This window comes from Chloracidobacterium sp. (assembly GCA_015075585.1).
GTDB lineage: Bacteria > Acidobacteriota > Blastocatellia > Pyrinomonadales > Pyrinomonadaceae > OLB17.
This window is the reverse complement of the sequence record JABTUB010000001.1, coordinates 1448530-1506200: the sequence shown is the minus strand read 5'-3', so window position 1 is coordinate 1506200 and position 57671 is coordinate 1448530. Positions and strand designations below refer to the sequence as shown.

The following is a 57671-nucleotide window of genomic DNA, read 5'->3' as shown; positions in this document are numbered from 1 at the left end:
GATGAATGATCGTCGGGTTTATCAACACTTTTCGTACGCGTTCGTTGTCGTCATCTTCGGGCGTATCCATTACAAAGAGACGCTTCGAAACACCAACCTGCGGAGCTGCCAAACCCACGCCGCGTGCGCTCGCCATCGTCTCGAACATATCCTCTACAAGCACGCGCAGCCCACTATCGAACGCCTCAGCCGCGACAGGTTTTCCAACCTCCAGCAAAACAGGCTCCGGATAATGAACAATTCGCCGCACCGACATAAACGAAATTGTACAATAAACGCACAGAATTCTCCGAAAACTCCCCTCCTTACAAAGGAGGGTTGCAGTCCCGACGTCTTTGGTCGGGGCTGACGGGGTGGTTCCCTCTTACGGTAAATACGAACTGATCCGCGATCTGCCGTTGGCATGCGTTTCTTAATTCTCTCATTGATCACTTTACACGCAGCAAAGAACCACCCCGTCATTTGCCCAAAGCGGCAAATGTCACCCCTCCTTGGTAAGGAGGGGAATTTTTCTTGTAATATATTTACTGGGATGATCTGATCACAAATGTCTTACAAGCGACATCCGGACGACATTAATAATCTGCCGCATCTTGCCGAGTTTCGTAAAGAATTACGCAGTTCGATGACGCACGCCGAAGCCTCACTTTGGAATATGCTCAAGAACTCTCAATTTGAGGGTAGAAAGTTCCGGCGCCAACATAGCGTCGGCAATTACATACTCGATTTCTATTGTCCTGCAGAGAGACTCGCGATCGAATTAGACGGTTCGAAGCACTTTTCCGGCAAAGGACAGGCCTATGACCGTGAACGGACAAAATATCTGGAATCGCAAGATATCCGCGTTCTCAGATTTGAGAACGAACGAATTTTCCACGATCGTGACTGGGTCGCCGACATGATCCGCGACAATTTTCGCTTCGGGCCGAAGCCACCGACCAGAGTTTACGGCCGAGGAAAACATTACAACAAAACAAACTCCTAAAAACTCCCCTCCTTACAAAGGAGGGGTGGCAGTCCCGACGTCTTTGGTCGGGGCTGACGGGGTGGTTCTCTGACGCAGATGAAGTGAAGGCGCCGATCGTAATATCGTTTAGCTGACAGTTTTGTACCGTTATCAGTTTCGTTATCCGCACCAAAGAACCACCCCGTCATTTGCCCAAAGCGGCAAATGCCACCCCTCCTTGGTAAGGAGGGGAATTTTATGTTCTGTCCCGAACTATGTCGAAGCGGATTACGGCCGCTTGCAGTTAGTGATCGGAACCCTCATCCCGGCGTAGAGAATTCGCCCAATCACAGAGCGCTTTCTTGTCGGCTTCTGTCAGCGCGGCATTCGGGTGGCCGATCACATACGCGGTCATCGGCATTTCGCCCGATCCGACCTGCTCACAGACCTCTTTGAACTTTTTATTGCGGCGCTTTGGCTCATAGGCAGCAAAGCGGCTGAAGTTGAGTTCATCGCGCCCCTTGTCGATGTGATTTTTTAGGAACCATCCGACAGGCTGAATGTAGGAATACCACGGATAAACGGTATTATTTGAATGGCAATCGTTGCACGATCTTGAAAGTATCGAGCTGATCTCCGGCGGCACGGAAACCGCTGCCTCGATCGTTTCGCCTTCATTGATCGGCGGGTTCGACTTGTCGATCTGAAAGAGCTGAATGACCAAAAAGCCCGCAGCCAGAACGAGTACGATGATCTTGACTGCTTTTTTCATACCTTTGATATAACATAGAACGCTTGTTGCCGCAATATGTTAAGGAAAGGCACCCTTAACAAGGCACGATGCGTCTTAGCATCACCGAATATGGAGTTCTAAATACGAATGAAACAGATCTTAGCGATATTTTTCTTTATGGGTCATGACTAGTTAAACATCCTTTATAGTAGGATAACGCTAGTAATGACAGGTAGTTACAAGATACTAAAGCGTTCTCGAATTTCGAGAGCAAAATTTCGTCAGATATTGAAGTATTTTTCACTTGATCTGACGGCATCACAGATCACCGAATTGACGGGTTTGAACCGGAACACGGTGAACAGATATTTGAAAAAGATTCGTGAGTCGGTGGCAGCTTTCTGTGAAAGCGAATCTCCGTTTTCAGGAGTGGTCGAGCTGGACGAATCATACTTTGGTGCAAGAAGAGTTCGCGGAAAGCGAGGACGCGGAGCATACGGGAAAACGATCGTTTTCGGTATCTACAAACGAAACGGCAAAGTCTATACCGAGATTGTTCCTAACTGCTCTCGTAAAACGCTTTACGCTATTTTAGAAGGCAAGGTGAATAAGACTTCGACCGTCCATACAGACGGCTTTCGTGCCTATCATTCGCTGGTCGATCTTGGTTACAAAAAGCATTACCGCATCGACCACAGCAAGGATGTTTTCGCCCTCGGCACCAATCACATCAACGGCATCGAAAGCTTCTGGGGCTATGCGAAAGTCCGTCTCGTGAAGTTCCGCGGTATGCGAAAATCTACCTTCTACTTGCACCTAAAAGAATGTGAGTTTAGATTCAATTACAGACAACAAAATCTTTACTCAATTCTCTTAAATGTTGTCAAAGAACTATGACTTAACTAGTCATGACCCTTCTTTATTCTTACAATTGTCATCGCCGGTTTTGGCCAATCAGTTACGGTCAGCCCACATGAGGTTACATATAAGCGGAAAGCACCGTCCTCGGAATATAAAAAGACGTTCAGTATTACTTATCCGAAGATCAAAGCGGCAACACCGGCTCTCTCACGCAAGATCGAAGCTCTCTTGAGTTATGAAAAAGCCTTTGACCTTACTCTTGCCGAAGAACTCAAGGAATCTCATTGGCTTGATGAGGCCACGTACGAGGTCGAATATAACGGCAAGGGAGCACTCTCAGTCGCATTGTCGATAGCAGGCTCGGCCGCTTACCCTGACGGTTCAACGAAATACATTGTCATAGATACCAAAAAAGGTACGCGTGCGACCGCATCAACGGATCTCACGAATACGAATGGTCTGATAGCTAAACTTAACGTGATGCTCAAAAAGGAGATCGCGGCGGCGATCAAGGAAATAAAAGCGGATCCTGATAATGCCGACGCAGATACGGAACAACTATTTGCAAATAAGAAATTTGGTGCGTCTGATCTTCAGAGTTTCTCGATCAACGCTCACGGTGTAACCTTTCATTACGATTACGGCTTTCCGCATGTCGAACAGGCCCTAGAGCCTGCCGGCGAATTCACACTCTCCTGGACGGAAATGAAGCCGTATCTGCGCGCGGGCGGATTGCTTGCGGCAGTCGCACGCTAGTATAATCAACGCCATGACCGACAGGAAGATCAGAGTATTGGTAGCGAAACCCGGCCTTGACGGACATGACCGCGGCGCAAAGGTTATCGCCAGAGCGCTTCGTGACGCCGGAATGGAAGTGATCTATACGGGGTTGCGGCAAACGCCCGAGATGATCGCGTCAGCAGCGTTGCAAGAGGACGTCGATGCCGTCGGTATCTCGATCTTAAGCGGTGCCCACAACACGCTTTGTCCGCGCATTGTCGATCTGCTTCACGAGAACGGCATGGATGACACGCTCGTACTTGTCGGCGGCATTGTTCCGCAGGAAGACGTGGCATCACTAAAAGAACGAGGTATTGCCGAGGTGTTCCTTCCCGGAACATCTACTGAGGACATCGTGAGCTTTATAAATTCACACGTCCGCCACGGCTGAATATTGATAGGAGATAAAAGAGGTGACATTTATGATCAGAAAACTAATAATTGCAGCAGCAGCGGCGACACTTGTCGCAGCGGGAACGGCCGTAGCCTCCTCGGCACGCACGGATGCGACACAGGACGTCGTCAGCGTTACAAAGAAAGTCGCACACAAGACGAAACGCGGCACCAAACAGGTCTATCACCGCACCAAGGTCGGCGGCAAATGGGTTTACCGCAAAGGCAAGAAGGGCGGCAAATATACTTATCACAAAGTGAAACGCGGCGGAAAATGGACATACGTCAAGACGCGGAACTTTGTCGTAGGCAAGCCAAAACGCATCAGCTAGTACACACAAGGCTGTCAGAAATGGCAGCCTTTCTTCTTTTCACAACTATCTGTATCTATCGCGGGAACACTTCCAATTTGCACTAATTCCGCACTCCGTCAATAATTAGAATCATGAAACAGACAGTAAGAGTTGCGGGCGGACAGGGCTTTTGGGGCGATCTTTTGACGGCGCCGATAGATCAGGTACGCAAAGGGCCGATCGATTATCTGATGCTCGATTATCTGGCAGAAGTTACGATGTCGATCGTGCAGAAGCAAAAGCTTCGCGACCCGAATGCCGGCTACGCACGCGATTTCGTCAGTCTGATGCAGGAGATCTTGCCCGATTGCGTCGAAAAAGGCATCAAAGTTCTATCAAATGCCGGCGGTGTCAACGTCGCAGGCTGTGCCGCCGCGATCAAGGATGTCGCACAGAACCTCGGCCTTTCCGGCAAAGTCAAGATCGGCGTCGTCACGGGCGACGACATTCTCGACAAACTCGACACGTTTCTAGCCGATGGTGTTGAGATCAATTCGATGGACGACGGCACGCCTTTGTCGGCGATCCGCGACCGCGTTCAGTCCGCCAACGTCTATCTCGGAGCCGCTCCGCTCGTAGAGGCGTTGGACAAAGGGGCGAACATCATCGTCGGCGGGCGCCTTACGGACACGGGCTTGACGCTCGCGCCGCTGATGCACGAATTCGGCTGGAAGTTTGACGATTGGGACCGCATCGCCGCCGGAACCATCGCCGGCCACATTATCGAATGCGGTGCTCAGGTCTCCGGCGGCAATTGCCAATATAAATGGCAGGAAATTCCCGATATGGCGAATATCGGTTTCCCGATCGTGGAAGTGTCGCCCGACGGTACTTTCATTGTAACGAAGCACGAAGGCACCGGCGGCCGCGTCAACGTGCCTAGCGTTACAGAGCAGCTTCTCTACGAGATGGGCGACCCAAAGGCTTACATCACGCCCGATGTCGTCGCCGATTTTTCATCGATACATCTTGCGGACGCAGGCGAAAACAAGGTCCGAGTCTTCGGCATCAAAGGCAATCCGAACACCGATTTCTACAAAGTCAGTATCGCCTACCAAGACGGCTACAAATCCGTTGGAACGCTCGTTTATGCGTGGCCCGACGCCCTCGAAAAAGCCAAAGCCGCCGACAAGATACTCCGCGAACGTCTCGACAACCTCGGCCTGAAATTCGACCTTATCCTCACCGAATTCGTCGGCGTCAACGCCACACACGGTCACTTGTCAGAACCGCCTGCGTCAGCGGGCGGCCAGTCTGACGATCAACGAACTGGCCCGCCGCTCACGCAGCGGGTTTCGACCTATCCCGAAGTCCAACTCCGCGTCGCCGTCCGCGGCCCAAACCGTGCCGACGTCGAACGCTTTACAAAAGAGATCGCACCGCTTATCCTCACCGGTCCGCCCGCCGTCACAGGCTTCGCCGGCGGCCGTCCCAAGGTCGAAGAGATCATGGCCTACTTCCCCGCCCTGATCCCGAAAGAGTTGATTAAAACAAAAGTTGATATAGTGGAAGCCTAGATGTCTGACTACAAATACACAGCTTATTTCGAGAACGAGGTATTGCGAAAGCGTCCCTATTGCGACGAGAATGGTGTATATTTGTAATCGAGAACGCGATCCATATCGAGGTTCAAGATGATGATCGCGTGCGATTTTGGGCAGAGATCGAGGAGTTTGGAGGCCGCGTCCTTCGCGTTGTGACCTTAGCTGACAGAGTAACGATTCACAACGCTTTTCCGGACAGCAATTTTAAGTTATGAAGATCAATTATTATCCAGACACCGATTCGCTCTACATCGATCTTTCGCACAAAACCAGCGTCGAGAGCCGCGAAGTCTCAGACGGCGTCGTTCTCGATTATGACGAATCCGGCAACCTCGTCGGCGTCGATATCGACCACGCCAGCACCAAGCTCGACATGCGCGAGATCGTCCTCGGAAGACTTCCTGTTAAGTCGGCTCATGTCCTCGCCTAAACGCCGCCCCAAGGTCGAAGAGATCATGGCGTACTTCCCCGCCCTGATCCCAAAATCGTTGATCGAGACGAAGGTCGAAATCGTCGAGGCGTAAGATATGCTTGTTCGCGACATTCTACCAGAGATGATCGCTGAGTTAGAGAGCGGTTTGAAAGAATACGAACGCCCCGAATTGGCTGCTACGGTCGCTAACCTTGTAATGGTCGATAGATGCCGTTGTGGTGACTATTTCTGTGGCACCTTTTACACTGCTCCGAAACCGAGCGGAGCTTGGGGCATCGGGCACGAAACCATCCCTCTTGATTGTGATAATGGCTATTTGAATATCGATGTTCTCAACGGCGATATTGTGAGTATTGAGGTTCTTTATCGAAATGAAATTCGCGACAAGCTAATAGCCGCACTTCCGTAGACAAAGCGACAGAAGCACACACGAAGCACTCCAGCATCCAGCCGAAGCCCTCGAACGTGCTCACGAAGCGTTGCATTTTCCTCACGAAGACGTTATAATCGGTCACGAAGCCTAACAAGTCGGTCACGAAGGTGTCGGAGTGCCTCACGAAGGACCCGAAACGCCTTAAATGCTGACTTTATGACACTCAACGAATTCAGGAGGATTTGAAATATGCCTAACAGTCGAAAACGAGTCTCCAATCAACGAAAAATTAGCCTTTCGATCGTAGCCATAACGGAAAGCTTCAGATGCTGTAAGTGCAACTCGGAAAATTATAATGACAAATGGCAATGCAGTTGGTGCAAGCACGAACGGTGTAAACAGTGTAAAGATCTAGAAGGTTGAGGTGGACTTGCGCATCGTCTTTCAAAATTCGGGAGATAGTTTGCCGGGGTTGCCCATTGGGGTTCTATCAGTGAATCCGGATGGAAGCAATCTCGTTAAGGTAGCAGACGGAGCTTTCGAGCCCTGTTGCTCACCGGACGGAAATTGGATTGCCTATTCGGCCTGGAATCGAAATGGTTGTTACAACGTTCACATAATGCGGCGGGACGGGACCAATGTTATTCGAATCACGGATTATTCGGATGTTGGGGCAAACAGTCCGTCATGGTCGTTTGATTCCACAAAGATTGCGTACACAACCTGCGGCCACAATGTCGAGAATCAGATATGGTGGATCGATCTTATTACCGGGCAACAACATTATCTGGCCGACGGAGGATCAACTCCAGTTTGGACCGCAAACGGTGAAATAATATTTGAAGCTTTTCCAAATGGTGCCGCTACTCAGATGATCGTCGGAGCTTACGGAGAAGACTTAGAAGAATCTGGGCTTTTTGAAATCGGCGATTGGTCGGTCAGATCGTCACCAAGTGGTAGTGAATTCGCATTTTTGCGTAACCGAGACATTTTCTTAATAGATTCGAGTGGAGAGAATCTTCGTTGCATCAGAGAGGACGCGCTCGCAACCGGTCTTTCGTGGTCACCCGATGGACAACAAATAGCCTTTTACGCAGCCAGAAGCCAGAGCGAACGCCCTTGTGGGAAAGAAATCTATGTCATCGATAAGGATGGAAAGAATGAACACAAGATCGTTGCTAATCCGTGGATGGGAGACAGAGTGGGTGAGCTAGTCAATGTTTCTTGGTTTTGTTGAGCAAGCAAGGAGTAACTGAGGAGGAGAAATTATGTCGAAACTTGAGAATGAAGTCCGATTGCTTGAGGAATATAGTAACGAAATTCATGGTCTTAACATGAACTTAATGGAAGCTGATCCTCACACATCTAAACGGATTCAGCAACAAATAGATCAGAAGATGCAAATCTACTGGAAACAGATTGAATTAGTAAGATCTAGTTTTCCCGATGCCGATGACGACGATTTGCACGAGTCAATCTTCTATACCCAGCAAGCAATGACTAAACTCTTTTCTGCTGGACTAATGCGACGAATGTCAGCGCGTTCGGAAACTACCGGAATGCGTCTTGCGACGGGCATGATCGCCAGACAACAGGAAAAGAATAATGCACAGCAATCTTTGGCACTGCTTGATAAGGCTCTCAGTATTTCCGACTATTCGGGGGCAAGATTCGTTAAGGCTCACGTTTACCTATTGTTAAAACAAAACGATCAGGCACTGCGAGAATTGAACTACATCATTTCGAACTTTCCCGACGACGACGTCTATGTTCAAGCAAGACAGATGAAGGACGAGATTGAAAATCCGCCGAAGAAAGGAATGTGCTTCGTGGCTACAGCGGCATATGGCTCGCCGATGGCGCCGGAAGTGATAATCTTCCGAGAATACCGAGATACGAAATTGCTTCCGTCCAAAATTGGCTCGACATCTGTGTCCATTTATTACCGAATCTCACCTTTCTTCGCAAATGTCATCGCAAAACACGAATGGATGCGACGGCTTACAAGAAGATTTGTACTTGAGCCGCTCGTGCGCCGAATCAAAAAATAGGAGTGCGTTATGTCAACAGAAAGATGTCGAGATTGCGACAAACTAGCATCGGTTTTCTCAAATCAGGGAAATGGAAGATGTTCAAAGTGTCACGGATCAGGCAATGATAATTCATGGAGTTCCGGCCTAGTCGATGCCGTATCGGGAAAATATGCGAAATGCTACCAATGCAACGGTACTGGGCAATGTCAAGTCTGTGGCGGAACTGGCGTCGCTCTCGGAAGAACCACGCCGAAATCGGAATGGTATTCAGGTTGGTTTTCCTGACTTGCGATCTCATTTCTCAATCCTTTCCAATTCTCTTTTTCCAATCGTCGGTCATGCGTGCGGCGGCGTTGACCTGCACGCCTTTTTCGATCGAGTCGGAGAAATCCAGGGCGTCGATGTCGTAGATCACGCGCGTTGTCACGGTGACTGCAGTCAGTTCACGCACTTGCCTGAGCGGATCGCTGCATCCAATTTGATACGCACTTCTCCGGCGGCTGCACGGGCGTTACGCAGAGTTTCAGCCGGAACCGTAAATGTTGACGAAATACCGGTGGAGACGGACTTGTCTATAAAAACCGCGTAAGTCTCGACCGTTATCGACTCGGCCTTATCCAATGCACGAAAAATAGGCGTTAACTTGGCCGGATCGGATACATTCGCACTCAGGATGTATGTTGTGCCGGTCGGCCAGCCATTCTGCCGGCCGCCGCTCTCCGCGTCTAGTTCGGCAAGCAGTTCAGTTCCCGCCTTCATCCTTAACCTATACGAGAGAACCATTTCGTCTTCGGCGACTCCCGGAGCAAAAAGCGTTATAGCCGAACGCACCCCACTTGTGCGCTGGACGGTATCGAAGCGGACCCAACCCTTTTTCTCGCCTTCTCCGTCACTAAACCCGTCAGAATCAGGTCCAACGGTGGCACGTCCACTGCCGGAGACATATTGCGCAACTTCGATCGGTTTTCCGTCTTTGATAACAGCGGCCCCGCGAAAATACCAATTGGGCCCGGAGGCATCCGCTCTACACGTAACCTGCGCCGACAAGGGCGTTACCACGATCAACCCAACAATAAACAATAGAATATATTTCATAAGATCATTATCTTCCGTTCGCCTGCTTACCACTAGGAAAGACAGGAGAATCAACAACGACGTTATTCGAGATCATTTTTCAAGAAACCTCGCGATGCCTTTCTTACAATCTTCCGTCATTCTCGCTTTTGCATTAACCCGCACACCTTTGTCGATCGCTTCGGAAAACTCTAAACCATCAATGTCATAAAGCAATTCTTTTGTCATTTCCACGGCCGAACCGCTGACGTTTGCGTAGGCCGACGTGTATTCGAGGACGGCGGTGTCGAAGGTTTCTTCGGGGATAAGCTGATTGACGAGACCGAGAGCGAGGGCTTCGGCGGCGGAGTATTCGAATCCGCGTGTAAGCAGCTCAAAGCTCTTCTTTTCGCCGAGGTTTCTGCGAAGTATCGCGGTTACCATTGCCGGCACGAAACCTATCTTGACCTCGGGATAGCCGAATCTCGCGGTGTCCGTGGCAAGCACGAGGTCGCACGCCGTCGCCAGACCGCATCCGCCCGCTAAAGCCCGCCCATGAACCGCCGCAATAACCGGAACACGCACTTCGCGGATCAACGCGAAAAGATCGCCGAGCCGGCGTGCATCCTCGACATTATCTTCGAACGATGCTGTCGCGATCTTCTGAATGGAAGAAAGATCCGCACCGGAGCAAAAATCCTTCCCGGCACCGCGAATGACGACGCACCGCAGGCTCTCATTAGCATCGGCCGCCCGCAAGGCATCTTTCAACGCTGCGATAAGTTCGTCGTTCAATGCATTACGCTTGTCTGGGCGATTCAGCGTGATGAATCCGATATTGCTTTTAGATTCAGATAGGACAGTGGACATAATTTCTAATTGATAATTACTGATCACTAATTAGATTTTCGCGAGGTTGAAACTATCGAAGAGACTATCTTTACGAGTTCCAGACGATCAGATTCGATAGATCGATGTTCGGCTTCCGTAAGTATTTCGCCGTGATAAAGAACGAGTAACCAATATTCAGTTTCTAAAGCTCGTCGACGCGCGACGCCGAATTCTGAAATAAAAACTTCGCGACTCTCAGCACCGACGGCGGCCTTTACGTGTTTGCCAATATTTGTCCCGGAGATAAGCAATTCTTTCGACAAGACGAACTCCCGCTTTGTTTCGTTGAGGTAATGACACAACTTAACTATGCGCAATGCGAAGTCTAGTGATTTGTCGAGTACGATATTGTTATCCATGATTTGACTACCTCAACTTAATCATCAATTACTAATTCATAATTATTAATTAGATCGAACCATCTTCTAACTCTATGTACATCCGCAGCAATGCCGTCGAAAATGTTTTTCCCTGCGCGTCGGTCATCAGGCTTTTTGTGCCGCCGCCGCCGAGGCTTCCGTGAAGCAGAAAATTCAACGAGTTCAGGTTCGGCAGTTCAAAGCGTTCCACATCGCCTTTGACCATTTCGCCGAAATGCTCCTTTACCCTTTCTGCAGTTACTTCACGAACAAGGACGGGATAATATTCGGGCTTTAACGCGATCAGGCCGACATTCGCGGTGTCGCCCTTATCGCCGCTTCGTGCGTGTGCGATCTTGACCAGTTGTATCTTCATTGTTCGATTATAAGGCGCGTTTTGGATTTTGCGGAACTGCGAACGCACGTTCGATCAAGTTGTCAGCGATCTCATTTATCAAGCCGATAGCAAAAGCATGCTCGGCATCTACGGGTGCCGCCGTAAAGAAGATCTCAAGAGCGTTCGCTTGGCCGATCAGCCGCGGCAGGCGCTGCGTTCCGCCCCAACCCGTAATTATGCCGAGGTTCGCTCCCGGATGCGCGAAGCGAGCATTTCGGGATGCGATACGTATATCGCACGAAAGTGCGAGGTCCAGCGCACCGCCAAAACAATGGCCGTTCACCGCTGCTATTGTCAGTAGAGGCAAAGCAGCGATCTTTGCCATCAAGGATTGTCCAAGTAACGCAAATTCTGCAGCTTTCTCAGGCTCTATTCCCGCGATCTCGCGCAGGTCGGCGCCGGAGGCGAAAGTTTCACCGCTTCCGGTAAATATCACTCGCTCAATTTCAGCGGCCGCGAGTTCATCAAGCACGGTATGCAGTCGGCCGATAATGTCCTTTGACAGGGGATTTCGTATTTCAGCGCGAGTAAAAACGATGACAGCGGCCCTGCCGGAAATATCTACGTCGATCGGTGTTCGCATCGCGTTAGATTAAAACACGATCTAGTGCCGCTTTGCTAAAGAACCGCCAGCTTCGCGGCGTACGGCAACAAGGCCTTTGCACCTAAACCGGTTCCGCGCAGTAAAAGAATGGTCGCCTTTGGAACGGCTTTGAACAGCACAGGCTTTACAACATTCTTTGCAACGACTTTCGTCGCCACCCATGTAACCTTTGCGGCAGATCGAACTATTATCACCGGCACACTCCGGTGGCCTTTCTTTTCCTCGCGGTGCTCCTGCGCATTTGCCGCAACGGCGAAGAAGACCAAACACACGGCGACCAGCAATGTCTTTTTAAAATGAAATGTCATGATCTATGGGGATCGGGAGAAATGAAGAAGTGAACGGCGTTCCGGAGCCGCTCTTGTCATTTTACACTTTTTGCGTTGCAAAATGAAAGTAATTTATCGGGCACTCTACATTCGCATGATCGACATTACCGCCGATTCAAAGGCGCAGTTACAGCAGGGCGGCCGCAAAACCGAGGAAACATGAAATAACTCCAGTTTTGCTCTACATTGACGCAGCTGCCACCCTGCTTGCGTTACAGAAAGCGCCAATTATGCCGGAAATTCAAAAACCTGAACGCATTTCAAGTGTTCGGCGGTATGCTGATCTCCGAAGTGGTAAAAACGCCTCTGCGGGCCTCCGTCAGAATTCCCTTCTCGATATAGATCGGGCGGACGAAGCGGCGCAGACGCGGCAGCGACCAAAAGAACCATGCAGCTGCCGCAACACAGCCGATCCCGCCGAGAAGCAAAGTATGCGGCGCTCCGATACGCTGTGCCAGCGAACCCGCGATCAGGCTGCCGAACGGAGCCGTTCCCATGAACGCCATCGTGTAAAAGCTCATTACGCGGCCGCGTTTATCTTCATCGACAATGGTCTGCAGCAGTGTGTTGCTCGACGCCATCTGAACCATAAAGCCGAGTCCCGTAACGACCATCAGAAGAAGCGAAAGCCAGACGATATTCGACAGCGAAAAGACGATCAAACCGACGCCGAAAACTGCCGACATCAGAGGAATGACGCGGCCGAGGCCGAGGACCGACCGCCTGGCTGCAAGATACGTTGCACCGCCCAACGCGCCGACGCCCGATGCCGCCATCAGCATACCGAGAAGTCCCGGCCCGCCGTGCAGGATGTCGCTCGCGAATATCGGCATCAGCACGGTGTACGGAAAACCGACAAGGCTGACTATCGACAACAGTATCAGAATGTTGCGGATCGGCGGCGAATGCCACGCATAGCTGACACCCTCGCGAAGTTCACCGAGGACGTTGCCGGCTCCCGGCTTTCTGCCCGTAACGATAGGAAGGCCTTTCATCGCAAGCAGCGAACCGATGACCGCCAAATAGCTTGCCGCGTCTATCGCAAAACACCAGCCTTCACCGACGGCGGCGATTATCACACCGCCGATAGAAGGCCCCAGCAGGCGGCTTCCGTTCACGAGTGTTGAATTTAGTGCGATGGCATTGGCGAGGTCGTTTCTGTCGTTGACCATTTCAACGACGAAAGCCTGCCGCGCCGGCATATCAAAGGCATTTATAACGCCTTGGAATACAGCAAGAGCTACGACGTGCCACACCTGCATCGCGCCTGTAAGGTCAAGTGCGGCAAGAGCTGCCGACTGCAGCATTGCGAGTGCTTGTGTCCAGATAAGCACTCGGTGGCGGCTCCAGCGATCGACAAGTACACCTGCGATCGGTGCGAGGATGAAAGACGGTATTTGCCCGGCAAAACCAACGACTCCGAGCAGCAGCGCCGAGCCTGTCAACCGATATATCAGCCAACTGATGGCGATCCGCGTCATCCAGGTGCCGATCATCGACACCAACTGGCCCGAGAAGAACAGCGAATAGTTCCGATGCCGCATAGCACGGAAAACATACGCTATGCCGCCGGTCGGTTGGGCGGCTTTACCGGCACTCATGTCCACTGAAGTATTTTACTGCTGAAATAACCTACGACGGAGGCAGAACGAATGCACCGATGTGAGGCGTTGCGGCGTTCCTACATGTTTCAAGGGCAAGAATGAGCGAATCGCGCAGCTCTTCGGGCATAACCACTGCATCGACAAGGCCGCGTGCCGCGGCGTGTTTCGCATCGAGTTCACGCTCGTAAGTTTCACGAACCGCCTGCATCTCCGCCTGAAGTGCTTCGTCAGGCTCCTTGCCTTCCTTCCTGAGTTTGTCGAGCTGCGTCCCAAAGATCGCCGCAACGGCACTGTCGCCTTCCATAACGCCCATACGTCCGGTAGGAAGCGTGAAAATAAAATCCGGATCGAAACCTTGCCCCGCCATCGCGTAATAGCCCGCACCGGAGCCGTGATTTACCGTGAGTACGATCTTTGGCACCTTTGCACAGGCCATCGCCTCGACAAAACGTGCACCGGCACGGATTATGCCGCTATGTTCGGCCTCAGCTCCGACCATAAAGCCCGACACATCCTGAACAAAAAGCAGCGGCACATCGTGCCGATCGCAGTTCTCGATAAAATAAGCCGTTTTTTCCGCAGATTCCGTATAAACGATACCGCCGAACCGCGGCGGCTCGCCCAGCCGTCCTTTTGACATTCCGCGTGAGTTCGCTATCACTCCGACCGTCATGCCGCCGAGTTTTGCCGTACCGCAGATCATTTCACGCGCGAAATCGGCCTGAAACTCCTCGATCCCTCCATCGTCGAGAAAAGTATCAAGCACGGCGAACATATCGTACGGCGCTCGGTGATCCTCCGGCAAAAGACCGTAGAGTTCCGCACTCTTCCGACCGGCCGCTCTGACGCCGTCATTTGAGATAACACATTTTACCGGCAACTCGTTTATGAGGAGACGTATCTTTTCAAGACATTCATCTTCGTTCTTGGTGCGATAATGCGCTACGCCCGAGATCGCGTTGTGGGTCATCGCGCCGCCGAGCGTCTCATTGTCGATGGTCTGGCCGGTCGCACCTTTTACAAGATTTGCACCGCCGAGGCCCATGAACGACGTGCCCTCGACCATCAAAATAACATCTGACAGGGCGGGAAGATATGCACCGCCGGCAACGCACATTCCCATCACAGCTGAAATCTGCGGCACCTTAAGATAATGCCGCATTATCGAGTTGTAATAGAAGATGCGTGCCGCACCGTATTGGCCGGGGAAGACGCCGCCCTGATACGGCAGATTCACGCCCGCACTATCGACGAGATAAACGATAGGGACGCGGTTGCGCATCGCGATCTCCTGCGCGCGCAGTATCTTCTTGATCGTTTCCGGATACCACGCACCGGCTTTGATCGTCGCATCGTTGGCAACGACCACACACTCACGGCCGCAGATCTTCCCGACGACCGTAACAACAGCGGCCGCGGGTGCCTGTCCGTCATATTGATCGTACGCTACCAGAAGCCCGATCTCCTGCGAAAAGGTGTCAGCATCCAGCAGCTTTGCGATGCGTTCGCGGGCAGTCAGCTTTCCCTGCTTGTGGATCCTTTCGATCTTTGCCGCGCCGCCGCCAAGACGCAGCCGTTCGGCAAGTTCGAGGTATTCGTCAGTTAAGGTTCTGAGTCTGGACATTTAGGATACGGTCTATTTAAGAATGATATTCGAAACACTCGAATCGCTGACGGCCGGTGAACTAATGCTCACAACTCGGATGCGCGCACGCTTTGTCGCCCTGCCGCCAATTCTCACACGCTCACTTCCGTCATTCGGCGTTGACGGCACGAGTACATCCCATGTCGAGGCCTCATCACGCGAAATATCAATGCGGACATCGCCGGAAATGTTATTTGATGTCCACTTAAGTTCTTGCTCGATAAGGCGTGGTATCTGTACATTGCCGTCGAAATTCGTCAGTGTAATGCCGGCTCCGCTGTAACGATAATTTGCTATCCAATCTGCTGTGTTGTTGATCGAGCGGGCGTTGTCGCGTTGGTTGTCGATACCGGTCGGAAGATCCATATAGTTGATCATCGGATTAGAAAAATATGCAACGCGTGTGCAGCCCGATGTGCAGGGATTTGAATACGACATCACCGTGCGGAATTTACCGTTCACATAATGCCCGTAACCATATGGATATGCGGCAGTTCCTCCATTCTCAGGATTGTGGTGGCTCCCCATATTGTGGCCGAGTTCATGCGCAAAACTAAGATTGCCGACCGCACAGGTGCGTGCGGTAACTGTAAAGCCGTTGCCCGGGTTTCCGCCAAGCGGCCCCATAAGATAGCCGATGCCGCACGCGGCCGTCGAGTTGGTGAGCATATCAACGAGATCGGCATTTAGTTCATCGCGCCGCGCATTCGCCGCCGCATCGCCACGAAGATTCGAGAGTTCGCTGCTGAAATCGCCCGTCTCCGTAAGATTGGTAAATTCTGCCCCGACAAGCCGCACGCGCTGACGTATCTTGCTGTTGATATACGCAGTATTCGTTGCATCGATCGCCTGTTGAGCGATCGTCTTTGCCTGAGCATCGCCGCCGGCCGATGTGCGAACGGCCGCAGTGTAAAGAACAAGAACGTCTATCCGATCACCCGAATCACCCGCGACGCCAGGACGGCTCACGCTTGCGAACCGTTCGCCTGCAACCTCGCCTGCACACGGCGGAAAAAGTCTCTGATCCAACTCGACGAGGTAATGCCTGCTTCCCTTTGGTACGATCTCATACACCGCTTCCGGAGTGTAGATCAGCGCCGAAAAACTCTTTTCGATCTGGGTTATGACAACATCGCCGCGAAAGTCGCCGCTCGCGATCTTACCGCGCCATGTGATATTGCCCGCTCCGCGCCGCTCAAATCCTTCAGAGTCAGAACGAACCGCCGTGTACGACTTACCGTTAAAAACGGGCAGTACAAACGTAGCCGATACCGGAAGAAGTGCATCATCAACAGCGATCTCGCTTTCCCGAACCGATGCCACGCTCGAACGTTCATCCGCCGCCTTTGCAGACGGCCTTTCTGTCAGCCGAAAAAGTTCGCGACTGCCTCCATAGGCGGCATTTATGGCAAAAAGGCCGGCAACCGCGCCAAAAAGCATTGAACGAACGATGGAGTTATTTTTCATCTAAAATGAATGTCGGGACCATGCCGCCGCCTGATGATACATTTGCGAGTTCGGTCGTGGACAGCCTGGTGAAGGCCGAACCGACCTTGCCCATAAAAAGCAGCGGATCGAGATCGACGAGCTGCTCGACGAACTCCCAATTGCCGTGATCGTCTGTGATCATCGGGAACATCTCTTTCGCCGTCCTTACGCGTTCCTGCACAAGGTAATCACCATGCTCAAGTGCCGCGGCGATCGCCGCGTCCCATTCCTCGGGTGTTGAGTTCCAACCAATGTAAATACCGCTGCCGCCGTAATCGTCATTTGGTTTTAGGACGAGCTTTTGCGAGTTTGACCGCGCCCACTCGACGAGGTCGATCTCTTCGCCGCGGTTCACCGTTCGTTCATTGCGAAACACTCGCGTCCATGGGACATGAGCCTCGATCGCGGCAAGTTCCGTATCATCGAACAAATGCTCGTACCGATCATTCGTAAGCACCGCAAAGACCGCTTTTTTGTGCACAACCTTGCTGCGGAAGTTGTTGACCATACAGACCTTACCTGCACGATAAGCATCGACCAACGCAGGTTGTTCATCCATTATCGGCAGATATTCGTTGACCAAAAGCCGCTTATACACTATGTCGATCTCGATGCCTCGGCTCCGTAGTCTCGATCCGTCAAACTCCAACTCACGCGGTGAACAGATGATCGATCGATACCCTTTTGATTCGAAGTAGTCACGGAACAGTTCGAATTCCTTTACGGTCGGCAGATCTTCAAGATCAACGATAGCGATCACCGGCGAATGCGGAATCGAGCCGCCGCAAAACTCCTCGTAACATTCCAGCAGCACGCCGAGCAGCTTTGACGAGCCTTCGAGGGCCTCGACAGAATACCGCTCACTGAAACGCCGCATGACCGGAAGCGACATAAAGATATTCGCCGCCGAATCAGAGAACGCAATGCCCGCAGGACTCTCGCCATTGAGTTCAACAAAGCTGTATGTAGAATCGGTCAAGAACGAATCGAGCCGCGAAGTCGGCGAAACATGAGCGTAACCCGGATCGATCTTTATCAGGTGACGTTCGACATCCGAAAACCCAAGCTCATCCAGTATCCCATCGTCCTTTACCGCCGCATCCTTTATCTTCTGGAGTGCTCCGAAGATTGTTTCGCATTGTAGCGTAACCTGCTCCCAACTGCTTCGTGCTACGAAGTGAGGCCGCAGATACGGCGATAGGCGGCGTCCGCCAAAAATGAGCTTTGAGCTCTCGAGTTCATGGTCGAGCAACTCGCGCGAGGCATTTGCGAGTGTCGCATCCGCCATCAACTCGTTGTAATGGGCAACAGCATGTTCCAGCATATCTTCAAACTCTCCGCCGCTTATTTTGACATTGCTACAATCTCTTCGAACTCGTCCTTGGTCAGCGGCATTACCGAGAAACGCGGCTGGCGGATCAGGTAAATGTTGGCAAGTGCAAGATTCTCCTTCATAGCGGCCAGCGTTACGGCCTTTTTCAACTTCTTGAAGGGTGTCAACTCGACGGCATCCCACTTAACATCCGTTGGATCGGGAAACGACTCTTTCGTCACCTTTGCGATACCGACCGCTTCTTTCCCGACCACCGAATGATAGAAGATCACTTTGTCGCCCTTTCTCATCTCGCGCAGAAAGTTACGCGCGGTGTAGTTCCGAACGCCGGTCCAATCGGCCTTTCCATCTGCGGCAAAGTCATCCCACGAGTACGCTGTCGGCTCTTGCTTGACCATCCAATAATTTCCCATAGTTAATAAGTAGTGAACGGTGAGTGATAAGTTAGCTCAGCGTGTTGATCCTCCTCGATCACTTCTTTGCTGTTTTGATCGACGCGGTTAATATCCGTTGTATTTCATCACGATCTGCGAGCAAAGAATCTGCGAGCCTATCATCCAAATAATCACTCTTATTGAGCAGCCTAAGCCAGTAATTCGTTTCTCCCGCTTCCTTTTGAGCGATCGAAAGCTTGTGCACGAAATCAGTCTTAGATTGAGCATGTTTTGCTTCCTCGCCGTTTGCCCCTATCGATGTCCCCGAACGTAGTACCTGCTTTGCTAAAACATATTCCTTATGTTCTGTTGTCAGGTATTTATAGAGCTTGACCACCCTTAACGAGAATGCAAACGTTTTATCTCGAAGCACACTTTCTTTCATTCGCCACTCATCACTCGTCTCTCAGCGTTCATCACTTTTTGCTTTCTGCCGCTTTCTTATTCAGCCATTTCGCCCAGCGTTCGAGCATCGGGCGGAAAGGCTTGAAGAGCTTTGCCCGCCAGCTTTTTTCATTCTGTTTCTCGCTCCATGCACGCAGATTCTTCTCGGCATATTGCCGGATCTGCGGTTCAAGGCCGGTCTTTTTAACCGAATGACGCATTGTCAAATAGTAATGCTGCCCGACCAGCGAGAAGACCAGACCCGCAAGGTTGCTCTTAAAGCCGCTCTTCGCCATGAACCGCTTCATAAAACTCTCGGTCGGCTGCAAAAGAGCGCCCATTGAGATCTCGCACCACGCGCCCTGATTCTGAACGCGCGGATGATAAAGCCCGGGAAGGTCGCCCTTCAGCGGTACGTCCATGTTCTTCAAGCGCGGATCGTTTATGAAATCGACAAGTTTTATGCGGTCAATGCCTCGATATTGCTCGACCGGCAGAAAATCCAGTACTTTTTGGATAGAGGCTTCGTGATCTTTCGGCAGTTTGAAGGTCGCCGCATTCTCTATCTTGATCTTTGTAATTTTCGCGGACTTCTGCCCCGCGGTTTCGATCGCCATATTTCAATAAATTGTAATTGCTAATCTCTGAATAGTAAATTGCGCCACATCTTTGTGGTATGAACGCAACGCCTGCTGATGTGTGTGAGCCGCGTGATCGAGCGAAAGGTCGCTAAAAACCGCCAAAATCCGCTTCACATCCTGCAGACCGCTCCTCCGAATCTTCAGGCATAAGGTTTGCAATGGTTGAGGGCGATGCACCAGACGACCATTGGTTCTTCCGTTAGTGTTGACGGCGTAGGTTTACATACAGGCGTTCAGGTCAGCTTGGCACTTCGTCCGGCTCCCGAGAACACGGGTTATATCTTCGTACGAACCGATCTTGATAACTTCGAGATACCGGCGTCGGTCGAATTCATTTCACATTGCTCGTATGCGACCACGCTTATGCGGCGCGGCGTGCTGCTTTCCACCTGCGAACACCTGTTATCGGCGCTTCGAGGCTCGAATGTCGATAACTGTTTTATCGAATTGGACAGTATCGAAGTTCCCATCCTCGACGGATCGAGCGAGGACTTTATCGAACTGATCGAAAAGGCCGGCATTGTCGAACAAGACGCGCGGCGACGCATCTTTATTGTAAAGGACAAGGTCTCAGTTGATATCGATGGCCGGAAAATGTCGGCTGAGCCTGCTGATGCCTTCGAAATTGATTGCACGATCGACTTTCCGCATCCGTTTATTGAGCGGCAGCAATATCACTTTACATTGTCGAACGGCTCATTTGGCCGCGAGATCGCATCGGCACGGACCTTCGGCTTCACCCACGAGATCGAGGCGCTTCGCAAGGCTAATCTTGCCCTGGGCGGCTCGCTCGAAAACGCGATCGTCCTGACGGATACCGGAATGCTCAACAAAACACCGCTGCGCTTTGACAACGAGTTCGTTCGGCACAAGATCCTGGATATGATCGGTGATCTTGCTCTGCTCGGGATGCCTGTTCACGGGCGTTTTACGGCCGAAAGGAGCGGTCATTCTATACACGCGCAGCTAATGAGCAAGCTGCTCAAGACCGAAGGCGCGTGGGAGATCGTCGAAAGCTGAGCCTTCGCGTAATGTCTGCCGGATCAGTAGCGTCCATTTTCCTGCCTAAAGTTCTTCCTTTACACGCCGTACGAGGCCTATGGCTTCTCCCAGTCCGCAGTGTGGAATGTGCCCGCCTTATCGATCCGCTGATAGGTGTGCGCGCCGAAATAATCACGCTGCGCCTGTATAAGATTTGCCGGAAGCCGGGGTTGGCGAAAGGCGTCAAAATAGTTCAGTGCAGATGCGAGGCACATCATCGGGATCCCGTGCGCATTACCTGCAGAAACCACTTTTCTCAACGAAATAATGTGCGTATCGAGAACCGTTGCAAGTGTGCCGTCAAGCAGCAGTGTCGGCAGAGCAGGATCAGCGCCGTATGCCCGCCGCATTTCTTCAAGCAATGCTGATCGGATTATGCAGCCGCCGCGCCATATCTTCGAGATCGCTTCGAGGTTGAGGCCGAAGCTCTTATCGGCGGAGGCCTCTTGGAGCAATGACATCCCTTGAGCGTACGTGAGAATGAACGAGGCGTAGAGTGCGCTGTACAGATCCTCAGGCCCGACCGATGTATGATGCTTTGTAAGGTCTTTGCTGAACTTGACCGAAAGCGTGCGGCGCAGCTCCTTTCGAGCTGAGATCTGCCTCATTGCAACTGCCGAATCGATCGTCGGAACAGGGACGCCAAAGTCCATTGCGGCTTGCGACGTCCATTTACCCGTACCTTTCTGTCCGGCGGTGTCAAGGATCATATCAACGAGCGAATTCCCTGTATCAGCGTCCTTCTTTGCCAGAACAGTCGCAGTGATCTCGATAAGAAAGGAGTTAAGCTCGCCCTCATTCCACGCCGCGAATGTCTTTGCAAGCCCTTTATTATCCATACCGAGCACACGTTTCAAATAGTCGTACGTCTCGGCGATTATTTGCATAAGGCCGTATTCGATGCCGTTGTGGACCATTTTTACAAAATGCCCCGCCGATCCCGCACCCATATAATCAACGCACGGTTCGCCGTCCACCTTTGCCGACACGGCTTGAAGCGTTGCCTCAATGCGGTCGTAGAACTCGCGTTCGCCGCCGGGCATGATCGAGGCACCGTGGCGTGCGCCTTCCTCGCCGCCGCTGACGCCGACGCCCATAAAACCTACATTTTTCGCCGAAAGATCGGCCGCACGTCGTTCCGTATCCGTGTAGTGTGAGTTTCCGCCGTCAATGATCAGATCGTTAGGGCCGAGGTGCGGCAAAAGTTCGGCGATAACGCTGTCAACGATCGGCCCGGCAGGCACGAGCAGCATAATATTGCGTGGCGTTTCAAGCTTTGCGATAAAATCTTCGAGCGTGTCGCCGACACCGACCGGCATTCCTTTTCCTTCATTCAATAAGAGCTGCCGCTTTGCGGCATCAAGGTCGTAACCGATGCCGCTGATACCGTGTTCACCAATATTAAGTAAAAAATTCCGGCCCATCGTGCCGAGACCTATCATTCCAAAATGAGCTTTATCCATAACCTTATTATACGCCCCAGACATCTGCCTTTTCCACGTCGCCTTGATAAACCTGGGGCATATCGATGTACATCCACCACGCGCTCATAACCTTCTGGCAGAACGCCCATTTGCGGATACTCTCGGGATGAAGCCTGAAGCGTGAAGCGAAGACCTGCACGGCATGGTCAAGCAATGCATCGTGATTCGGATGGGCGTCATCAAGCAGCCGCTCGGCGAAATTATTGAGAAAGACCGCAATATCATAGCCGACGTGCCCGACAGCGCCCTTAGGGTCAATGACCTTGAATCCTTCCCGCGTGGAAAGAATGTTCTCGGGATGCAGATCGCCGTGGATGTAATATCTGATGCGGCCTTTCGTCACTTCGCGATAGTATTTCAACGCCCGCACTGCATACGCCGCCGGAAAATCGGTGTCGGCAAAGCCATCCATTCCCGCGAACCAATCATCAACGTCGGAGGCTTCGATCTCACTACCCGTTGCGTGCGTTGAGACGGCGGCAATAATTTCCGCCGCCGGCAACAGCATCTCGGCCTCACGGCCCTTAAAGACCTGAAAGAGGTTCCGGCCCGGATACAGCCATTCGATCAGGATCGCACGGAGCGGCCGTTCCTCTTCAAGCAAGCGAACACAGTGTATGCCGCCGCAGTGCCGCAGAAACTCAGCTTCACTGAATATCTCGACAGGGTCCCACGGCGGAGCTATCTTTAGCACGACATCCTCACCGCTATCCCTTTTTGCCGGTGCGACAAAATTATATTCGACGCTGCGAAACGATTCCGTTACGGAAATTTGCCAGCGAGACTCCAATGCACGGAGCGTGTTCTCTAAGCCGGCGAGCCATATTCGGCCCGCGTTGCCCAGGCCGGCACGGACGTGCTTCTCCAAACTCTTGCCGACCTTCATCATACCGAACTTGACGAGTGTAAGCGCGTCTCCGACACTTATCAAATGAAACCTCTTCGCGACGCGATACGCCCCACGACATTGATCGAAGGGCGGGAGCTTACGCCTGATCGGCGGCTCGCCCTGACCGTCGTCAGCGAGACGCTCCAACACACTGGCAGCTTTAAGTTCCGAGCGGCCTACAACGTCGTACTGAACGTACCGAACGACGAACTGATAGCGGCGTCATCCGGGAATTTCGGCCAGGCTCTGGCATACGCCTGCCGGCTCGCGGGTAAGAAGTGCACGGTCGTTATGCCCGGCAATTCGGCCCGCGTCAAGGTCGAAGCGGTACGCTCTTACGGTGCTGCGGTCGATCTGATAGACACCGAGAAGGTAACACGCGCCGAACGCATCAAGCAGCTCGCACGCGAACATCCCGAAGCGTACATCGCCAGTGCTTACGACGACCGGCTTGTGATCGACGGAAATGCGACGCTCGCGGATGAGATCGCGGGGATCGGGTTCGATACGGTGGTCGTGCCGGTCGGCGGCGGCGGATTGATCTCCGGTATCATCGAAGGCTTTGAACGTGCTCAGAAAACGGTCGAGATCGTCGGAGCGGAACCTTTGCTCGGCAACGACGCCGCACGTTCGCTCAAAGCAGGCAGGATCATTGCCAATGACCACGAACCGCAAACGATCGCCGACGGAGCACGAACGCTCTCCGTTGGCATCAACAATTTCGCGGTTATGCGACGCGGTGTAGGCGGCATTATCGAGGTGAAGGAAGCCCGGATCGCGGAGGCTGTTCGGCTTTATTACACACGCTGCAGCCTTAAATGCGAACCGACCGGAGCACTCTCGCTAGCCGCCGTACTGCAGGAGCCTCAGCGTTTTACGGGGAAGCGGATCGCCGTGATAGTCAGCGGCGGCAACGTGGACGCCGACACCTATTCACGCCTCATAAAGAGTTGATCACCACAAATACCCGTTTTGCCGGAAACCTTTCCCTCGGCAGCCTGCAACCGATATGGTTCGTCGTATGTGAAGGCCTGATCGAACACCGGACCGCTCATCCCGGGCCGGCGTTTACGCCGCGTTAATCTACGAATGTAACACGGTTTATCTCGTAAAGTGTCGTAACGCCGTGGAAGACCTTTTTCACGGCTGAGGTGCGCAGCGACGAGAGGCCTTCCTTTTCAGCCTGACGCCTGATCTCGGAGCCCGGCCGCCTGTCGATGATCATCTCGCGTATAGTGTCCGACATATCCAGAAGCTCGTGTATAGCGGTGCGTCCGCGGTAGCCTGTGTGGTTGCAGGCATCGCAGCCGACGCTTCGGTAGAGCGTGCTGCCGTGCGGTATATCGCCGCGTCTGAGGCCTGAATCAGAAAGCTCTTCGTCTGAGGGTTCGTAGGGACGCTTGCATGTCGGGCAGAGCATACGCACAAGCCGCTGAGCGAGGACGCAGTTGAGCGACGAGACGAAGTTGTACGGCTCGACACCCATATTTAGGAATCGGCCGATGACGTCAATCACGTTATTTGCGTGGACGGTCGTAAAGACAAGGTGGCCCGTCAGCGCCGACTGTATCGCGATCTGCGCTGTCTCTTCGTCGCGGATCTCGCCGACCATTATCTTGTCGGGGTCGTGTCGGAGTATCGAACGCAGGCCGCGTGCGAACGTAAGCCCCTTTTTCTCGTTGACAGGTATCTGCACGATGCCGTGAAGCTGGTACTCGACAGGGTCTTCGATGGTGATGATCTTGTCCTCGTCATTGCGTATCTCGTTGAGGCCCGCGTACAGGGTCGTTGTCTTACCCGAACCGGTCGGCCCCGTTACAAGCACCATCCCGTACGGCTCCTTTATGTAAACTCGGTAGCGGGCAAGGTCTTCGGGGTCAAAGCCGACGACGTCCAGGTTGAGGTTCTTGAACTCCTCGTTTATCTGTTCTTTATCGAGGATACGAATGACCGCGTCTTCGCCAAAAACAGTCGGCATTATAGACACGCGGAAGTCAACAGTGCGGCCCTTGTAACGTACGCGGAAACGACCGTCCTGCGGGATGCGCCGCTCGGCGATATCCAGCTCGGACATCACCTTGATACGCGATATAAGCTGCTGATGATATGCGATGTCGATCGGATCGACCTTTGCATAAAGGGCACCGTCAATGCGGAATTTGACCTGAACATCGCGCTCACGCGTCTCAATATGGATGTCGGACGCACGGGACTCCATTGCATTATAGATTATCGTATCGACCAGCTTTATGATCGGCGACATATCACTGTCGGACGCGAGGCGGTCGAGGTCGAGGACCTCCTCGCCCTGATCGTTCTCCTTTACAAGCGAGATCTTGAAGCCCGAAGCCGCCTCTTGAAGCACACGCTGTGTCGAATCGCCCTTACGGAGCACGACGTCTATCGCCCCCGCCGTTGCCACATACGGAACGATACGCACGTTAAGGACATTCTCAAGCTCATCGAGGCGTTCGAGGTTGGTCGGGTCGGCCATCGCGACATGCAGATCGCGTCCCTCGCGCCGCAGCGGTACGAATTGGTTCTTGAGCATCAGATCGACCGGAAGCCGCGTTACTTCGTGAACATCGACCGGCGACGGAGCGTCGGGCGGCAGGAGTTCGACATACGGCATACGGTAGCGCCTTGCCTTTTCCTTTGCCTCGATGACCTCGGGCGGCTCGTTCTCGATAAAATCCGACAACTCGATCTTCGGCGACGACACGCCCGAGATGGTTTCTGTAACATCAGCACTCATATATTTACTTACTTTCGCCCGCCGAACGGCCCCGACGAGATCGTTTGTATGATCGGCATATATATCGCCAGCAGAATTATCACAACAATGCCGGCCATGAACAGCAAGATCGCCGGCTCAAGCAGCGTCGTGAGCTGTTCGAGACGCACTTCGGCCTCGGCGTCGTAGAACGCAGCAACTTCGTCCAGCATCTCGCGAAGGCTGCCCGAGCGTTCGCCGATGCCGATCATGTCAAGAGCAAGGTCCGGCATCCAATTGGCATGCTCCAGCGATTCGGTAAAGCCTCGCCCTTCGCGGATAAGCGGCATCACGCCTTGACTGCGGCGACGCAACTCAAGATTGCCTATCGCCTGCGATGCAATGTCCCAAGAGTCCGGCACCGTGATGCCGCCTGACAAAAGCGTTGACATCGAGCGGGAAAGCTGCGCCGCGGTCATATTACGCACAAGCTGTCCTACGATAGGCAGCTTAAGGAACAGCTTGTGCAGCATCAGCCTGCCGTTCGCCGTCCGCAGCCAAACGAACAGGCTGACAAGAACGATCAGTATGAGCGGCAGAAGCCACCAGATGTTCCCGACCACTGCGTTCGATACCGCAAGTACGGCGACTGTGATCGTCGGCAGCGCACGGTTCGCCGCAAGCCCCTTAAAGAGGTCGGACATACGCGGCACGATGTAGAACGTCAGGAACGCGACCATTCCGGTCGCCGTAACAAGAAGGAACGCGGGATACGCCAGCGCACCGCGAAGCTTTCGCGAAAGGGCTACGCTCCGCTTAAGATATGTAACAAACCGGCTGAGAACATCGTCAAGAGCACCGCTCTTTTCACCTGCAAGGATCGACGCAGTGTATATCCTCGGGAAGAGGCCCTGAGCCTCGAACGCCTCCGAAAGCGGAATGCCGTTCTTGATCTTCTCTTCCACGTCAACGAGAACCGTTCGCAGGTTCTCCGATGCCGAACGGGTCTTCAGCAGCCCGATCGCCTGAAGCACCGGAATGCCTGCACGCAAAAGTGCCGAGAATTGCTGGTTGAACAGCAGGAAGTCGCCTTGCTTTACCTTTCCTTTCTTGCTGCCGAACGGCACGACGGACGACAGCCCGTCGCTCGCGGATGATATCGCAAAGACACGGAAGCCGTCGCTCTCAAGGCGTTCCTTAGCGTCGTTCGCCGCGGAAGCCTCGACAACCTTTGTAATAACCTCGCCTGACGGTGTCCCGAGCCGGCAAATAAACTCAGCCATAAATAGACGTGAACCGCAGCCGTAAGCCTTGAGAACGGCTTATCGCAAAATGGAGCGCGGCGGACTGGCGCGGTTCGTTCTGCAGATTATATCACGCAAAGGCACGAAGTTTGTTGCAGGACAACGCCGGCGTTCCGAATAAGGTGCACGAAACAACCAACTTGCATCACTGAACATCTAACCTCTGTCTTGCGTGGACCGGCAGTTTTTCCTTAAGATGAATGTTCAAGCATTGCGACGGGTGATGACAACCAGATCTTGTAAGGCAATTATGGTCCGCGATATTTTCGCGGCTTTTGTTTTCGCTGTCATTTTGACGGCGTCATACACCTTCGTCCCCGCTCAAAACCCGAAACCGACGCCTGTTGGCACACCTGAAGAGGTAGGCATCGGCGATGACTCGCTGCCGGTGAAGGTCAAGACCGATCTCGTAACACTAACGCTCACTGTTACGGACAATTACGGCCGCTATATCTCCGGCCTTAAGAAGAACGCATTTTCAGTAAGCGATAACGGCGAACCGCAGGATATTACCTTCTTCAGCGACAGCGATGCACCGGTCTCGGTCGGGATACTGTTCGACGTTTCGGGTTCGATGAACGGCGAAAAGATCGCAAAGGCCCGCAACGCGCTGTCACGCTTCCTGATGACAAGCCATCCGTCGGACGAATATTTCCTGATCGCGTTCAGTAGCCGCGCCCAGCTTCTGCTCGACCGAACCCGCGACAGCGATGCCGTGCTTCAGAAACTGACGCTTGTTCAGCCAAAGAACGACACTGCCCTTTACGACGCCGTTTACCTCGGCATCGAACGTGTTACGCGGGGCGCACATCAGAAACGCGCCTTGCTCGTGATCAGCGACGGTCAGGACAACGCCTCGCGATACAATTTCACCGAAGTTCGCCGCTTAATAAAGGAGGCGGACGTAGTAACCTACGCTGTCGGCATCATAAGCCCTCATGACCAGTCAACAGCGGTCGGCTTGCAGGGACAGGCATTCCTGGATGAGATAACCTCTGTTACGGGCGGCAAGGCGTTCTATCCGAACACAGATGTAGAGATGGACGAGATCTTTGAACGGATCGCCTTGGAACTCCGGCATCAGTACACTATCGGCTACACACCTAAGGACTTTCAGCCCGACGGCTCTTGGCGTCGTGTTAAAGTTAAGGTGAAACCTCCCCGCGGTTTGCCGCGTCTAACGGTTCGAGCTCGCGATGGTTATTATGCGACGCCCAATACAAGTTACAGATAGAGCATTTCGATGAAAACTCCATTCTACTTTGCAGTATTCATTTTCGCTGCCGCAGCTATCGCGCTTGCGGCCGGAGGAGTGACATCTTCGGCACAAACGGCCGCGGGAACACAGCCTTCACCGACGCCCACACCGTCGCCAAAGCCGACCATCGATGTCTTTGCTGACACGGGCCCGATCACCGTCGAGACCGAGCTTGTCAACCTGAACGTACGGGTCATCGACCGCAATAACAAACCGGTGAATAACCTGACCGAGAAGGATTTCAAGATCTTTGAGGACGGTGTGCCGCAGCAGATCGATTTCTTTTCAAAGTCGCTCATCCCGACAAATTACGCCCTTGTGTTGGACAACTCAGGTTCGCTTCGCTCACAGCTTGAAAAGGTCATTGAGGCAGGCAAAGTTCTCGTCGCAACGAATACCCCTGAGGACGAGACCGCTATTATACGGTTCGTCGGCCGCGACAAGATCAGCATTGAACAGGATTTCACCGCAAATAAGGATGACCTGAACGCCGAACTCGACAACCTCTACATCGAAGGAGGCCAAACGGCGATCATCGACGCAGTGTATCTGGCGGTGGAGAATGTTGATCAGTACGAAAAATCAACATCTGCCGCCGACCGAAAGCGCCGCGCCATTGTCCTCGTTACAGATGGTGAAGATAGGGACAGCTATTTTACGGAGAAGCAGCTCTTTGACCAACTGCGCGAGTCTGAAACGCAAATATATGTCATCGGATTTGTTGACGACCTAAGCAAGGAGGGCGGCTTTATCGGGAAAAGCCCTCAGGCAAAGGCAAAGGCCTTTTTGCAGAGAATGGCGGAAGAGACCGGCGGGAAGGCCTATTTCCCCTCAAGTACCGCCGAACTGAACGGCATTGCAAAGGACATTGCGAGCGAGCTTAGAACGCAGTTCTCGATCGGCTATCTGCCGTCAAACGACCGTAAGGACGGCACCTACCGCAACATCCGCGTACTGGTCGCAGACGGCCCGAATAAGGAAAAGCGGATCGCCATCACCCGAACCGGCCGCGTCGCGGATAACGATGACCTAAAGCCGGGCAAAACGCCCGCGCCGACGCCGCCAAAGAAACAATGATCCTAACAAAAGAACGAGGCCGAAACGGCCTCGTTCTTTTGTTAGGATATATGCTGCTCGGGAACACTTCCCGAGATCTTCTTGCGGGTTGTCTCGCCCGTGACAAGCACCGGAATGCCTTCGTCAACCTCGCTATGCGGGCGCGGAATTATGTGCACCGCCGTTACCGTACCGACCTTTCTGGCGGCCGCCGCACCTGCATCGACAGCAGCCTTCACGGCACCGACCTCGCCCCGAACGATCGCAGTTACCAAACCGGCATCGATCTTCTCGTAACCGACCAGCGTTACATTGGCCGCCTTGACCATAGCATCAGCCGCCTCGATCATTGCAACAAGGCCAAAACATTCGACCATTCCAAGTGCTTCCATAACCTTCGTTCTCCGGCAGTGCCGTTCTCGACGATCCCTTATTTCATTATGGTCATTACGATGACCACCAATGCCGCGATAAGGAATATCACAAAACAGATCAACAAATAAAGCCGGTCAGCATTACGTCCGGGCACATCCCAAACGACCTTCGTCGGCATTCTCCTGCCGGCACGCGTACGCTTTTTCTCCGAAACAGGAGCCTTTGGAGACTCAGTTTCTTCCGGCGGCGCCGAAGTATCGCCTTCCGCCGGTGCCGGCGCGGCCACTTCAGCTTCGGCCTTCTCGATCGACGTTCCGCAGTTGTAACAGAACATCGTATTCTCGCGAATATCGACACCGCACTTGCTGCACTTCTCCTTTTCCGGCACGGTGCCTTCCATACTGCGGCCTACAATCGGGCAAAGACCTCCTTTTCCTCGCCGAGGTCGCGAGCCGAAGGCGTCAAGATGGTTTTCGCAGTGATATAGATCTTTTTGCCGGCCGACACGGCACGCCGGACATCATCCTCGCTTACAAAATCGACAGGAACCGGCGGTTTATCGGCCTCTGACACAGTTGGCGGATAAACATGATGTACGATGGTCTGCGGCGCCGGCGCCGGGATCGGAGTGAATGCAGGCTTCGGCTGCGCGTCGATATACTTGCTTAAAAATGAATCAACGATCGCCGCAATGTCCTCGCGTGTTACTTTCGGGCGTTCAGCAGGGGCCGACAGCGGAATATTAACGCCGTCGTTCGATGGGACAAAGCTGTTTATAGGGTGCGTCTCGAACGCAACACGCTTCAGATCGATCAAGTGAAGCGGCGAAACATTATCCGAAGTAACATTTCCGCCCCAAGAACCGCAGCCGAGCGTCATTGACGGCGAAAGATCGGTCGTCAGGCCGATCGCTCCGTGCGTCGTTGGCGAGTTGATGATCGTACGCGCTGCGGGCATCTTTGAGCCGAATTCGATCGCTGCATTTCGATCCTGCGTATGCATCCCGGCTGTATGGCCCATTCCGCCGTAGCTCAGTATCTCAAGGCATTTATCAGCGCCTGCGGCGACACCGTCAGCAACAAAAAAACCGAGAAGCGGCGAGAGCTTCTCCATGGACCACGGAAAATCGCGGCCGACGCCGCCGCAATCGGCAATAAGGCAGCGTGTACGATCGGGAATCGTCACGCCCGCAAGTTCGGCGATATATTTTGCAGACTTGCCGACGATGCCCGCATTGAGCGTCCGCTGCGGCGAAAGAAGCACCTTTGCGACCGCTTCCGCGTCCGAGGGACTGAGAAAATACGCACCTTGGGCGATAAATTGTTCGCGCACCTGGGCAGCGATCGGGGCGTCGGCGACAACGGATTGCTCAGATGCGCAGATGGTACCGTTGTCAAAGCATTTGCCCGTAAGGATATCAGCTACGGCCTTGGCGATATTTGCGGATCTTTCGACGAATACGGGCACATTGCCGGGACCGACGCCGAACGCCGGCTTTCCGGACGAATACGCTGCACGCACCAGCCCTGTCCCGCCGGTCGCGAGTATCACTGCGGTCCGTTTATGCCGCATCAGCGTATCCGTACCCTCGATCGTCGTGAGGGTCAGGCACTTGACGGCATCGGCAGGCAGGCCGTGTTTAATGCCCTCTTCGCGCATAAGGCGCGCGGTCTCCGCGATGCAGTTCACTGCTGACGGATGCGGTGAAAGGACGATAGTATTGCGCGACTTTATCGCGATAATGATCTTATAGATAGCGGTCGATGTCGGATTGGTCGATGGGATAATTGCCGCAACGACGCCTTTCGGGCTTGCGATCTCGACGATGCCTTTTGTTTCTGAAACGACACCGACCGTCTTCAGTCCCTTGAAGTAGTTCCAGACATCCTCGGCGGCAAAGCGGTTCTTTTCGCGTTTATCCTCAGCAATGCCGAAACCCGTCTCGTCGTGGGCCATTTGCCCCAGTCGAAATGCATCCGCCAGTGCGGCCTTGGCCATCGCGTCGCAGATCGTGTCGATACGGTCTTGATCAAAGCGCGACAGAAGCGTAAAAGCCGCGTATGCGGCCTCGACGGCATCACGTGCCTCCTGTTGTGCAGCAAGATCCTTATCGCTCATCAAAACAACCTAACGAAAAGATCGGCCGGTAATACCGCGGCCGATCAGTTCTAAGCTAATGTCAGCGCGTCTTTGTCTTGGTCGAACCGGCAGTACCTGAAGTGGCCGATGTACTGCCCGAGCCAAGCTGCTTTTCAGCACCGCTAAGGGCCTTTTCATCAGGGCTGTAACCGACCTTTCCGCCTTTTGGAAGGACTCGTTCGACCTCGCTGTGCGGGCGAGGGATAACATGTACGCTGATCAGCTCGCCGACACGCCGTGCAGCGGCCGCACCGGCATCGGTCGCCGCCTTAACCGCACCGACATCGCCGCGGACGAATATCGTTACATAGCCTGCGCCGATATATTCCTTGCCGACCAATTGGACGTTCGCGGCCTTCACCATTGCATCAGCGGCTTCGACTGCCCCGACGAACCCCTTTGTTTCAACCATTCCGAGTGCTTCAAAACTCATAAATTCCTCTCAATAAGATCAATGACACGAGTCCGCCAAACCGACTTTCGTATGCCTAAAACTATCACGCAAAACGGTGGTAACGCAAGACACTGACAAGCTTTGTAAAATGCCGTAAGTCTTTAGATACGTCCTTTTAGACAACATAGTGTTTTTTTGTTAAACTTGCAGTCGATATATTGGGTCAGGCACTTCTTGAATGTCACAAACTTTAGGCGAAAAACTCCGGGAAGCCCGTGAAGCACGCGATATTTCTATCGGCGAGGTAGCTGAGCAAACCCGCATCTCACCTCATTACGTTGAATCGATCGAACGCGACGATTATAAACCCCTGCCCGGCGGGATATTTAATAAAGGCTTCGTCAAATCGATCGCGAAATATGTCGGCGTCGATGAACAAGAGGCTCTTGCCGATTATGCGCGGCAGGCCGCGGCGGCGGAAATGGCGCAAAGTTCAGAACAAGTGCTTTATCGGCCCGAAGTTCTGACGGACGATCATTCGGGACGTTCGATGGTACCGACCGTTATTACCGCTATCTTGATCTTGGCGATAATGACGGCAGCCGTGCTGCTCGGTTTACGTTATCTTAATTCGAAAGAAGAAACGGTGCACACTGCGCCGCAAACGCCAGCGAATTCTGCCGCGAACTCTAACACGCAAGAGGCTCCGCAGACCGCGGGCGTATCGCAGCCTGCAATGGGAGCCGTAAAAATGGAGTTCAAGACCACGACGCAGCCTGTGCGTGTTGAAACGGTCGTTGACGGCGAAAAAAGGGATGATGTTGTCGCCGCGGGATCAACTGTGCAGTTCGACCCGAAGGAAAGCATAACTTTTAACTATAATCGTTGGAATTCGGCGGTCGTGCAGCTGTCGATCAACGGAAAGCCGATCACATTGCCGTCCGAGCCGATCGGCAATCCGAAGGGCCAGCGGATCGAATTCACCATAAATAAGGATAATCTTTCGCAGATATACTCAGGCGGAGCGATCGTAAGCGGGACGTCGCCGGCCAATACCGCAGCACCTACGGATCAAACACCTGCCGCACCCGCCGTGCGAAAGACGCCGGCGCCTTTGCCGGCTAAGCCCTCAGCAGCCAACTCTGCTGCCGCGCCGGCTGCGAACACATCCGGCAACGGGCCTGCGGCGAATACGAAACCGGCTCCGCCAAAAACGACGGCGACGCCAAAACCGGCAGCACCGCCCGTCAACAGAAGCCATTAATGGCTGTCGATCGTTCTCAAATGCCCGTCCGGTTGCACGGGCATTTTTATTTGATCGAACTGTTGTTTATAATTGCGTATGGAAATCAGCGAAATTCTAGAAGGCTTAACATTTGACGACGTACTGCTCGTCCCGTCCTATTCCGATGTACTCCCGAGCGAAGCGGACGTCAGCACAAAATTCTCGCGAAATATCGGCCTGAACATTCCTCTATGTTCATCGGCGATGGATACGGTTACAGAAGGTGCTCTCGCCATAGCCCTCGCACAGCAGGGCGGCATCGGCGTCATTCACAAGAACTTCAGCATCGAAAAGCAGGCCGAAGAGGTTGATAAGGTCAAGCGGAGCGAATCCGGCATGATCGTCGATCCTGTGACCATCGAAAAGGAAAGCCTCGTTACAGATGCTCTGGCGATAATGCAGAGGTATCGGATAAGCGGCGTGCCTGTTACCGATTCGGACGGGCGGCTCGTAGGTATAATCACAAATCGCGATCTCAGGTTCGAGACCCGATTCGACATTCCGGTGTCCGAGATAATGACGCCGCAGCCGCTCGTAACGGTGCCGGTCGGCACCACGCTTGACGAAGCAAAAGTAACGCTACAGAAACACAGGATCGAAAAGCTCCTCGTCGTTGATGATCAAGGCCATCTCAAAGGCTTGATAACGGTTAAGGATATTCAGAAAGCGATCAACTTCCCTTTTGCTGCAAAAGACGAGCTTGGCCGGCTTCGATGTGCCGCTGCTGTCGGTGCCACCGGCGACTTTCTCGAAAGGGCGTCTCAACTCGTTGCTTCGCGCGTTGATGCGATCGTTGTTGATACGGCTCATGGCCACAGTTCACGCGTCATAAATGCGGTCAGGCAGGTCAAGAAAAAGTTCCCTGATATCGAGGTAGTCGCGGGAAATATAGCAACCGCCGATGCTGCACGGGCATTGATAGACGCCGGAGCGGACGCGATCAAGGTCGGTATCGGCCCCGGCTCGATCTGCACTACGCGGGTCGTAACCGGTGCGGGCGTTCCGCAGATATATGCGATCAATGAGTGTGTACGCGCGGCGGCAGGAACCGGAGTGCCGGTGATAGCGGACGGCGGCATCAAGTTCTCCGGCGACGTTGCCAAAGCGATCGCCGCCGGTGCTGACAGCGTAATGATCGGTTCGCTCTTTGCCGGAACGGAAGAGGCTCCGGGCGAGGTTATTTTGTTCCAGGGCAGGAATTTCAAGACATATCGCGGAATGGGCTCGATCGGTGCGATGAAGAAAGGGTCGAGCGATCGCTACTCGCAGGAAGGCACCGTGTCCGATTCCAAATACGTTCCCGAAGGCATCGAGGGCCGCGTTGCGTACAAAGGAACCCTTGCCGAAATGGTTACGCAGCTCATCGGCGGACTGCGTTCGGGCATGGGCTACACGGGCTGCCGCACGATCAATGAGCTTCAGCACAATACGCGGTTCGTGCGTATCACATCCGCCGGCTTGCGTGAATCGCACGTCCACGACGTTATAATTACAAAAGAAGCGCCGAATTACCGCATCGAAAGCTAGTGCGCCGCTGCGGATAACAGCATTTTTCAAATGCAGTTATCGAGCCATTCTGTTATATAATATGCGGTTTGGTAGTTGAGGATATTCACACTGACAGGAAGAATGACGATGCATCATAAGATCAGGATTTTAATGATAGTTTTTGCTGTATTCAGCATTGCCGCGGGTCTTGCCGCATATCGGCTTACGGATACACATGCAAGCGTTGCGGAACACTGGATAAGCGTTGACAGCAAAGAGTTGAGTACGGTAATCGAGCGGCGTGCGGCTGATGCCGGATCATCATTAAAGGGATTGCACGTCGCATCGACCATTGACGGCATTGCGTTGCTTCGGCTCAATGAGATGCAAACCGAAGAACTCTCGCAGGCAATGCACGAATACTTCAACAAGTGCGGCGGCTTTGTAGCACACGACAGCGAAGCCGACGCCATCGCATGGCTGACGGACATGAGGGCTGCCGCGGCAAAGCAAAGCCTGATAACCTACACGATCGACAATCATGCTGCGGTCAATTCGATGCTGAGTCAGACCAGTGAATTTCAAAATCGCCAGACGATCATCGATCTTTCGGGTTTTCCGAATCGCCGTTACAATCAGCCGAGCGGCCTTGATTCCGCGAATTGGATAAAGGCAAAGTGGGAGGCTCTCGCTGCAGGCCGAAGCGATGCGAGCGTAGCGTTCTTTAATCATCCTGCGAACGTATCCCCGCAGCCCTCGATCATAATGACGATCACCGGCACCGAACTTCCGAATGAGATCGTCGTTGTCGGCGGCCATCAGGATTCCATCAATCTCAGCGGCCAAACGCTTCCCGCTCCGGGTGCGGACGACGATGCGTCAGGGATCGCGTCAATGACCGAAGCGATCCGCGTCCTGATGACAAAGAGCTTTCGGCCTAAGCGCACGGTCCAATTCATGGCATACGCTGCCGAAGAGGCCGGACTCAAAGGCTCAAAGGACATCGTCGCGGCCTATCAGGCACAGAATAAGAATGTTGTCGGCGTCATACAGCTCGATATGACGAATTACAAGGGTTCGCCCGGATACGACATCGTCCTGATGACGGACTACACGAACGCTGCGCAGAACACATTCGTAACAAATCTGATCACGGCCTATCAGCCGACACTGACCGTTGGGACATCATCGTGCGGATACGGCTGTTCTGATCACGCTTCGTGGTACAACAAAGGTTATGCCGCCTCGATGCCTTTCGAGGCGATGATGAATCAGGATAATCCCTACATTCACACTGCGAATGACACGATCGCGCAGTCGGGTGACAACGCTAATCACGCGTTGAAGTTCGCGAAACTCGCGATATCGTTCGTCGGTGAGTTGGCAAAGGGGTCATTTGCCACTCGTGGTGTGCCGTTCGATTTTGACCGCGACGGCAAGGCCGATCGATCGGTCTTCAGGCCTTCACAAGGCACGTGGTACGTTGACCGCAGCCAAAGCGGCAGTTTTGCGATGCAGTTCGGCATAGCGACCGACCGCATCGTTCCGGCGGATTACGACGGCGACGGAAAAGCCGATATCGCGGTCTATCGGCCGTCGCAGGGTGCGTGGTACATCTACAACAGCGCAACATCCACGGTACGCATAGAGCTCTTCGGAACCGCGAATGACATTACCGTTCCGGGCGATTACGACGGCGACGGCAAGGCAGACATTGCGGTTTACCGCCCGTCAACCGGCACTTGGTGGATCAACCGAAGCACTGCCGGGCTGCTTGCGACCGCCTACGGCATTTCGACCGACATTCCGGCGCCGGCCGATTATGACGGCGACGGCAAGACTGATATTGCGGTCTATCGGCCGGATACAGGCTATTGGTATCAGAATCTATCTACGGGGCAGCAGAAGATAACGCGGCTCGGCTCGGTCGGCGACCAGGTCGTACCGGCTGATTACGACGGCGACGGCAAGGCCGACATCGCACTCTTTCGTCCGGCCGAAGGTAACTGGTACATCATCAAGAGCACGACGGGAGCGACAACCGTTACAAATTACGGCGTTAACGGCGATCTGCCGGCACCCGCCGATTTCGACGGCGACGGCAAAGCGGATATTGCGATCTTCCGCCCGTCAACCGGTACTTGGTGGATCAACCGCACAAGCTCCAACTGGCTCGTTGTTCAATACGGCAGTAACGGCGACCAACCGGCGCCCGGAGCATTTGTCCGCTGACCTGCCAATTTCCTGAACGGATATTTGAGGTTGCCTTAAACGGCAGCCTCTTTTTTTGCGCTCGACGCAGATGAGTGCGCTCAGATCGCGGCCTCAGTCCTTGAACTTCTTACGCGCGGTGCCTGCTTCCGACTGTCGCGAGAGTTAAAATTGACAGAAAATTAGCTCGCGATCGCTGCAAAAGCCAAAAATATCGTTACAGATCACTTCCGAACGATGTCAAAGTCTTTCTAAATAATGTCAAAGTCTTTCCAGGTGGGATATTTTATTAACGAGGACGGTACGACCGACACGATGAACGCTTGTATCGACGTCATAAATGGCTTGGCCATTCATAAGAATTTTAGAATTGCCACTAGCTTTAGCTTTTTGTTCTGAGAATCGCCACTAGCTTTAGCTTTTTGCATTGGGAATTGCCACTAGCTTCAGCTAGTGGAGAGCAAAGACAGGCAAGGGCTTGGGCTTTAGCCCAACAAACTTTTCCATCATTGGGCTAAAGCCCCAAAAATTTGAAAGCCAATTGTCCACTAGCTAAAGCTAGTGCCAATTCAGTAGAAGTTTTAGAATTACCACTAGCTTTAGCTAGTGGACACAAGGCACGAAAAAAGACCAGGGCTTTAGCCCAAACTAATCATATGCCACATATCAGTGTTTGGATACATTTCGTCTGGACTACTAAAGATCGCGAACCTTTGCTTACGGAATCGATCAGATATAAGGTGTTCGAGCATATTCGCGCGAACGCCAAGGCAAAAAAAATATTTATAGGTGCATTGAATGGCTGGGTCGAGCACGTTCATTGCCTTGTGTCTTTAGGTTCAGGACAAAATCTTGATGAAATAATGCGGCTGTTGAAAGGCGAGTCGTCGCACTGGATAAATAAGAACCGGTTGTGTCGCGGTAAATTCCACTGGCAGGATGAATACTTTGCGGTTTCTGTGAGCCAATCTTTATTGCCAAAGGTGAGAAAATATATCGATTCGCAGGAAGAACATCATCGGTTCCGTCCTTTTAACGAGGAGTTCGATGACTTCCTTGAACGCGGAGGATTTAGTCAAGGGTTGGGCTAAAGCCCAAAACATTTAATCCAATTTTCCCACTAGCTGAAGCTAGTGGCAATTCAGCAGGAGTTTTAGAATTACCGCTAGCTTCAGCATCTGCGTTGAGATTTGCCGCGAGCTTTAGCTTTTTGCATTGGGAATTGCCACTAGCTCTAGCTTTTTGCTTTGAGAGTCGCCACTAGCTTTAGCTTTTTGCTTTGAGAATTGCCACACGCTTTAGCTTTTTGCTTTGAGAATCGCCACTAGCTTTAGCTTTTTGCATTGGGAATTGCCACTAGCTTCAGCTAGTGGAGAGCAAAGACAGGAAAGGGCTTGGGCTTTAGCCCAATGTTCGGCTAAAGCCGAAAGAGCTGTTTGCAGCATACAACCACGCCATAAATGGCGTGGCAATTCAATGCAGTCAGCGAACGAAACAAAAATAATGAAAACACCACTTCGAGCCGGAATTACTGTTAAAGAGATCTGTGACGGATCCGTAAGCCGCACGCTTCATCCAAGCTCTTCTGCGGCGCGTTCCCATTCGGCGTAAAGGTCCTTGATCCGCGTCTGTATCTCGTTATGTTCCTTGGTCAAGGCGGAGAGCACGGCAAAATCTGCGGCGGCGTCAGGCTCGGCCATTTTCAACGACAACGCTTCCGCTTCGGCTTCGAGCTGCGGGATAGTTTTTTCCAGCTCCGCGATGCACTTTTCGAGATGCAGACGCTGATTCTTTGATAATGATCGTACGACTCGGCGGCCCGGTGCGGCATTTGAAACCGCGGTCGCGGCGATTTCCGTCGTTGTTGTTTCGGCGGCCGTACGCAGTTTCCACTCATGGAACTCGGTGTAGTTGCCTTTATGATCGAGCACGCTTCCGTCCGCCTCGAACGACAGGATCTGCGTCGCAAGTTCATCAAGAAAGAAGCGATCGTGGCTGACCGTTATTATCGTGCCGGGAAACTCGCGGAGCGCGGCTTCGAGAGCCTCGCGTGCCGGAATATCAAGGTGGTTCGTCGGTTCATCAAGCACCAGAACGTTCTTTTGCGAGTAGATCAGCTTTGCAAGCGAAAGCCGGCCCTTTTCGCCGCCGGAAAGCGTCGCGACCTTTTTCTCGATATCGTCGCCGAAGAAAAGGAACCTTGCAAGGAATGATCGAAGCTCGACATTCTCCGCTGACGGTGCCACACGCCGAAGCTCATTGATGACATCGTTCCCTTCGTAAAGATCGTCGAGCGACTGCGAATAGTAGCCGATATCCGTCTTTGTGCCCCAAGTTATACGTCCGTTGAGTTCGCGGATCTGCCCCAGCAATGTCTTTAGAAGCGTAGTTTTACCCGTGCCGTTCGCACCTATGACACCAAGTACGCCTCCTCTGTGCAGAGCTATGTTGATGCCGCCTGCAAGCACTTTTTCACCATAGCCGATCGCCAGATCCTCTGTCGTAAGCACATTGTTCCCTGCACGTTCGACGTTCTTCAGTTTGAAGTTGCCGCCGCTCTTTTCCGACGGCACCGCTTCGATACGCTCCATCCGCTCGAGCATATTGCGGCGTGATTTTGCCTGTTTGGTCTTTTGGCCTTCAAGGTTGCGGCGGATGAACTCCTCGGTCTTATTGATCAGAGCTTTTTGATTCTCATATTCACGCTGTTGCTGCTCGCGACGAAGTTCGCGCTCGACGAGATAGCTTGAGTAGTTGCCCTTGTAAGAGATCGCCTTGCCCCGATCGATCTCGATGACGCGCGTCGTCGTCCGGTCGAGGAAATACCGATCGTGGCTGATCACAACGTAGGCTTTGTCGTAGTCTTTAAGGAAGTTTTCGAGCCACTCTACGGCGTCAACATCCAAGTGGTTCGTCGGCTCATCTAGCAAAAGTACATCGGCATCCGAAAGAAGCATTCGGACCATTCCGAGTCGATTCTTTTGCCCTCCGGAAAGCTTTGCGGCCTCCTGCTGCCACTTCGTACGGTCAAAGCCCATGCCCATAAGGATCGATTCCGCCCTTGCAGCATATGAGAAACCGTCGAGCTGTTCGAACCGCGTCTGAAGATCGGCATAGCGGCCGAGGACCGCGTCGGAATGATCGGTCGCCATTTGGACTTCCAGCGTGCGCATCTCAGCTTCGATATCGTGTATCTCTTTGAACGCTGACAGCGCGGCAGTGTGAACGGTCTCACCGGCGTTGAATTCGACGTGTTGATCGAGCAGCCCGAGCTTTAGCCCGCTTGCCCGGATCACTTCACCGCCGTCAGGCGATTCGCTGCCCGTAACAAGGCGGAATATTGTCGTCTTGCCCGCACCGTTCCTTCCTACGAGGCCCGCCTTTTCTTCGGGGTCGATCTGGAAAGACACGCCGCGCAGCACATCATCGCCGCCGTATGACCTTTGAACATTTGAAAGTCTGAAGAGCACTTTGAAACTAAAAAGGTGAAGGCGAGCCGAACTCGTCCCTCACCAAATTTATCGACCGCCGATCCGGCCTACTTTTTCGCCGCAGGAGCCGCAGGTGCCTTCTCAGCCGGCTTCGTATCCTTTGCCGGAGCATTGGCGTTCGCCTTCGGGCTCTCGCCGGCAGTGTTGCTGTTCGTATTACCGGCAGGAGTCGAATTGGCCGCCGGAGCCGTGTTCGCCGGACTCGCCGGACGCGCTCCGCTAAGCTCATTCGGATTCTCTACCACCTTTTTTGCAAGGTAATTTTCGATCTTCGCTTCGTTGAGAGCTATCGTTTGGTACGCGGCAGTGAGAAGCTGCTTGCGCGTGTCAACGAGAGACTTCTGAACCTGCTCGCGAACGCCGGGGCTTTCAAGCGTCAACGCCTCATCCTTATCGCTGCGATCCTGCAGTTTGAGAATGAACAACTTCCCCTGCGCGCGTGCCGTAACGATCCCGCCGACCTGAAACTGCGGATTCATAAGATAGGCCGCCGTCGCATCAGAGAACTCCTGCTTGAGATCGTCTTCGGATATGTAGCCGAGATCGCCGCCTTGGAACTTGCTCTGATCCTCGCTGAATTCACGCGCCAGATCCGCGAACTGCTGCCCGGCCTTTAACTTCCCAACGATCTCATTCGCCTTTGCGACGGCAGACACTTCATCAATGGTCGTATCGCCTTCGCCGCTGTTGCCCGGATCGACAATGATCGCGGCAAGCTTCACGCCTTTGCGTTTTACAAAAGCCTCTTTATTACCATCGTAGAACGCCTGGATCTCGCTGTCTTTGGGTGCTTCGATCTTTCCTGTGATCTTTTCAACGAGCTTCTGCGTGGCAAGCCCCTTCTTGATCTGGTCGCGAAGGATAGCATCAGTAACGCCCTGGTCCTTCATTTCCTTCTCGATCTGGTCGGCAGATTTACCGCTCTGCGTCTTTTGCTTGTTAATTTCGGCAGTTATTTCTTCTTCCGTCGGAACCGTCCCTTCCTTTTCGGCCCTTTGGAACATAACTTCCTGTTGGATCAGGCCGTCGAGGACCTGCAGCCGCGCACTCGCGAGCTCCAGCGGCGAGAAGCGCGATTCTTGGCCCTGAGCCTGGATCTTGACCGCGCGGTCAACATCCTCCATTTTGATCGCCTTGCCGTTCACAGTGGCCGCTGTTTCATTCGACCCATTACTCACAGGGCCGCTTCCGCCGCACGCCGCTATAAAAACAGCGGTCAATAATGCACCGGAAAGCGCCGCTCCGGTCCTCACTTTTTTCAGCACAATTGCATTGTCTCCTTTCTGACGTCTTATCATAACTTGACTAGTCCCGTTTATGTTTGTTATAAATGCTGTTTTTGAGTTTTAACGAAAACTCTTGATACCTCGTAATAGGAGGTGGTTATTATGGCAAAACGCTGCGACATCTGCGGGAAAGGCCCGCAATTCGGAAACAACGTATCACACGCTAATAACAAAACGCGTCGACGTTTCAACCCTAACCTTCAATCGGTTCGCATCCAAGCATCTGCCGGCGGTAACGTGCGGGCCAAGGTTTGCACGCGCTGTATCAAATCCGGCAAGATCACAAAGGCTGCGTAACGGTCACATTGACAAATATCACTGTTTCTTCAACGCCCGGCTCGTTCCGGGCGTTCCTTTTTTCCGCTCACGCTGCGATCGCGATGCAGTCGATCTCGACCCGAGCATCGCGCGGCAGACGTGCCGCCTGAACGGTTGCCCGTGCGGGCTTGTTCTCGTTGAAGAATCTTGCGTACACCTCATTCATCGCGGCAAAATCATTCATATCCGCCAAAAATACTGTTGTCTTAACCACGCTGTTCACGCTCGCACCGGCTGCTGTCAGTACTTCCGAAAGATTCTTTAAGACCTGCTCGGTCTGTTCGGCGACCCCGCCCGCGACAAATTCGCCCGTGGCGGTGTCAATAGGGATCTGGCCGGAGCAAAACACGGTATTCCCTGCCTTGACCGCCTGCGAATACGGGCCGATCGCTCCCGGCGCCTTTTCAGTTGAAATGATCTCGTTCATAGCAATACACCCCTTCCCCGAGGTCTCAAGCAAAAGGCGAATTGTAACAAATAAAATGGGAAAAAGAAAGTAAGACCGGCGACAGGCACAGAGCTAAGAGTTATGGCGCTCGACAGCGATAACGCCGGGCACGTTCGAGATGGCCCTGAGAACCTTATCGAGATGCTTTTTATCAAAGACCTCGACGGTTACCTCGATCGTGCCTACATCTTCCTTTGAAACGCTTGCACGAGCGTCGCGGATCCCTGTTTTGATCTCGGCGATGGCATTTGTGATACCGGCAAGCATACCTGTGCGGTTCTCGGTCGTTACGAGAATATGCACTGATTGAATTTGATCCGCGCCGCCCTTTGCCCATTCGACCTCAACGATCCGGTCGCGATTGGCCATTAACTGTGTGACATTCTTACAGCGTCGGTTATGCACGACGATTCCCTTGCCGAGGGAAATATAGCCGATGATATCCTCGCCGCGGAGCGGATTGCAGCAGCGGGCGCGCGTCGTGAGCAGATTATCCACACCCTTGACCACGATCGCATCTTCTCCCAACCCTATCAGGCGGCCGACAGCCTTGATGCCGGTTGTGAGCTTTGTCTGCTTTTTCTTCTCAGGGTCATGCTCATCGAACTTATCACCGAGAAATTTTGCGAGAACATTTCGCGGAAGGGTCTTGCCGTAGCCGACCGATGCGAGCAGGTCCTCACTGCGGCTGAGGCCGTAGTCATTGGCGATACGCTTCATCTCCTGCTCATTGTTCAGCAGTTTCTTCGGTGTTACCCGGAAACGGTCGGCCTCGCGCTCAAGCAGCTTTCGCCCGATCTCGATCGATTCTTCACGCTGCTGAAGCGAGATCCAGTGCCGTATCCTGTTGCGGGCCTTGCTCGTCGCAACAAAGCTCAGCCAATCCCTCGACGGCTTCGAATTCTGCGTCGTCAGTATCTCGATGACCTCGCCGTTCTGAATCTCGTGCCGCAGCGGGACAATGCGGCCGTTCACCTTTGCACCGGTGCATGTATCGCCAACAACAGAATGAATGGCATAAGCAAAGTCGATCGGCGTCGAACCCCGCGGCAATGCGATGACCTTGCCCATTGGCGTGAATGCATAAACATCCTTCGGAAAGAGATCGAGTTTTAACGCTTCGACAAAATCCTCGGAGTCATCGATAGGATCGTTGCCGTCAACCAGCGGCAGCAGGAGCTTTTCGACCGTTTTCCGCAGTTCATCAAGTGTATCGTCCTCCTGATGAGCACCGAGTTTCTTCTCCTTATATTTCCAATGCGCGGCAACGCCTTCCTCGGCAACGTGGTGCATTTCCTCGGTGCGGATCTGCACCTCGAACGCCTGGCCCGTCTTGTCGATCACTGAAGTGTGCAGCGATTGGTAAAGGTTATCCCGCGGATTCCCGATCCAATCTTTGAACCGATCCGGCACGGGCGACCACACATCGTGGATCACGCTGAGTGCGAGATAGCAGTATTTTCGATCGTTCGGCGTTATTATCCGTGCAGCCAGAAGATCATATACCTGCTCGATCACGATCTTTTGCTTCTTGAGTTTTTTCCAAAGCGAGTAGAGGCGTTTGACGCGGCCCTCGATCGCGACATACGGTATCTCATTCTCGGTCAGCTTTTCGGCAATGGTTGACTTTATGCGTTCAAGCGTGGCTTCCAACTCCGGCCGCCTTACGTCAACCTCGTTTGCCAGCCGCTTGTACTCTTCGGGGTAGATATTTTGGAATGAGAGGTCCTCTAGCTCGCTGCGAAGCTTACCCATGCCGAGCCGATGGGCGATCGGAGCGTATATGTCCAATGTTTCCTGAGAGATGCGCGCTCGCTTCTCGGGCCGCAGGAACTGCATTGTACGCATATTATGAAGCCGATCGGCAAGCTTGATCAGCACGACGCGCACGTCCGTTATCATGGCAAGCACCATTTTGCGGACATTCTCGGCTTGCTGTTTTTCTTTTGAAAGGCTGCTAATATGGGCGATCTTGGTAAGGCCGTCAACCAGATTGGTGATCTCGTCACCGAAATACTGCTTGATCGTGTCGAGATCGACGAGCGTATCCTCGACCACATCGTGAAGAAGCCCCGTCGCAACGCTCACCTCATCGAGGCGCTGATCGGCCAAGATATCCGCAACTGCTATCGGATGGACGAGATACGGCTCGCCGGACGCCCGCGTTTGGCCGCGATGATGCAGTGCTGAGAACATATACGCCCTGCGTATAAGGTCAACATTCGCCGCGGGGCGGTTGACAAGCACTTTTTCTATGACGTCCTCAATGCGAATCATAACGGTCGCCTAAAGGGCAGAGACAAAACAAGGCGATGCTCATTCAATAGTAAATGAGCATCGCCGTCTTGGAAAGAAAGATCGGACTACTTATTAGCGTTAGCGTTCGCTGCTGCTCCCTTCTCGGCCTCTTCCTTTGCAGCGGCTCGGGCATCCTGCTCAGCGGTTATCGATTTGACGACATCGCTGAGTGATGAGAACGCATTCTTTGCGGCATCCGAGGCATCCTTCAGGCGATCACGCTCGGCGGTATTGCCGTCCATCTCTGCGATACGCATTGCCTGATTCGTCAAAGCCGCCTTGTATGAACGCACCGACTCGAACACCTTGAATATCTCGCTGTCGATGGCCAGCTGTATGTCGTTGAGGCTCTTTAGATCGAGCGAGGCCGCATTCTTGACCTCGGGAGGCTCAAGAGCGAGTGCCTGATCGACATACTTCTGCCCTTCTTCAACACACTGCTTCAGTTTTGTAAAGTCATCTGCATTAGCAGGCTTTACGAACTGGAACACGTCTTTGCCGTCCTTCTTTACTGTTTTCTTCGTAGCCTCAGTGTCTGAGATATCATTGGCACAACTGTTCGCCTTTGACGCCAACGAACTCAATGCACGAGCCCTCGCGGTTATCGGCATCGAAGCATCGTCAGCGACCTGGAGCTGCCATTGGCGGGCCTCGTCCTTCTGATCCAAGGTATCGAGAAGATTCGCTATCGCACCGGTCGTGCTGTTAACCGCAGAAAGATCGGCAAAATACTGTCGTTGAAGTTCGGCGCTGTTCTTATTCTGCTCGTACTTTGCTGTAACGTCAGTAAGGTCCTTCGCCATCTGCGGAAGGCTCTTCTTATACTCGTCAAGAGCCTGTTGCGCGTATTCCTTCTTACTTCGGTCGCCGATGTACATCGAATGCAGCGTTCGAGCGAGTGATAGTTGTGCAGTACGGCCTTCCATCGTCGTCCCGTTGGGGTCGAGCGATGCAGCATAGCGGAATAATCTTTCCGCATCAGCGAACTTACGGTCCTTATACGCCTTTGAGCCATCCACGAGGTTCTTTCGTGCCATGACCTTGTTGTAGTAAGAACAGTTCGTTCCCAGCAAGACGGCTCCGGCGACCAGCGCCAACAGCCAAAAACGAGACAATCTCATTATTAACTCCATTTAACGACCCGCATACCGCGTAGCCCGCAAACAATCATGAGGGCCGGCGATAATTACAGGCACAAATTAGTTCGCCAGATCGTCGATCTGCAGCCCGATCGGCGAGGCACCGGCCATTTTAACCGCATCAATGACCTTGACAACGTCGCCGTAACGAATGGTCTTCGGCGCCTTAAGGAACAGCGTCTTTTCGACCTCGTTGGTTCCTTCACGCAGCACGCCGTTCTCTTCGCGCTGTTTGAAGATCTCACGCAGTCGGTTTGTCAGCTTTTCCGTATCGCCAACCGAACCGAACGGCTCGTTGTTGAGCGTAACACTGCCGTCCGAGCTATTGATGCCCACGACCAAGGTCAGCGGGTTAGGCTTAACGGCTACTGTCGGGTCATTCTTCGGCTCCGCCGGAACCTTCGCCTCAAAACGGCTCGGCTTCATCGGCGTGATGACCATAAAGATGATCAGAAGTACGAGCAATACGTCGATCAGCGGCGTTACGTTGATCGAAGGGACCGCCCCGTCGGAGCTGCCTGTTGACATTCCCATATTCTTAAATACCTCCCGGCCATAAAGGCCCGTTAAGCGAGGCTACTTATTCTTTAGGAGCGTCCGCCCCTTTCTTCTTATCCGCTACAAGGCCGACCTTGTCGATATCCTGCTTTCGGATGGTATCGATCGCTTTAACGACCTGGCCATATTCGACATCAATGCCGCTCTTGATATAAACGATACGTTTTTCGGGCGTTTTGCCTTCCATACGCTTCTTTATCACTTCGCCGAGCTGATCAAGGGGAAAGACGTCCTTTCCGATGTAGAAATTGTTGTTATCAGGTATCGCAATGATCACCGAAGTGTCTTTTGCGATATCCGCATCCTCATCAGGACTGACCATGTCGCGCGGCAGATTTACCGACACGCCTGCTTGCAGCAGCGGCGTTACGATCATGAAGATGATCAAGAGCACCAGCATGACATCCACCATCGGAGTTACATTGATCTCCGAGTTGAATTCATTGGTTCCGCCAACTTGCATTCCCATAGCAATATTCTCCTAACTCGTTCCGGGCCGCCATCGGCCCGGACATCGAACTAACCGCGGAGGCTCTTGCCGCGCTGCTTGATAAAGTAATCGACGAGTTCTGACGCCGAGTTCTCCATCTCGACACTGAAGCTCGTAACCTTGCTCGTGAAGTAATTGAACAGCCAAACAGCAGGGACCGCCACGAGAATACCGAACGCAGTAGCCACAAGGGCCTCGGCGATAGCACCGCCGACCGCGCCGATACCGGCCGATTCATTGGCCTTCAGAGCTTGGAAAGCGCCGATGATACCGACGACCGTACCAAACAGGCCGACGAACGGAGCGGTTGAACCGACCGTCGCAAGGCCGGCGAGGCCGCGTTTAAGCTCAGCGGTCTTAACAGCAATAGCTCGTTCGAGCGCACGCTTTGACGCTTCCATCTCGTCTGCCGAGATCTCTGCGTTGCCCTGATGGGCAGCAAACTCTTTCAAACCTGACGAAACGACCATCGCAAGGTGCGAATCCTTGTGCTTGTCGCTGATGTTGATGGCTTCGTCGATGTTGCTGTTCTTAAGTGCCTGGGCAACTTTCGGCGCGTACTGACGGGACTGTGCCTTCGCCTTGTTGTACGTAAGCCAACGCTCAATGCCGACGGCGATCATATAGACCGACTCGATAAGAAGCGTGATGATAACGCCCCAACCGGGAATGGTCAGGCTCTTTGCGATATCGTAAATGCCGAACGAAACTCCACCTTCGGCAAACATAAGTAGAAAGCCCGAGGTGTCCATTCCGACCAGGCTACCAAGAAAAGTCATGATTTTTCCTCCAAAGAAATCAAAAAAATATCTAGCACGCGCCAGCTGCGGCCCTTTGCTGACTTAGACGCGGAAACGGGCCAGGCCGTTCCCGCGTATGTAAAAATTTTTCTATCCAAAGCGATCTACTGTACGAAATTGTACGTAATAACGCCTGTTACCTTGACAGGCTGCCCCGAAAGCAGCGTCGGGCTGAAGCGGGCGCCGCGTGCGGCCTGTTCAGCCGCAGCACGCAGCAGCGGATGCCCGCTGACCGCATTTGCCGATATCACCGAGCCGGACTCACTGATCGTCACTTGTACGGTCACAGTTCCGCTTGCATGAACCGAACGCGCGGCCGCCGGATATCCCGGCTTCGGCAGACTCAAAGCCTTCCCATTTAGCACACCACCGGATATAGGCTTTGATGGCGGCTTTGGCGCCGGCGGCGGTGCCTTTGGCGGCGGTGCCCCGCCTTCATCATCGTCGTCACCTCGGCCGCTTCCCGTACTGCCGGTACCAAGCGTCGTCCCGCTTTGAACGGCTCCCGCTCCTCTTTCCGGAACAGCAGAAACGTTCGTTATGTTCTCATTACCCTGAACTGTCTTTACGTTCTCACGCATCGCCTGGAAGTTGGTCTTCTTTGTCTCAACTTCTTTAGGGATCGCAGGCGGCGTCGTGTTGATATTTGCTATCAGTTCCTTACGAACATCGACATCGGGCTGCTTCTGCTGTTTCTCAGGCTCTTTTGGCTTCTCCGGCGGCGGCTCATCTTCCGGCGGCGGCGGTGCCACAAGCGTGGACAATTCAAGATCGCCTCCGCCCATGCTGTAATCATGAGCAAAGAGATCACGCGTCCACAAACCGAGTACGGTAACGACCGCCAAGATCAAGACGATCGCCATAAAGCGTCCGCGTCGGCCGTTCTCCCTCGCGTTACTCTTAGATTCAACTAACTGGTCAAGCATATCATTACCTCCGACTGCTACTCACCGGTGCCAAACTCGATCAAGCTTATCGAATAAAAAATTGCGTCAATTATATTACAAATTTCACGAATGAACGTGATTTTCGGCACCACGATCGAAGATTCTTATTCGACCACATTCGAGATGCCACTTGAAACGCATATGGCCAACATTGACATCAATCCTAGCTAGAAAAACGCACTTCATCGCAAATTTGCGAAAAACAAGATCCGTCATTCAATTGACCAGCAACGTATTGCAGTCTAAAAGTTTGATTTTTGAAAGTCAAGATTAACTGCGTCGAAAACCCGCTTAAAACCAAACTCTTTACAACTCTTTACATTTGCTGAAGCCAGAGTCCGGAGCTACCGCGTTACAGGCCGCCGGGTAACCGACCGTCGCGAAGCTGATGCCATCTTCTCGCCCGACTTCGGCGCGAGCACCGCACTTGCCAACGAAGCACCGATCTTAGTCTGCCACCATATCGAAATGGGGCTTGCAATGGCGATGCTTGAATAGGTTCCGAAGATCACGCCGACAAGCAAAGCAAGAGAAAAACTCCTGAGGACCTCACCGCCGAACAGCACGAGCGCCAGGACCGAAAGCACCACAAGACCAGACGTTATAACCGTTCGGGACAGCGTTTGATTGATCGAATCATTTGTTATCTCGAACAGGGTCTCATTCCGACGCAGCGGAATATTCTCACGTACGCGGTCAAAGATAACGATAGAGTCGTTGACCGAGAATCCAACGATGGTCAGGATCGCGGCAATGACCGTAAGGTTCACTTCCCATTGGAATAATGAGAAGAACGCGAGTACGACGATCACATCGTGAAATACCGCAAGGACCGCACCGGCAGCATACGTCCAGTCATATCGGAACGCAATAAAAAGCAAGATACCGACCATACCGAGCAGTGTCGCCGCAACGGCCTGATTACGCAGCTGCGAACCCGCGATCGCACCAACCGAATCAGTTCCGAGGATCTTGTATGACGCGTCAGCATCCGAATCGAGCGTCGCATCTCCCTCAGCACCTTTACCGAACGTATCCAGTGCTCCCTTGACAGCCATTCGGCCCGCCTGAACCTGCTCCTTCTCATTCTGGTCGCCCTCTGTTCCGGCGTTGGCTTCTTCGATCAGCGGTATCTTGATGAGGGCTTCGTCCGCCTTATTAGTCGATTGAATGACAGGATCGCTTACACCCGCTGCGTCGAGCGCCGCGCGCAACTCGCTGTCCGACGGCCGCTGACGAAATTTAACGGTAATAAGCGTTCCGCCCTTGAAATCGACACCGAGATTGAAGGCATCCGTGCCGCCCGGAGCCATTTCACGCCCGATAGCGGAAACAAGCCCGATCAGCATGACAAGGATAGAAACGGAGATGAATATCTTCCTTTTGCCGAGCCAGTCAATATGAATATTTTGAAATAAATTGAACATTGTTCGTAAAACTACTGATCGTCAGATCCTAGATGCTAAGCTCCTTCATACCCGGTTTCAGGCTCAACTCCCAATCAAATATCGTCCGCGACACAAAGACCGCTGTGAAAAGATTGATGAGCAAGCCGAGCGTCAGCGTAACCGCGAAACCGCGTATCGACCCCGAACCGTACATATACAGCAAGATCGCAGAAATGATCGTGGTAAGGTGTGTATCGATGATCGTAACGAACGCCAATTTGAATCCGATGGATATCGATTCCGCAACGCTCAGGCCCAAACGCAGCTCCTCTCTGATACGCTCCAAGATGAGCACGTTCGAGTCCACGGCCATGCCGATGCCAAGAATAAGTCCGGCAATACCCGGAAGTGTCAAGGTGGACTTGATCAGCACCAAAGCCGCGATCGTCAACACCATATTGAGTACGAGAGCTACGACCGCGTTAATGCCCGACCCGCGATAATAGAACAGCATGAACAAGATCACGAACGCGAGGCCGCCGAGCGATGCCTCGACACCCGACCTGATAGAATCCGCACCGAGGCTTGGGCCGACCGTACGCTCTTCCTGATAGTCAAGCTTGGCAGGCAGAGCCCCTGATTTCAGCGTCAATGCAAGATCTTCCGCTGAGGTCTTAGTGAATCGGCCCGAGATCTCGCCGCTGTCAAAGATCTGTGATTTGATGAATGCCGCAGATTTGACCTCATCATTGAGGACGACGGCCATATAGTTGTTAATGTTCTTGCCTGTCCACTCACCGAACTTCTGTGCTCCCGCAGGCTTGAACGAGAACGATATCTGATAGTCGCCCTGCCCGCCCGTACGCGATACGGCCGCGGCATCACGCAATTCGCTGCCGTCGATGACCGGCGGATACTCGACCACGACGAATTTTGGAGGCGGCTTCGGCTGCGACGGATCGGTAGTTGCCGATTCATCGCGGTCGAGAAACGGAAGGACCTTTCGGTTTGGCGGCACGGTACCTCCAAGCGAACGAACAGCCTCCTCCTGCGTGTTATAAGTAGTTACAGGCGAAGGGTTTGCGGCACTGACGATCTTCATTAAAGCGAGGTTCGAATCAGCGCCGATAAGATTCTTTACACGTTCGGGATCCTCAACGCCGGGCATCTGAAGCAATATCTGCGAGCCGCTTCCTATCCGCTGAAGGGTCGGTTCTTTGACGCCGAATGCGTTGATGCGGCTGTCAATGATCTTCAGCGCCTGATCGACCGCCTGGCTCTGCAGCACGTTCTGCACTTGCGTAGGCAATGACCACGAAATAGTGTTGCCGCTTGTGCTTTCGGTCCACTGGGCAAGATCGACCTTCTTCTTTATCTCATCAATGGCGCCTGTCGTGTTGGCACCGTCAGCAAGAGTGATACTGAGGCTGTAGCTTCCGTTCGTTGTATTCTGGCTGCTCGATGCGACGCCGACATTATTGTCCTGAAGAATAGTAAGGGCAGCTTGAAGGTTATTTTCGGTCAATGCCTTCAGATACTCATCCGTGCGCACACGCATTACGAGATGCGAGCCACCCTTCAGATCAAGCCCGAGGTTGATGTTCGAGCCAAGATTCGTCTTAATGCCCTCCCACGTAAAGTCCGCGGCCGTCGGCTTATGCCTGGGGCCAAAAACTATGTAGATCCCAATAAGAGCGACCGCTAAGATCACGCCCGTTCTTATCCACAAACCCTTCCTATTCATCTACTGGTACTCTCGACTTAAATTTCTCTACGGCCTGCGGCCAACGACCGCGTTCTTTCCGATCTCAATAAAGGACTTTTCGGCACTTTGAATAACAAAGCTCGTTTCTTTGATCTCTTTGATCTTACCGATAACGCCGCCGTTCGTGACGATCTCGTCGTTGATCTTGAGCTGCTCGATCATCTGCTGAAGCTGCTGCTTCTGCTTCTTCTGCGGCATGATCACAAGAAAGTAAAAGATGCCGAAGATCGCCAGCATCATAAAGATCATCGAATACGGAAAACCTCCGCCCGACGCTTCCTGAAAGAAAAGAACAAATTCAACCATGATTGACCGCCCTAGAAAGACAAAAATGCAATGATATACATTAGCGTTTGCATTATCAAACGCTCGGCTCAACGAATTCGCCGATCTTAGAAAGAAATTCCTTCTTGAACGCAAAAAAGCGAGACTCGCGGATCGCCTCGCGTGCGAGCCGCATCGTCTGGAAAAAGAATGCGATATTGTGATGCGAGATCATCGTTCGGGCATTCATTTCGCCAGCTTGGTATAGGTGTCGGATATAGCCAAGCGAATATCTTTTGCAAACTGAACAAACGCACTCCTCGTCTATCGGGCCTTTATCCGAGATGAATTTTGCGTTACGTATGTTGATCTTGCCGCGTGATGTAAAGGCGCTGCCGGTACGACCGTTTCGCGTCGGGATGACGCAGTCGAACATATCAATGCCGCATCCGACCGCCTCGACAAGATCCTCAGGAGTGCCGACGCCCATAAGATAACGCGGGCGGCCTGCGGGCATTTGGTGGCCTATGTGATCGAGGACGCCGTACATCACATCCTTTTCTTCGCCGACGCTCAACCCGCCGATGGCGTAGCCGTCAAATCCGATTTCGACGATGCGTTCTAAACTCTCGCTCCTGAGATCCAGATGTCCCGCACCTTGCACGATCCCAAAAAGGGCCTGATCGCCGGAAAGCCCTTCGGTTTCCTTTCTGCCAAGATCGTCGCCGGCTGCCTGTAATTCGCCGAAGCGATCTTTCGAACGCTTCGCCCAACGCATCGTAAGATCGAGGCTTTTCTTTGTCGCCGCTTTATCAGCATCGCCCGGCGGACATTCATCGAACGCCATCACTATCTCGGAACCCAGCACCGCCTGGATCTCCATCGAAACCTCGGGCGAAATAAAGCGAAGGCCTCCGTCCAGGTGCGATCGGAATTCTACGCCTTCTTCGGTCAACTTTCTTAACTGAGTGAGCGAAAAGACCTGAAAACCTCCTGAATCCGTAAGGATAGGCCGCTCCCAAGTATTGAACCCGTGCAGGCCCCCGAACTCTCTGATGACATCAACGCCAGGCCGCAGAAACAGATGATACGTGTTACCCAGAATTATGCGTGCGTCAAATTCATTCTCGAGCCATTCGAACCGCACACCTTTGATCGCTCCTTGCGTCCCAACGGGCATGAACACCGGCGTCTCGATATTGCCGCGCCGTGTGCGCAGCATTCCCGCTCGTGCACGGCCGTCGGTCGCGATCACGTTCCATTCTATCGGTGATGTCATTTCTTTGTTCGGCCGATCAGCGCCCAGATGTATGGTGCCCCAATTGCGATCTCGGATGCGAATCTGCCTTCCGCGTCGATCAGGATCGCAGATGGAGTTCCGAACATTCCGAGTTCACCGGCGATCTTGTATTTGTCATCCAGGACGACGGGCGCGCGAATGCCGAGTTCCTCGTGCTTTTCCGCCTCACCTGAAGAGAACACCACGAGCTGCGGATCTTCAGGTCCGCGCACGGCATCCCATTCCCTTAACGATGCCGCCATTTGCTTGCAGTGTGGACAGTCGGGACTCCAGAACGTAACAAGCGTCGGCCGGCCTCTGAACTGCTCGGAACTGACGGCCTCGCCGTTCATCGCCGTCGTCTCGAACGCAGGGATCAGATCTCCTACCGTTATTCGATTAATATCCTTGTTGTTACCGTTCGCAAGTGTAAAATGGGCGTATTTAGCACGAACATCCGCCGCCTGAATACTCTCGACAAGAGCCGTTATAGCTTCATCGCCCGCTGCAACGCGACTTGCAACAACGCCGTGATCATTGACGAACATTGCGGACGGGGTCCATTTTGCACTCACGGCGTCGGCGAACTCTCGTCCATTCTGCCGCAGAAGTGTACATTCCTCGACCAGCCCGAATTTCGAACGGTTCTCTGCTGCCGTTCCGGAACTGATCAGGTAAGTGTCCACCTTTGCGGCGAGGTCGAATGCCCAATCCTCGATCTTCGGTATCAAGGCCCTGCACGGACCACAATTCGGGCTGACAAAGAAAAGCAACGCTCCGCGTCCTTCTTTTGCAAGCGCGGTTGATAACAGCAGATCTTCGTCTGCCGTCGTAAGTTCAAATTCCGGCAGCACGGCACCGATAGGCAGCCCGTCCTGCGGGCTTCCGGCGTCTGTTCTTTCAACGCTTTGCGGAAGCGAAAGCTCAAGCAGATCGAACCGTTCGAGAAGCTCCTGCTGCTTTGCAAATACCTTTTGAAGCATCGACAGCGCGATGCCGAGAAACAATGTACTGCACAGCCCTATGATAATGATAATGCCGCTTCTGTCGATCTCGGTGACCTCAATGCCTTGTCGCTGTGTGCCGCTTAAAGCTAATACAATAGCGGGTACCAGAAACAAAATATTGCGAAGTAAGGTCCACTTCGTGATCTTTTGACCCGACCACTGTCCGAAACAATGGCAGTCCGCAGCATTGCCCTTGGCAAGCTGTATCGAAATTGCGACCGAAAACGTACCCAGCAAAATTATCGCCGCAACCGCGCCGAACCAAGAAACCGCTGCAAATAGCAGCAACGCGGCAACTGTGAGTTCGATCAACGGCAACAGTACCGCAAACAAAGGCGCAACGGCCGGCGGCACTCCGAATGCGTTTGCTGCCTTGATAGTGCCGTCGCGATCACGCAGTTTGGCAAAAGCCGCGACAGTGAACATCACGGCCAGAAAGAGTCTGCATATCAGTAACGTCAGTTCCATCTTGATATAGAAGTATGTGGTTCAATTCGCACTGCGCTTTTCCTTATGCCGCTCGACCAAGCGTATCGGCGTCGCAAAAAAGCCAAATTCACTGCGGAGCTGATTCTCAATATAGCGCAAATACGAGAAATGAAGGCCTGCTTTACCTCCGGACGTGAACAAAATGAACAGCGGAGGCCGTACTCCGGCTTGCGTGATAAATTGCACCTTCAAACGAGAAAACCCTCCCTTGACGGGCGCCGGTGCAGTGCCGCCTTTCGGCTGAAGAACCGCATTCTCAAAGAATCTGTTAAGCTGCGAGGTTTGTATTCGCCGCCCACTCGCCTCGTAGGCCTCGGCAACAAGCGGAAGGATCCTAGAAACTCGCTGCCCGGTCAAGGCCGAGATGGTTACGATCGGGGCCCAATCGAGGAACTTCATGGCCTCCCGCAACTGTCGCTCGACCTCGTAGATCGTGTTCGTCCCTTTCTCTTCAAGAGCGTCCCATTTATTTACTGCGATAATGACCGAGCAGCCCGAATCAACCGCATAGCCTGCGATCGTAGCGTCAAGATGGGTTACGCCTTCGACCGCGTCGATAACAATGATCGCAACGTCTGCACGTTCGAGCGATTTTTTCGCCATTATGACGGAAAGCTTCTCCGCCATTTCAGTCGTCTTGCCCTTCCGCCGAATACCGGCCGTATCGATGAGCAGAAAGTCATTGGCGTCCGAACTCAACTCGGTGTCAATTGAGTCACGCGTCGTGCCCGCGATGGGCGAGACAATAACGCGCTCCTCGCCCAATAGTTTATTCAGCAGCGATGACTTGCCGACATTCGGACGGCCTACGATCGCCAGTTTTATCCGCTCCGACCTCGGCAGTTCCTGAATCTCGCTGAGATCGAGGTTTCCGCATATCAGATCGAGAAGATCGCCGACACCTGTGCCGTGCTCAGCGGAGATCGGCATCAGATCGAAACCGAAACGGTAGAACTCGCCCGCTTCATTCTCGACCTTACGCGATTCAGCCTTATTTGCGGCGACCACAACAGGTTTGCCTGTATTTCGGAGCAAAACAAAGAGTTCTTCGTCCAGAGGCGTAACGCCGGCGCGCGAATCGACGACCCAAACTATGATCGACGCTTCATCAATAGCCGCAGATGCCTGCTTGAAGATATTTGCGGGAATTACCGCATCGTCATCAGGAACGATCCCTCCCGTATCTACGAGGCGGAATACAGAACCGCCCCACTCGACCTCACCGAACATTCGATCGCGCGTGATACCCGGCTCATCGCCGACGATCGCCTTTCGCGAGCCGGTGAGTTTATTGAACAGGGTGGATTTGCCGACGTTCGGCCGTCCGATAATTGCAACAAGAGGTGAAGCCATTTGAGTTCGGGCTTGATTTTAGCAAGGGCCGCAGCACTTTGTGAAAAGCACCGAAATAAAAATGCCCCGGCCCATTCCGGCCGAGGCAGGCTGCATTTCCACTTCCACAAACTCTTAGTTAGCGACGAGATCGAGAATAGCACCGATCAATGTGCCGAGCAGCGCATATTTTCCGTTGTTATATCTGCCGTAGCTGTAACGGCTGTAATAGCCGTCCTCATAACCTCGGCGAAAGCCTTCGCGGAAATAGTAGCTGTACTCGTCCAGCGGAACAAAATAATTATCATAGCCGTACGATCCGTCCATATAGCCGTACGAAGACTGGTAATTGTATCTCCAACCGTCTTCCCTGTCCGCACGCCCGGCGTAATAGCCTTCTTGATAGCCGTTATTCAGAGCGGACCGCAGCATTTGTGCTCCGTACGAGCTTGTATAATAGTAGCGGCCGGAGCGCGAGTATCGATAATTATCGTAGAGGTTGTTGTAATACTGATACTGCATTTGCCGGAGCCGCAACTGATCGCGGCGGATCTGTTCCCAATATCGCTGCTGATACCGCAGATATGCCATCCTCCGCTGTGTCTGAAGCTGCTGATAACGCTGCTTTTCCATCTGCTGCCAATTATTCCAACGATCGTTATATTGACGGTAACGCTGCTGATTTAGCCGTTCCTGCGTCGAGCGGTCGATGGTTTGGTAACGCGTCGGCTGTGATCGCGTCGGGACATCGCGAACTATAGGCGATGTAACCGTGCCGGGCTGCCGAACTTTCGCCGCCCGATCTGCATCTTGCTGCTGCCTGCGCCACTGATCTTGTTGACTCTGCCGGATCTGTTGCTGTTGCCGGCTCTGCCGTTCGCCTTGCTGCTGTTGCCGCCATTGGTCTTGTTGACTCTGCCGGATCTGTTGCTGTTGCCGGTTCTGCCGTTCCGCTTGTTGCTGCCTGCGCCATTGATCTCTCTGATCAGGACGGTTCTGCTGTGCACCGACACGGGAGCCTTCCTGTGAACGGTCTCTGCTCCGGTCAAATTGAGCACTCGCAATGCCGACCGATGAGATTGCGATCGTTGCGGCGGCTATTGCCGACACCGCAATTTCCTTAC

Annotated in this window: 59 protein-coding genes (2 of these 59 only partly in view); 19 read left to right on the top strand and 40 right to left on the bottom strand. The window is 53.1% G+C overall.

Features of this window, described 5'->3' with window-relative positions; all coding sequences use genetic code 11:
* Positions 1-256: the start of a peptide deformylase gene (gene def / locus HS105_06920; GenBank protein ID MBE7516324.1), read on the bottom strand. The gene continues 269 nt to the left of window position 1, outside the view; 256 of the gene's 525 nt are visible here — the first part of the coding sequence; its start codon is at positions 254-256; its stop codon lies beyond the left edge, outside the window.
* Positions 257-547: 291 nt separating this feature from the next.
* On the opposite strand from def, the gene HS105_06915 reads away from it, so the two are divergent.
* Positions 548-985 carry an endonuclease domain-containing protein gene (locus tag HS105_06915; GenBank protein MBE7516323.1) on the top strand — a complete coding sequence of 146 codons (438 nt, stop codon included), beginning with the start codon at positions 548-550 and terminating at the stop codon, positions 983-985.
* A 265-nt stretch (positions 986-1250) separates the two neighbouring features.
* Here the strand turns inward: HS105_06915 and HS105_06910 are convergent, their stop codons facing one another.
* On the bottom strand, positions 1251-1718 hold the full coding sequence (locus HS105_06910) for a heme-binding domain-containing protein (protein MBE7516322.1): 468 nt from the start codon (positions 1716-1718) through the stop codon (positions 1251-1253).
* 186 nt (positions 1719-1904) lie between these two features.
* On the opposite strand from HS105_06910, the gene HS105_06905 reads away from it, so the two are divergent.
* The 9 genes from HS105_06905 to HS105_06865 all read left to right on the top strand — a co-directional run bounded on the left by HS105_06905 (position 1905) and on the right by HS105_06865 (position 8467).
* The gene (locus tag HS105_06905) at positions 1905-2576 is read left to right on the top strand and encodes an IS1595 family transposase (GenBank protein ID MBE7516321.1); all 672 of its coding nucleotides are present in this window, start codon (positions 1905-1907) and stop codon (positions 2574-2576) included.
* 192 nt (positions 2577-2768) lie between these two features.
* Positions 2769-3296, top strand: coding sequence for a hypothetical protein (locus HS105_06900; protein ID MBE7516320.1), 528 nt, complete (start codon positions 2769-2771; stop codon positions 3294-3296).
* A 13-nt stretch (positions 3297-3309) separates the two neighbouring features.
* The gene (locus HS105_06895) at positions 3310-3711 is read left to right on the top strand and encodes a cobalamin B12-binding domain-containing protein (GenBank protein MBE7516319.1); all 402 of its coding nucleotides are present in this window, start codon (positions 3310-3312) and stop codon (positions 3709-3711) included.
* Between the two features lie 31 nt (positions 3712-3742).
* Complete coding sequence (locus HS105_06890) at positions 3743-4045, top strand: hypothetical protein (protein MBE7516318.1); 303 nt, start codon at positions 3743-3745, stop codon at positions 4043-4045.
* A 113-nt stretch (positions 4046-4158) separates the two neighbouring features.
* Positions 4159-5583: a DUF1446 domain-containing protein gene (locus tag HS105_06885; GenBank protein MBE7516317.1), complete on the top strand. Its 1425-nt coding sequence runs from the start codon at positions 4159-4161 to the stop codon at positions 5581-5583.
* A gap of 238 nt (positions 5584-5821) precedes the next feature.
* Positions 5822-6040: a DUF2283 domain-containing protein gene (locus HS105_06880; protein MBE7516316.1), complete on the top strand. Its 219-nt coding sequence runs from the start codon at positions 5822-5824 to the stop codon at positions 6038-6040.
* Between the two features lie 97 nt (positions 6041-6137).
* Positions 6138-6452: a hypothetical protein gene (locus HS105_06875; GenBank protein ID MBE7516315.1), complete on the top strand. Its 315-nt coding sequence runs from the start codon at positions 6138-6140 to the stop codon at positions 6450-6452.
* 388 nt (positions 6453-6840) lie between these two features.
* Positions 6841-7653 carry a PD40 domain-containing protein gene (locus tag HS105_06870; GenBank protein MBE7516314.1) on the top strand — a complete coding sequence of 271 codons (813 nt, stop codon included), beginning with the start codon at positions 6841-6843 and terminating at the stop codon, positions 7651-7653.
* A gap of 31 nt (positions 7654-7684) precedes the next feature.
* Positions 7685-8467: a tetratricopeptide repeat protein gene (locus HS105_06865; protein MBE7516313.1), complete on the top strand. Its 783-nt coding sequence runs from the start codon at positions 7685-7687 to the stop codon at positions 8465-8467.
* 283 nt (positions 8468-8750) lie between these two features.
* Here the strand turns inward: HS105_06865 and HS105_06860 are convergent, their stop codons facing one another.
* The 14 genes from HS105_06860 to HS105_06795 form a co-directional block, all read right to left on the bottom strand.
* Positions 8751-8900, bottom strand: a complete 150-nt coding sequence (locus HS105_06860; GenBank protein ID MBE7516312.1) for a hypothetical protein — start codon at positions 8898-8900, stop codon at positions 8751-8753.
* Positions 8888-9544 (bottom strand): hypothetical protein, encoded by a 657-nt coding sequence (locus tag HS105_06855; GenBank protein MBE7516311.1) that lies wholly within the window; start codon positions 9542-9544, stop codon positions 8888-8890. Before HS105_06855 ends, HS105_06860 begins: the two co-directional genes overlap by 13 nt.
* A gap of 72 nt (positions 9545-9616) precedes the next feature.
* Positions 9617-10372: an enoyl-CoA hydratase/isomerase family protein gene (locus HS105_06850; protein ID MBE7516310.1), complete on the bottom strand. Its 756-nt coding sequence runs from the start codon at positions 10370-10372 to the stop codon at positions 9617-9619.
* 26 nt (positions 10373-10398) lie between these two features.
* Positions 10399-10752, bottom strand: a complete 354-nt coding sequence (locus tag HS105_06845; GenBank protein ID MBE7516309.1) for a four helix bundle protein — start codon at positions 10750-10752, stop codon at positions 10399-10401.
* A 49-nt stretch (positions 10753-10801) separates the two neighbouring features.
* Complete coding sequence (locus HS105_06840; GenBank protein ID MBE7516308.1) at positions 10802-11128, bottom strand: hypothetical protein; 327 nt, start codon at positions 11126-11128, stop codon at positions 10802-10804.
* A gap of 7 nt (positions 11129-11135) precedes the next feature.
* Positions 11136-11732 carry an enoyl-CoA hydratase/isomerase family protein gene (locus tag HS105_06835; protein MBE7516307.1) on the bottom strand — a complete coding sequence of 199 codons (597 nt, stop codon included), beginning with the start codon at positions 11730-11732 and terminating at the stop codon, positions 11136-11138.
* Between the two features lie 35 nt (positions 11733-11767).
* Positions 11768-12061: a hypothetical protein gene (locus HS105_06830; GenBank protein ID MBE7516306.1), complete on the bottom strand. Its 294-nt coding sequence runs from the start codon at positions 12059-12061 to the stop codon at positions 11768-11770.
* Positions 12062-12342: 281 nt separating this feature from the next.
* Positions 12343-13683, bottom strand: coding sequence for an MFS transporter (locus HS105_06825; protein ID MBE7516305.1), 1341 nt, complete (start codon positions 13681-13683; stop codon positions 12343-12345).
* 31 nt (positions 13684-13714) lie between these two features.
* Complete coding sequence (locus HS105_06820; protein ID MBE7516304.1) at positions 13715-15310, bottom strand: acyl-CoA carboxylase subunit beta; 1596 nt, start codon at positions 15308-15310, stop codon at positions 13715-13717.
* Between the two features lie 12 nt (positions 15311-15322).
* A complete protein-coding gene (locus HS105_06815) occupies positions 15323-16798 on the bottom strand; it encodes a hypothetical protein (GenBank protein ID MBE7516303.1) in 1476 nt (491 codons plus the stop codon).
* A complete protein-coding gene (locus HS105_06810) occupies positions 16788-18143 on the bottom strand; it encodes a hypothetical protein (GenBank protein MBE7516302.1) in 1356 nt (451 codons plus the stop codon). Before HS105_06810 ends, HS105_06815 begins: the two co-directional genes overlap by 11 nt.
* A 20-nt stretch (positions 18144-18163) precedes the next feature.
* Entirely contained in the window at positions 18164-18565 is a 402-nt protein-coding gene (locus HS105_06805; protein MBE7516301.1) for an EVE domain-containing protein, read from the bottom strand.
* A gap of 58 nt (positions 18566-18623) precedes the next feature.
* Entirely contained in the window at positions 18624-18971 is a 348-nt protein-coding gene (locus HS105_06800) for a four helix bundle protein (protein MBE7516300.1), read from the bottom strand.
* A gap of 31 nt (positions 18972-19002) precedes the next feature.
* Complete coding sequence (locus HS105_06795) at positions 19003-19587, bottom strand: hypothetical protein (GenBank protein MBE7516299.1); 585 nt, start codon at positions 19585-19587, stop codon at positions 19003-19005.
* Positions 19588-19782: 195 nt separating this feature from the next.
* On the opposite strand from HS105_06795, the gene HS105_06790 reads away from it, so the two are divergent.
* Complete coding sequence (locus HS105_06790) at positions 19783-20631, top strand: UDP-3-O-acyl-N-acetylglucosamine deacetylase (GenBank protein ID MBE7516298.1); 849 nt, start codon at positions 19783-19785, stop codon at positions 20629-20631.
* A 77-nt stretch (positions 20632-20708) separates the two neighbouring features.
* Here the strand turns inward: HS105_06790 and gndA are convergent, their stop codons facing one another.
* Positions 20709-22115 (bottom strand): NADP-dependent phosphogluconate dehydrogenase, encoded by a 1407-nt coding sequence (gene gndA, locus HS105_06785; GenBank protein MBE7516297.1) that lies wholly within the window; start codon positions 22113-22115, stop codon positions 20709-20711.
* 7 nt (positions 22116-22122) lie between these two features.
* Complete coding sequence (locus HS105_06780; protein MBE7516296.1) at positions 22123-23067, bottom strand: phosphotransferase; 945 nt, start codon at positions 23065-23067, stop codon at positions 22123-22125.
* Here HS105_06780 and HS105_06775 point away from each other — a divergent pair, their 5' ends adjacent.
* Positions 23068-23979 (top strand): pyridoxal-phosphate dependent enzyme, encoded by a 912-nt coding sequence (locus tag HS105_06775; GenBank protein ID MBE7516295.1) that lies wholly within the window; start codon positions 23068-23070, stop codon positions 23977-23979.
* Between the two features lie 124 nt (positions 23980-24103).
* Here HS105_06775 and HS105_06770 read toward each other — a convergent pair whose 3' ends face one another.
* Both HS105_06770 and HS105_06765 read right to left on the bottom strand, forming a co-directional pair.
* Positions 24104-25780, bottom strand: coding sequence for a type II/IV secretion system protein (locus tag HS105_06770; GenBank protein ID MBE7516294.1), 1677 nt, complete (start codon positions 25778-25780; stop codon positions 24104-24106).
* 8 nt (positions 25781-25788) lie between these two features.
* Positions 25789-27021 (bottom strand): type II secretion system F family protein, encoded by a 1233-nt coding sequence (locus tag HS105_06765; GenBank protein MBE7516293.1) that lies wholly within the window; start codon positions 27019-27021, stop codon positions 25789-25791.
* A 271-nt stretch (positions 27022-27292) separates the two neighbouring features.
* On the opposite strand from HS105_06765, the gene HS105_06760 reads away from it, so the two are divergent.
* Positions 27293-28276: a VWA domain-containing protein gene (locus HS105_06760; protein ID MBE7516292.1), complete on the top strand. Its 984-nt coding sequence runs from the start codon at positions 27293-27295 to the stop codon at positions 28274-28276.
* A gap of 9 nt (positions 28277-28285) precedes the next feature.
* Entirely contained in the window at positions 28286-29377 is a 1092-nt protein-coding gene (locus tag HS105_06755; GenBank protein MBE7516291.1) for a VWA domain-containing protein, read from the top strand.
* A 41-nt stretch (positions 29378-29418) separates the two neighbouring features.
* Here the strand turns inward: HS105_06755 and HS105_06750 are convergent, their stop codons facing one another.
* From HS105_06750 to HS105_06735, 4 genes are read right to left on the bottom strand one after another with little or no spacing between them, the layout of a single operon-like run.
* Positions 29419-29748 carry a BMC domain-containing protein gene (locus HS105_06750; GenBank protein ID MBE7516290.1) on the bottom strand — a complete coding sequence of 110 codons (330 nt, stop codon included), beginning with the start codon at positions 29746-29748 and terminating at the stop codon, positions 29419-29421.
* 38 nt (positions 29749-29786) lie between these two features.
* Positions 29787-30131: a zinc ribbon domain-containing protein gene (locus HS105_06745; protein MBE7516289.1), complete on the bottom strand. Its 345-nt coding sequence runs from the start codon at positions 30129-30131 to the stop codon at positions 29787-29789.
* Positions 30132-30139: 8 nt separating this feature from the next.
* Positions 30140-31852: an aldehyde dehydrogenase family protein gene (locus tag HS105_06740; GenBank protein ID MBE7516288.1), complete on the bottom strand. Its 1713-nt coding sequence runs from the start codon at positions 31850-31852 to the stop codon at positions 30140-30142.
* A gap of 58 nt (positions 31853-31910) precedes the next feature.
* A complete protein-coding gene (locus HS105_06735; protein ID MBE7516287.1) occupies positions 31911-32303 on the bottom strand; it encodes a BMC domain-containing protein in 393 nt (130 codons plus the stop codon).
* A 199-nt stretch (positions 32304-32502) separates the two neighbouring features.
* Between HS105_06735 and HS105_06730 the strand changes: the two genes are divergently transcribed.
* The 4 genes from HS105_06730 to tnpA all read left to right on the top strand — a co-directional run bounded on the left by HS105_06730 (position 32503) and on the right by tnpA (position 38339).
* Positions 32503-33528: a helix-turn-helix domain-containing protein gene (locus HS105_06730; GenBank protein MBE7516286.1), complete on the top strand. Its 1026-nt coding sequence runs from the start codon at positions 32503-32505 to the stop codon at positions 33526-33528.
* Positions 33529-33606: 78 nt separating this feature from the next.
* A complete protein-coding gene (guaB, locus tag HS105_06725; protein ID MBE7516285.1) occupies positions 33607-35076 on the top strand; it encodes an IMP dehydrogenase in 1470 nt (489 codons plus the stop codon).
* A 132-nt stretch (positions 35077-35208) separates the two neighbouring features.
* Positions 35209-37269: a M20/M25/M40 family metallo-hydrolase gene (locus HS105_06720; protein MBE7516284.1), complete on the top strand. Its 2061-nt coding sequence runs from the start codon at positions 35209-35211 to the stop codon at positions 37267-37269.
* A 635-nt stretch (positions 37270-37904) separates the two neighbouring features.
* A complete protein-coding gene (tnpA, locus tag HS105_06715; GenBank protein MBE7516283.1) occupies positions 37905-38339 on the top strand; it encodes an IS200/IS605 family transposase in 435 nt (144 codons plus the stop codon).
* Positions 38340-38819: 480 nt separating this feature from the next.
* Here the strand turns inward: tnpA and HS105_06710 are convergent, their stop codons facing one another.
* Both HS105_06710 and HS105_06705 read right to left on the bottom strand, forming a co-directional pair.
* Positions 38820-40718: an ABC-F family ATP-binding cassette domain-containing protein gene (locus HS105_06710; GenBank protein MBE7516282.1), complete on the bottom strand. Its 1899-nt coding sequence runs from the start codon at positions 40716-40718 to the stop codon at positions 38820-38822.
* A gap of 68 nt (positions 40719-40786) precedes the next feature.
* Positions 40787-42037: a SurA N-terminal domain-containing protein gene (locus HS105_06705; protein MBE7516281.1), complete on the bottom strand. Its 1251-nt coding sequence runs from the start codon at positions 42035-42037 to the stop codon at positions 40787-40789.
* A 90-nt stretch (positions 42038-42127) separates the two neighbouring features.
* On the opposite strand from HS105_06705, the gene HS105_06700 reads away from it, so the two are divergent.
* The gene (locus HS105_06700; protein ID MBE7516280.1) at positions 42128-42322 is read left to right on the top strand and encodes a 50S ribosomal protein L28; all 195 of its coding nucleotides are present in this window, start codon (positions 42128-42130) and stop codon (positions 42320-42322) included.
* A gap of 67 nt (positions 42323-42389) precedes the next feature.
* Here the strand turns inward: HS105_06700 and HS105_06695 are convergent, their stop codons facing one another.
* The 14 genes from HS105_06695 to HS105_06630 form a co-directional block, all read right to left on the bottom strand.
* Complete coding sequence (locus HS105_06695; protein ID MBE7516279.1) at positions 42390-42770, bottom strand: RidA family protein; 381 nt, start codon at positions 42768-42770, stop codon at positions 42390-42392.
* 93 nt (positions 42771-42863) lie between these two features.
* Positions 42864-45068 carry a bifunctional (p)ppGpp synthetase/guanosine-3',5'-bis(diphosphate) 3'-pyrophosphohydrolase gene (locus HS105_06690; GenBank protein MBE7516278.1) on the bottom strand — a complete coding sequence of 735 codons (2205 nt, stop codon included), beginning with the start codon at positions 45066-45068 and terminating at the stop codon, positions 42864-42866.
* Positions 45069-45154: 86 nt separating this feature from the next.
* Entirely contained in the window at positions 45155-46210 is a 1056-nt protein-coding gene (locus tag HS105_06685; protein MBE7516277.1) for a hypothetical protein, read from the bottom strand.
* A 78-nt stretch (positions 46211-46288) separates the two neighbouring features.
* Entirely contained in the window at positions 46289-46762 is a 474-nt protein-coding gene (locus HS105_06680) for a biopolymer transporter ExbD (protein MBE7516276.1), read from the bottom strand.
* A 46-nt stretch (positions 46763-46808) separates the two neighbouring features.
* Positions 46809-47255 carry a biopolymer transporter ExbD gene (locus HS105_06675; GenBank protein MBE7516275.1) on the bottom strand — a complete coding sequence of 149 codons (447 nt, stop codon included), beginning with the start codon at positions 47253-47255 and terminating at the stop codon, positions 46809-46811.
* Between the two features lie 50 nt (positions 47256-47305).
* The gene (locus tag HS105_06670; protein MBE7516274.1) at positions 47306-48055 is read right to left on the bottom strand and encodes a MotA/TolQ/ExbB proton channel family protein; all 750 of its coding nucleotides are present in this window, start codon (positions 48053-48055) and stop codon (positions 47306-47308) included.
* A 125-nt stretch (positions 48056-48180) separates the two neighbouring features.
* A complete protein-coding gene (locus tag HS105_06665; protein MBE7516273.1) occupies positions 48181-49002 on the bottom strand; it encodes a TonB family protein in 822 nt (273 codons plus the stop codon).
* A 365-nt stretch (positions 49003-49367) separates the two neighbouring features.
* Entirely contained in the window at positions 49368-50450 is a 1083-nt protein-coding gene (gene secF, locus HS105_06660; protein ID MBE7516272.1) for a protein translocase subunit SecF, read from the bottom strand.
* A 28-nt stretch (positions 50451-50478) separates the two neighbouring features.
* Positions 50479-52155, bottom strand: a complete 1677-nt coding sequence (gene secD, locus HS105_06655) for a protein translocase subunit SecD (GenBank protein ID MBE7516271.1) — start codon at positions 52153-52155, stop codon at positions 50479-50481.
* 27 nt (positions 52156-52182) lie between these two features.
* Positions 52183-52482, bottom strand: a complete 300-nt coding sequence (gene yajC, locus HS105_06650) for a preprotein translocase subunit YajC (GenBank protein MBE7516270.1) — start codon at positions 52480-52482, stop codon at positions 52183-52185.
* A gap of 55 nt (positions 52483-52537) precedes the next feature.
* Positions 52538-53719: a tRNA guanosine(34) transglycosylase Tgt gene (gene tgt, locus HS105_06645; protein MBE7516269.1), complete on the bottom strand. Its 1182-nt coding sequence runs from the start codon at positions 53717-53719 to the stop codon at positions 52538-52540.
* Positions 53716-55194 (bottom strand): redoxin domain-containing protein, encoded by a 1479-nt coding sequence (locus tag HS105_06640; GenBank protein MBE7516268.1) that lies wholly within the window; start codon positions 55192-55194, stop codon positions 53716-53718. The genes tgt and HS105_06640 overlap by 4 nt, the downstream gene beginning before the upstream one ends.
* Before the next feature lie 21 nt (positions 55195-55215).
* The gene (gene der, locus HS105_06635; GenBank protein ID MBE7516267.1) at positions 55216-56568 is read right to left on the bottom strand and encodes a ribosome biogenesis GTPase Der; all 1353 of its coding nucleotides are present in this window, start codon (positions 56566-56568) and stop codon (positions 55216-55218) included.
* Between the two features lie 114 nt (positions 56569-56682).
* Positions 56683-57671: the 3' portion of a hypothetical protein gene (locus HS105_06630; protein MBE7516266.1), read on the bottom strand. 16 nt of this gene lie beyond the right edge of the window; the window shows 989 of its 1005 coding nt (coding positions 17-1005); its start codon lies beyond the right edge, outside the window; it ends in the stop codon at positions 56683-56685.

What these genes read in the sequence shown, in the direction of transcription:
- HS105_06915 (MBE7516323.1), top strand. Translation starts at nt 548, where the DNA reads ATGTCTTACAAGCGACATCCGGACGACATTAATAATCTGCCGCATCTT.
- HS105_06910 (MBE7516322.1), bottom strand. Translation starts at nt 1,718, where the DNA reads ATGAAAAAAGCAGTCAAGATCATCGTACTCGTTCTGGCTGCGGGCTTT.
- HS105_06905 (MBE7516321.1), top strand. Translation starts at nt 1,905, where the DNA reads ATGACAGGTAGTTACAAGATACTAAAGCGTTCTCGAATTTCGAGAGCA.
- HS105_06895 (MBE7516319.1), top strand. Translation starts at nt 3,310, where the DNA reads ATGACCGACAGGAAGATCAGAGTATTGGTAGCGAAACCCGGCCTTGAC.
- HS105_06890 (MBE7516318.1), top strand. Translation starts at nt 3,743, where the DNA reads ATGATCAGAAAACTAATAATTGCAGCAGCAGCGGCGACACTTGTCGCA.
- HS105_06885 (MBE7516317.1), top strand. Translation starts at nt 4,159, where the DNA reads ATGAAACAGACAGTAAGAGTTGCGGGCGGACAGGGCTTTTGGGGCGAT.
- HS105_06880 (MBE7516316.1), top strand. Translation starts at nt 5,822, where the DNA reads ATGAAGATCAATTATTATCCAGACACCGATTCGCTCTACATCGATCTT.
- HS105_06875 (MBE7516315.1), top strand. Translation starts at nt 6,138, where the DNA reads ATGCTTGTTCGCGACATTCTACCAGAGATGATCGCTGAGTTAGAGAGC.
- HS105_06865 (MBE7516313.1), top strand. Translation starts at nt 7,685, where the DNA reads ATGTCGAAACTTGAGAATGAAGTCCGATTGCTTGAGGAATATAGTAAC.
- HS105_06855 (MBE7516311.1), bottom strand. Translation starts at nt 9,544, where the DNA reads ATGAAATATATTCTATTGTTTATTGTTGGGTTGATCGTGGTAACGCCC.
- HS105_06850 (MBE7516310.1), bottom strand. Translation starts at nt 10,372, where the DNA reads ATGTCCACTGTCCTATCTGAATCTAAAAGCAATATCGGATTCATCACG.
- HS105_06845 (MBE7516309.1), bottom strand. Translation starts at nt 10,752, where the DNA reads ATGGATAACAATATCGTACTCGACAAATCACTAGACTTCGCATTGCGC.
- HS105_06840 (MBE7516308.1), bottom strand. Translation starts at nt 11,128, where the DNA reads ATGAAGATACAACTGGTCAAGATCGCACACGCACGAAGCGGCGATAAG.
- HS105_06835 (MBE7516307.1), bottom strand. Translation starts at nt 11,732, where the DNA reads ATGCGAACACCGATCGACGTAGATATTTCCGGCAGGGCCGCTGTCATC.
- HS105_06830 (MBE7516306.1), bottom strand. Translation starts at nt 12,061, where the DNA reads ATGACATTTCATTTTAAAAAGACATTGCTGGTCGCCGTGTGTTTGGTC.
- HS105_06825 (MBE7516305.1), bottom strand. Translation starts at nt 13,683, where the DNA reads ATGAGTGCCGGTAAAGCCGCCCAACCGACCGGCGGCATAGCGTATGTT.
- HS105_06820 (MBE7516304.1), bottom strand. Translation starts at nt 15,310, where the DNA reads ATGTCCAGACTCAGAACCTTAACTGACGAATACCTCGAACTTGCCGAA.
- HS105_06815 (MBE7516303.1), bottom strand. Translation starts at nt 16,798, where the DNA reads ATGAAAAATAACTCCATCGTTCGTTCAATGCTTTTTGGCGCGGTTGCC.
- HS105_06810 (MBE7516302.1), bottom strand. Translation starts at nt 18,143, where the DNA reads ATGCTGGAACATGCTGTTGCCCATTACAACGAGTTGATGGCGGATGCG.
- HS105_06805 (MBE7516301.1), bottom strand. Translation starts at nt 18,565, where the DNA reads ATGGGAAATTATTGGATGGTCAAGCAAGAGCCGACAGCGTACTCGTGG.
- HS105_06800 (MBE7516300.1), bottom strand. Translation starts at nt 18,971, where the DNA reads ATGAAAGAAAGTGTGCTTCGAGATAAAACGTTTGCATTCTCGTTAAGG.
- HS105_06795 (MBE7516299.1), bottom strand. Translation starts at nt 19,587, where the DNA reads ATGGCGATCGAAACCGCGGGGCAGAAGTCCGCGAAAATTACAAAGATC.
- HS105_06790 (MBE7516298.1), top strand. Translation starts at nt 19,783, where the DNA reads ATGCACCAGACGACCATTGGTTCTTCCGTTAGTGTTGACGGCGTAGGT.
- gndA (MBE7516297.1), bottom strand. Translation starts at nt 22,115, where the DNA reads ATGGATAAAGCTCATTTTGGAATGATAGGTCTCGGCACGATGGGCCGG.
- HS105_06775 (MBE7516295.1), top strand. Translation starts at nt 23,068, where the DNA reads ATGAAACCTCTTCGCGACGCGATACGCCCCACGACATTGATCGAAGGG.
- HS105_06770 (MBE7516294.1), bottom strand. Translation starts at nt 25,780, where the DNA reads ATGAGTGCTGATGTTACAGAAACCATCTCGGGCGTGTCGTCGCCGAAG.
- HS105_06765 (MBE7516293.1), bottom strand. Translation starts at nt 27,021, where the DNA reads ATGGCTGAGTTTATTTGCCGGCTCGGGACACCGTCAGGCGAGGTTATT.
- HS105_06760 (MBE7516292.1), top strand. Translation starts at nt 27,293, where the DNA reads ATGGTCCGCGATATTTTCGCGGCTTTTGTTTTCGCTGTCATTTTGACG.
- HS105_06755 (MBE7516291.1), top strand. Translation starts at nt 28,286, where the DNA reads ATGAAAACTCCATTCTACTTTGCAGTATTCATTTTCGCTGCCGCAGCT.
- HS105_06750 (MBE7516290.1), bottom strand. Translation starts at nt 29,748, where the DNA reads ATGGAAGCACTTGGAATGGTCGAATGTTTTGGCCTTGTTGCAATGATC.
- HS105_06745 (MBE7516289.1), bottom strand. Translation starts at nt 30,131, where the DNA reads ATGGAAGGCACCGTGCCGGAAAAGGAGAAGTGCAGCAAGTGCGGTGTC.
- HS105_06735 (MBE7516287.1), bottom strand. Translation starts at nt 32,303, where the DNA reads ATGAGTTTTGAAGCACTCGGAATGGTTGAAACAAAGGGGTTCGTCGGG.
- HS105_06730 (MBE7516286.1), top strand. Translation starts at nt 32,503, where the DNA reads ATGTCACAAACTTTAGGCGAAAAACTCCGGGAAGCCCGTGAAGCACGC.
- guaB (MBE7516285.1), top strand. Translation starts at nt 33,607, where the DNA reads ATGGAAATCAGCGAAATTCTAGAAGGCTTAACATTTGACGACGTACTG.
- HS105_06720 (MBE7516284.1), top strand. Translation starts at nt 35,209, where the DNA reads ATGATAGTTTTTGCTGTATTCAGCATTGCCGCGGGTCTTGCCGCATAT.
- tnpA (MBE7516283.1), top strand. Translation starts at nt 37,905, where the DNA reads ATGCCACATATCAGTGTTTGGATACATTTCGTCTGGACTACTAAAGAT.
- HS105_06705 (MBE7516281.1), bottom strand. Translation starts at nt 42,037, where the DNA reads ATGATAAGACGTCAGAAAGGAGACAATGCAATTGTGCTGAAAAAAGTG.
- HS105_06700 (MBE7516280.1), top strand. Translation starts at nt 42,128, where the DNA reads ATGGCAAAACGCTGCGACATCTGCGGGAAAGGCCCGCAATTCGGAAAC.
- HS105_06695 (MBE7516279.1), bottom strand. Translation starts at nt 42,770, where the DNA reads ATGAACGAGATCATTTCAACTGAAAAGGCGCCGGGAGCGATCGGCCCG.
- HS105_06690 (MBE7516278.1), bottom strand. Translation starts at nt 45,068, where the DNA reads ATGATTCGCATTGAGGACGTCATAGAAAAAGTGCTTGTCAACCGCCCC.
- HS105_06685 (MBE7516277.1), bottom strand. Translation starts at nt 46,210, where the DNA reads ATGAGATTGTCTCGTTTTTGGCTGTTGGCGCTGGTCGCCGGAGCCGTC.
- HS105_06680 (MBE7516276.1), bottom strand. Translation starts at nt 46,762, where the DNA reads ATGGGAATGTCAACAGGCAGCTCCGACGGGGCGGTCCCTTCGATCAAC.
- HS105_06675 (MBE7516275.1), bottom strand. Translation starts at nt 47,255, where the DNA reads ATGGGAATGCAAGTTGGCGGAACCAATGAATTCAACTCGGAGATCAAT.
- HS105_06670 (MBE7516274.1), bottom strand. Translation starts at nt 48,055, where the DNA reads ATGACTTTTCTTGGTAGCCTGGTCGGAATGGACACCTCGGGCTTTCTA.
- HS105_06665 (MBE7516273.1), bottom strand. Translation starts at nt 49,002, where the DNA reads ATGCTTGACCAGTTAGTTGAATCTAAGAGTAACGCGAGGGAGAACGGC.
- secF (MBE7516272.1), bottom strand. Translation starts at nt 50,450, where the DNA reads ATGTTCAATTTATTTCAAAATATTCATATTGACTGGCTCGGCAAAAGG.
- secD (MBE7516271.1), bottom strand. Translation starts at nt 52,155, where the DNA reads ATGAATAGGAAGGGTTTGTGGATAAGAACGGGCGTGATCTTAGCGGTC.
- yajC (MBE7516270.1), bottom strand. Translation starts at nt 52,482, where the DNA reads ATGGTTGAATTTGTTCTTTTCTTTCAGGAAGCGTCGGGCGGAGGTTTT.
- tgt (MBE7516269.1), bottom strand. Translation starts at nt 53,719, where the DNA reads ATGACATCACCGATAGAATGGAACGTGATCGCGACCGACGGCCGTGCA.
- HS105_06640 (MBE7516268.1), bottom strand. Translation starts at nt 55,194, where the DNA reads ATGGAACTGACGTTACTGATATGCAGACTCTTTCTGGCCGTGATGTTC.
- der (MBE7516267.1), bottom strand. Translation starts at nt 56,568, where the DNA reads ATGGCTTCACCTCTTGTTGCAATTATCGGACGGCCGAACGTCGGCAAA.